Source organism: Xanthobacteraceae bacterium (genome assembly GCA_019454205.1).
Lineage (GTDB): Bacteria > Pseudomonadota > Alphaproteobacteria > Rhizobiales > Xanthobacteraceae.
Genome location: CP075369.1, coordinates 1979197 through 2036525, shown reverse-complemented (window position 1 = coordinate 2036525; position 57329 = coordinate 1979197). Strand labels below are relative to the sequence as shown.

Below are 57329 nucleotides of genomic sequence, written 5' to 3'. Positions count from 1 at the left end.
CAGCTCCGGTTTGATCTTCTCCACCTGCCGGTTCGCATTCTCGATGGCCAGTTCGCGCGATACGCCGCCCGGCTGTTGTGCCGCGGCCTGAAACGGCGTCTTGACGCGGAAAATGCGTGCTTCGTTCTTCGCTTCGTCGCTCATTGCGCAAGCCCTACGCGCGCGGCGTTGAAAAGATTGTCGATGTCGTCCTGTTCGAGCGCTGGTCCGGTTTCCTGCGCGACCTCGATAGGCTTGTCGCCCCTGCGGCGGCCGACGCCGCCGGGATAGCCTTCGATCTTGTAACGGCGGTCGGGACCGAAATAGTTGTCGCAATCGACGAACGGGCGGCTGTTGAGCGCAACCCACGCAAGACGATCATAGAGCGCGCGAGGGGATAGCGGTTTTGCGATCACCATGTTCGCGCCACTGTCGCGCGCCTGGCGGATCGAGGTCTCGCGCGTGTCACTGGTCATGATGAGAATTGGAATGGTCCGGTACGGGCTGACGGGATCGCGGCGGATCGTGACGGTCGCCGCAAAACCATCCTGATCGGGCAGGCGGGAGTCGCAGAGCAGGACGTCGATGCGCTGGCCGTTCATCGCGCGCATAAGGCCCGCAGCGCTATCCACTTCGAGTAGCGATTTGGTGCCGAAGCCGCGCAGGATCGAAACCACGATCTTGCGCAGATACGCGCTCGGATCGGCGACGAGAATCACGGTTTCATGAAGATTGATCGCGGAATGGCGCATGAAATCCACGGCGGCAGGAATGGCCGTGAAGATCATGCGCGGGAAAGCCTAAGGATAGTTGCCGCGCATTATGTGCTGCGGAGAAAATTACGATCAACTGGACGATTGATCTGGAAATATAATCTGCGCCAAGTTTTTGAATGCTTTTTTCTTTTCGCGCATAAAGCATCGCGCGCTTTTTTGATGGCATTCCACGAAAACAATTCAACACGCATGCATAAAACTTCGCGCCGGTGCGTGTTCACTCAAAGCAAGTAGCGTCGTCACAGAAAATTCTGCGCGAACAAAAACTTTCTTAGCGCGAAAACGAATCGCGCAACCTGTCGTTACAACCTGTAATTAGCAAAACGATTCATCTACATCAATACATTGCTTGCGTGACTTTCACTAAGATTCTTTCGGGAAATGATTCGGAGGGCGCAATGCTGAAAGCGAACGAACATCCGCTGCATGAGATCAAGGCGAACGATGTTCTGGCGATGAATGCGCGGACGAATATCGTCCCCGCGTTGCCTGAAGCTACGGAAAGCCAGACGGCCGAAGGCCGTTTCCTGCCGACATGCAAGGGTTGTTTCGTCCGGCAGATCAATGCGTGTCCGGGTTTCGGAATCAAAGGCGATCCCGAAAACAATCGCCGTGCCGGTACGCTCCCGGTCGCATCGGTGGTGCAGGTCGTGCCGGCGCGCCGTCCGATTCTGCACCAGCGCGAAATTTCCGAAACCGTGCCGGTGATCTGTTCGGGATGGGCCGCGGTTTCGGTGAGCGTGCCGAGCGGACGGCGGCAGATCGTTTCGTTTCTGCTCGCGGGCGACCCTGCTTCGGTGAACTACCTTTTCGAGCCTTGTTCGGGCCGGGCGATCGATGCGGTTTCCCAGGTTTCTTGTCGCAAGTTAAAACGCGCCGACTTGCTGGAAGCGATTGCAAAAAATCCGGCGTGGGTCGGCTCGCTCGGAAAATCGCTTGGCGAGGAGCGCGAGCGCAACGACCAGCTCAGCCTCGATCTCAGCCGCCGCTCGGCGGAGGCGCGGATTGCGCGGGTGCTTTGTTCGCTGTTCGACCGCATGGAAAGGCGCGGACAGGCCAGGGATAACACCATCGAGTTTCCGGTGCGCCAGCAGCAAATCGCCGATGCGACAGGCCTGACCGCTGTTCACGTCTGCAAGGTGCTCGGCAGGTTCAAGGCCGCGAAGCTCATCCATCTCGACGGGCGCAAGCTCGGCATCCTCAACCGCAAGGGGCTGCAAGACCTGATCGAATGGGATTGAGAGTGCGTCAGCGCAGGCTCTGCATAAAGCGCACGACTTCCGCGTCGAAGTGCGCGGGGTCCTGAAGCAGCGCGAAGTGACCGACACCGGGAAGCGAAACGAATTTCGCATTTGGAATCGCCGCCGCCATTTCCTTCGCATGCGGATGCGCGATCAGTTCTTCGCGCTCGGCTTGCACTACCCAGACCGGAACGGTGATCTTTTTCAGTTCCGCGCGCGCAAGCTGCGGCTGTGCCCGCCACATTGCGGAGAGTGCTGCACGAAATGCCGCGTAGGCTTTCGGCGCGGGCGATAGCTCCAGATATTCTTTCTGCACGCGCGCGAAATATGTGCTCGCAGCAGCGCTGCCGCCGGACTTCTGCATTCCATTGATGTGATAGTTGCCGGCGAACAGGAACAGGCCCGTGATGCGCGGCCCGTATTTCAGCCCCAGATAAATGCCGGTATTGGCACCATCGCTCCAGCCCACGGCGGCGCTCCGCTCGATCTTGAGCGCATCGAGCACCACGATCATGTCGTCCGCCATCTGTTCGTAGGAGATGGGCTTGCCATCATAGGGGCTGCGGCCATGCCCGCGGCTGTCCATCACGACCACGTGGTAATCCGGCGAAAGCGTGCGAACCAGATGACCCCAGTAATTCGAATTGCCGACGCCACCATGCAGCAGCGTGATGGCGGGGCCTTTGATGTTGCCGAAGGTCGCGTACCAAATGCGCGCGCCCTTCACTTCGACGAATCCGGTCCCGGTCGGAGAGGGAAGCGACGGGGTCGGGGGCAGGGTTTGCCAGCGCTGCTGGGCATCCGTAGGCAAAATACACGCACCTAATAAAAGTAAGCCCAGAAGGATAAGGCGCGGCATTCGTATCATGGCCCCGGCTCGGTTCGCAGCCGCACTATAGCTTGCCTGCCGAATTTGTGTTGAGAAGAAACACTTTCGCAGCGCCGGAAACCGAAAATGTCCGCACCGAAACCGCCCGCCTTCGAAACCCTGAGCCTGCATGCAGGCCAGCATCCCGATCCCGCGACCGGCGCGCGCGCGGTGCCGATCTACCAGACTACTTCCTATGTGTTTCAGGACACCGATCATGCCGCTGCGCTCTTTAATCTGGAGCGCGCGGGAAACATCTATACGCGCATTTCCAATCCGACGACGTCGGTGCTGGAGGAGCGACTGGCCGCACTGGAAGGCGGCGTCGGCGCGGTCTGCACGGCGAGCGGCATGGCGGCGATTCATCTTGCCATCGTCACCATCCTGAATGCAGGCGACCACATCGTCGCTTCCGCGTCGCTCTACGGTGGCACCATCAATCTGCTGGCGCATACGCTGCCGCGCTTCGGAATCACCACGACCTTCGTGAAGCCGCGCGACTTCGCGGGCATGCGCGCGGCGATCAAGCCGAACACACGGCTCATGATCGGGGAAACCATCGGCAATCCCGGCCTTGAAGTGCTGGATATCCCGAAAGTCTCGGCGATCGCGCATGAAGCGGGGATTCCGCTCCTGATCGACAATACGTTCGCGACGCCGTTCCTGAGCCAACCGATTGCGCTCGGCGCCGATCTCGTCATGCACTCCACGACGAAGTGGATTGGCGGACACGGCATCGCCATCGGCGGCGTGATCGTCGATGGCGGCAGGTTCGACTGGGACAAGTCGGGCAAGTTTCCGCAGCTGACCGAACCCTATGCCGGGTATCACGGCATCGTTTTCACCGAGCAGTTCGGCCCTTCCGCCTTCATCATGCGCGCGCGTACCGAAGGATTGCGCGATTTCGGCGCGTGCATTTCACCGACCAATGCGTTCCAGTTATTGCAAGGCGTGGAGACGCTCGGCGTTCGCGTCGAGCGACATGTGGCGAACACCGCGGCGGTGCTGGATTTCCTGAAAAAGAATCCGGCGGTGGAATGGGTGCTGCACCCGACGCTGCCGGATCATCCCGATCATGCGCTCGCGAAAGAATTGCTGCCCCGTGGGTCCGGCTCCATCGTCTCGTTCGGCATCAAGGGCGGGCGCGCGGCAGGCAGGAAATTCATCGAGGCACTGCGGCTGGTGAGCCATCTTGCCAACGTGGGCGACGCGAAATCGCTGGTCATTCATCCGGCCAGCACCACGCACCAGCAGATGGATGCCGCGCAACTCAAGGCCGCCGGAATCGGCGAGGAACTGATCCGGCTCTCGGTCGGCATCGAGGCAGCGGCCGACATCATCGACGATCTCGCGCAGGCGCTGCGCTTCTCGCAGAAGGGTTGAGCCATGCGCGTCACCGTGAACGGGATCGACACCTTCATCGCGAATGGCGGCAGGCCGTTCGATGCTTCGCTGCCTGCGGTCGTGCTGCTGCACGGCGCGGGGTTCGATCATTCGACATGGGCGCTGCATAGCCGTTGGTTCGCGCATCACGGCTACGCGGTGCTGGCCCCCGATCTGCCGGGGCACGGAAAGTCCGGCGGCGTTCCGCTCGGCGATATTCCGGCGATGGCGGATTTCGTCGCCGCGCTGCTGGACGCCGTGAAAGCGAAGCCCGCGAAGATCGTGGGACATTCGATGGGTTCGCTGATCGCGATTGAAACCGCGGCGCGCCATCCGGACAAGGTATCGAGCATCGCGCTGATCGGCTCCGGCACCGCAATGCCGGTGGGCGAGGGATTGCTCACTGCAGCGAAATCGAACGACCACGCCGCAATCGACATGGTTTCATTATGGGGACTCGGCGGACGCGCGAAACTCGGCGGCAGCCTCGCTTCCGGACTGTGGATGCTTGGCGGCTCGCAGCGCGTGCTGGAGAGCATGAAGCCGGGCGTACTCCATTCCGATCTGGCTGCATGCAACGCCTACAAGGATACGCTTACGCAAGCGGCGAAAGTGAAGGTGCCGGTGACGATCATCCTCGGCGAGCGCGACCAGATGATCCCGGCGAAAAGCGGCCGCGCGCTGGCGCAGTCATTCGCGAATGCGCGCGTGGTCGTGATTCCGGATACCGGCCATTCACCGCTGTCCGAGCGGCCCGACGAAACGCTGCTCGCGCTTCAGACGCCGTAGCGCTCGGTGCGGATCGCACCGGCTTCCGTGCCGGCTGCGATCAGCGCGTCGCTTGCCACAGATACGAAGGCGTTCGAGCCGCAGATGTAGCTGCGCTTCAGCGGTTGCGGCAGGCGTTGCAGCACTTCTGCGAACATCGGCGCGTCGATGCGGCGGCCATAGTCTCCGGCGCGCTGCGGCGTTTCGCGCGTGAGCGTCAGCGCGAGTTGAAAGCCGTCTTTCCGGTCGTGCAACGCGAGCAGTTCGTCGCGGAAGATGACGTCTTCCCATGTGCGCGCGGAAAGCACGAGCAGCATCGGCGTGTTCGCGCCGGAAGCCGCGCGATGACGGATCATCGACATCAGCGGCGCAACGCCGGAGCCTGCACCCACCAGTAAAATTGGTCCGCCATCTTCCTTGCCCCAGACGAAATGCCCGCCGATGGGGCCGCGCAATTCGATGTCGTCGCCTACCTGCGCGACTTCATGGAAGAACGGCGAGACTTCGCCGCGGTCCAGTTTTTCGATGGCGAGTTCGAGCGCGGCGGTTTCTTCTGGTCCCGACGCGATCGAATAGCTGCGTTGCGCGCTGTAACCATCCGGCGCGGTGAGGCGCACGTCCACATGCTGCCCCGCGCGGAAGGCGAGCGGTGTTGCAAGCGTGAAGAAAAAAGAAGTGACGCGCGGGGTGCGGCGTTCGATCTTCGCGATCTTCGCCTCTTGCCAGCGCGAACCCGGAGCGGCCGGGTTCCTTGCTTCAGTCACCGGAATAACGTTGCTCGCGCCAGGGGTCGCCGTACATATGGTAGCCGTTGCTTTCCCAGAAGCCCGGCTCGTCGCGTTCGGTGAATTGCAGCGCCTTGATCCACTTCGCCGATTTCCAGAAATAAAGATGCGGCACCAGCAGGCGCGCAGGACCGCCGTGATCGGCCGTGATCGGCTTGCCGTCGTAGCGGATTGCGACCATCGCCCGGCCGCCGGTCAGGTCGGCGAACGGCACGTTGGTCGAATAGTTGTCGTAGGAGTGCGCGAGCGTGAAGCCGGTCGGCGCTTCGAGCTTCGCAGCGGCGAGGAGGTCGTCCACCATCACGCCTTCCCAGTCGGTATCGAACTTCGACCAGGTGGTGACGCAGTGGATGTCGCGCTTGAGTTTCGTCTGCGGCAACGCGTTGAATTCCTGCCACGTCCAGCGGCCGACGACCTTCGGGCCGAACTTGAGAATGAACGACCAGCTATCGAGCGACACCTTCGGCGTCGGTCCGACCGACAGCACCGGGAAATCGTCGGTGAGCGACTGGCCGGCGGGGAGGCGCTTCTCGATGTCGGCGGGCTGCTGACGGCCCAGAAATCCGCGCGTAACCATTGGGGTTGAACTCCGATCTGCGACAAGAATACCCGAACCTTACGGGGGCAAACAATCGGGGCCGGTGCATGTTAGAATGGCATTGAACGCGGCGATGCAGCGTTTTCGGGCGGTTCACGGAGGTTTGTTTGGTTCGCAAGGATGAAATTCGCACTGGCGAGGTCGCCGTGCCCGTGCCGGTACCGGACGATGCGGGGCTGACCTTCATCGGCAAAATCCACACGCCTTGGACAGACCGCATGGAATGTCCGCGGCAGGGCCGCAAGGATGGCCCGGTCTGCCGCATCGAGATTTTCGAGCCTTGGGTCGCGGGCCTGAAAGGCATCGAGCAATATGAAACGCTCGAAGTGCTTTACTGGCTCGACAAGTCGCGGCGCGATCTTGTCCTGCAAAGCCCGAAAAGTGACGGCGAGGCGCGCGGTACATTCTCGCTGCGCTCGCCGGTACGGCCGAACCCCATCGGCACCTCGCTGGTGAAGTTCGTGAAGCTGGAAGGCAATACAGTGTTCGTGCAGGGGCTGGATTGCCTCGACGGCACGCCGCTGATCGACCTCAAGCCCGACCGCTGCAATTTCACGCCGCTCGCACCACCGCAGAAGGGCGACTTCGAGACGGCGTAGTTACTTCGCCATCTTGTAGAGGCCGACGTCGATGGCCTTGGCGCGGAAGCCGCCATCGCAATAGGCGAGATAGTATTCCCATGTGCGCTTGAAGCGGCGGCTATAGCCCATCGCCTCGATCTGCGGCCACGCGCGCTGGAAACGCCGGTTCCATTCGCAGAGCGTGCGCGCATAACTGTCGCCGAAATTTTGAAGCGACACAAAGCGCATTGCCGCCTGCTTGATCTGGTCCAGCATGACGCCGTGCGACGGCAGCATGCCGCCGGGGAAGATGTAGCGCTGGATGAAATCCGCATTGCGGCGATAGAAATCGAAGCGTTCTTCCGCGATCGTGATGACCTGCAACACGGCGCTGCCACCCGGCTTCAGCGCTTCCGAAATCTTTCCGAAATAGGCCGGCCAGTATTTCTCGCCGACCGCCTCGATCATCTCGATGGACACGACGCGGTCGAATTTCTCGGTTACGTCCCGATAATCCTGCAATCGGATTTCAGTGCGCTCCGCCACGCCGGCTTGTTGCAGGCGCTGTTTCGCAATTGCAAGTTGCGAGGGTGAAAGTGTCAGGCCGGTGACGTGGCAGTTTTTTTCAACCGCGATGCGCTCCGCGAGTTGTCCCCAGCCGCAGCCGATTTCGAGCACGCGCTCGCCGCCCTTGAGATCGAGCAGTTCGATGATCCGCGAAATCTTGTTTTCCTGCGCTTCTTCGAGCGGCTGCGAAGGCGAGGCGTAGAGCGCGGACGAGTATGTCATCCCGCTGTCGAGCCAGAGCTTGTAGAACTCGTTGCCGAGGTCGTAATGCGCCACGATGTTGCGGCGGCTGCCGCGCCGTGTGTTCATGCGCAGCAAATGCCTGACCCGGTGCAGGAAGCGCGAAAGCGGGCGGCCGGCGGTCACTTCGCTCAGCGTTTTCTCGTTCAGCGCCGCCAGTTCGATCAGCGAGGCGAGGTCGGGCGTGGACCAGTCTTCGTCGATATAGGCTTCCGCAAATCCGACGTCGCCGCCGAACATGAGACGGCGCATGGTGCGCCAGCGATGAAGAATAAGAGTAGCGCGCGGCCCGTCGGTATCGCCGCGTCCCTCGACCCGGATTCCGGATGGGGTCACGATGGTGAGATGGCCGATCTTCAGCGAGCGCAGGACATGGGCGATCCAGCGCTCTGCAAAACGGGCGTGATTCAATACTTCCGAGAGGTTCGCGGCTCCCTCGTGACGTTCGCCAGCTTGCGGCAACTGCGAGAAAGGCATGATTGAAAGCCCCGATATTCCGTAGCTTCGGGTTCGGCCGAAGCCATCCCAAACCTGCGCTGCCAATTTTGAGGGCAACGAAAGTATAATAAGCGTCTTTTATGGCGGCGGGTTCGTCAACGGGGTTTTTACGGAGCTGTCATGTGCTCCGGATTTGCTGCAGTACACACAGGATCGCAGCCATGTCCGTGACGAGATGCACTGGCGGGGATTTGCGTTTATGTAATTCGCAGGATTTTCAAAAAGATGCGGCCGGTAAGCCGCACAGTAAGGGAGGCGACCATGGCGCTTGAGATGACCGGAGAATACGAACTGCCGCAGGACCGCGCGACGGTCTGGCGGGCGTTGAACGATCCGGAGATGCTGAAGAAGTGTATTCCCGGTTGTGAAACGTTGGAGAAAATCTCCGATTCCGAATTCCAGGCGACCGTGAAGCTCTCCATCGGTCCGGTGAGCGCACGCTTCAAGGGCAAGGTGAAGCTTGAGGATATGGACCCGCCGAACGGCTACAAGATCGTCGGCGAAGGTGAGGGCGGTGTTGCCGGTTTTGCGAAGGGCGAAGCCCATGTCGCGCTGGCCGATGCCGGGCAGGGCACGATGCTCACTTATAAAGCGGAAGCCGCTACCGGCGGAAAACTCGCGCAACTCGGCCAGCGCCTGATCGCGGGTTCGGCCAAGAAAACCGCCGACAAGTTCTTCACGAACTTCGTCGAGGCGTTGCAGGAATATAAATAACTGTCCGCATTCCTGTAATGCCAGCAAGCGCTTGACCGCAAGTCTGGAACCGGACCAAACTGTAACCACTATAAAAAGTGAGAAGAGACGCGGCTCACTTGCCAAACCAGCAAGTCATGCCGGCAAAGGCTGAGGAGCCTCAGTTTCTTCCAGTTTGGGAGGTGCCCCGATGTCGACCGTGAACATCACGGTCAACGGAAAATCGCATTCCGTTGACGTTTCCCCCGAAACCCTGCTCGTAGAACTGCTCCGCGAAAAGCTGCGGCTGACCGGTACGCATATCGGATGCGATACCTCGCAGTGCGGCGCGTGCGTCGTGCATGTCGACGGCGTTGCGGTGAAGTCCTGCACCATGCTGGCCTTGACGGCCGATGGCGCGAAGGTGACGACCATCGAAGGTCTCGCCAATGGCACCGCCCTGCATCCGATGCAGGAAGCATTCCGCGAACATCACGGCCTGCAATGCGGCTTCTGCACGCCGGGCATGATCATGTCGGCAGTCGATATCGTGAACCGCAAGGGCAGCGAACTCGACGAGCACACCATTCGCGAAGAGCTGGAAGGCAACATCTGCCGCTGCACCGGCTACCACAACATCGTGAAAGCGGTGGCCGCAGGCGCGAAGGCGATGAAGGGCGGTAACAAGCCCGCCCGCGCTGCCGAATAAACAAAATTTCAGGGAAACCCGGAGGACGTCATGAGCGCGACAGGAATTGGCGCCGCAGTACGCCGCAAGGAAGACCTTCGTTTCATCACCGGCAAGGGTAATTACACTTCCGACATCTCGCGGGCCGGTGAAGTGCGCGCCTATTTTCTGCGCTCGCCGCACGCGCACGCGACGATCAAGAAGGTGAATATCTCGGCCGCCGAGAAAATGCCCGGCGTGGTCGCGGTGCTGACCGGCGCCGACCTCGCGAACGACAAGATCGGCGGCCTGATCTGCGGCTGGGCGATTTCGTCGAAGGACGGTTCGCCGATGAAGGCCGGCCCGCATCCGGCGATTGCCGCCGACAAGGTGCGCTGCGTCGGCGATGCGGTCGCGCTCGTGCTCGCGGAAACGCTCAGGCAGGCGCGCGACGCCGCCGAGAAGATCGAGGTCGATTACGGTGTGCTCCCCGCGGTCACCGATCCGGCGAAGGCGCAGGCGAAAGGCGCGCCGCAGGTGCATGACGTCGCGCCGAACAACACGATCTACGAATGGCATCTCGGCGATCAGGCGGCGACCGAAGCTGCGTTCAAGGCCGCCAAGCATGTCACGAAGCTCGACATCATCAACAACCGGTTGGTTCCGAACGCGATGGAGCCGCGTGCGGCCATCGCCGAATACGACGCCGGCAACGAAAGCCTGACGCTCTGGAACACGAGCCAAAACCCGCATGTCGCGCGGCTCGTCATTTCCGCTTTCGTCGGCATGGCGCCGGAACACAAGCTGCGCGTGATCGCGCCGGATGTCGGCGGCGGTTTCGGCTCCAAGATCTTCATCTATCCGGAAGAAGTGGCGGCGCTGTGGGCCGCGCGCCGCGTTGGCCGCCCGGTGAAATGGGTTTCCGACCGCTCGGAAGCCTTCCTCACCGACGCACACGGACGCGACCATGTTACCCGCGCCGAACTGGCGTTCGACGCCAACCACAAGATGACCGGCCTGCGCGTGCATACGATCGCGAACCTCGGCGCCTACATGTCGACGTTCTCGTCGTCGGTGCCGACCTATCTCTATGCGACGCTGCTCTCCGGCCAGTACGCGATCCCGGCGATCTATGCCGAGGTCGATGCGGTCTATACCAACACCGCGCCGGTCGATGCCTATCGCGGCGCTGGCCGTCCGGAAGCGACCTTCGTGGTCGAGCGCCTCGTCGAAGTCGCGGCGCGCGAACTCGGCGTCGACCCGGCGGAGCTGCGCCGCAAGAACTTCGTCAGATCGTTCCCGCACGCCACGCCGGTCATCATGACCTATGACGCCGGCGACTACGACGCATCGCTGACCAAGGCGATGGAGATAGTGGACTACAAGAATTTCGGCAAGCGCAAGGCCGAGTCCGAGAAGAAGGGCAAGCTGCGCGGCATCGGGTTCTCCACCTACATCGAAGCGTGCGGCATCGCGCCGTCGCAAGCGGTGGGTTCGCTCGGTGCGGGCGTCGGCTTGTGGGAGTCTGCGGAAGTCCGCGTGAACCCGACCGGCTCCATCGAGGTCCTCACCGGCTCGCACAGCCACGGGCAGGGACATGAGACGACATTCGCGCAACTCGTCTCGGACCGCCTAAGCGTACCGATTGAGACGGTGAGCATCGTGCACGGCGACACGGACAAGGTGCAGTTCGGCATGGGCACCTACGGCTCGCGTTCCGGCGCGGTCGGCATGTCCGCAATCTCGAAGGCACTCGACAAGATCGAAGCGAAGGCGAAGAAGGTCGCGGGCTATATGATGGAAGCCTCCGCCGACGACATCGAGTTCAAGGACGGCAAGTTCACCGTCAAGGGCACCGATAAATCGGTGGGATGGGGCGACGTCACGCTCAATGCCTACATCGCGCACAAGTTCACCGGCGGCGAACTGGAGCCGGGCCTGAAGGAAGGCGCGTTCTACGATCCGACCAACTTCACGTTCCCGGCCGGTTGCCACATCTGCGAAGTCGAGATCGACCCGGAAACGGGCAAGACCGAAATCGCGAACTGGGTCGCGGTGGATGACTTCGGCGTCATCATCAATCCGATGATCGTCGAAGGGCAGGTGCATGGCGGCATCGCGCAGGGTGTCGGCCAGGCGCTGCTGGAAGGCGCGTCCTATAATTCGGACGGCCAGCTCATCACCGGCTCGTTCATGGACTACGCCATGCCGCGCGCGGACGACCTGCCTTCGTTCAAGGTCGATACGACGGTGACGAAGTGCCCGTCCAATCCGCTGGGCATCAAGGGTTGCGGCGAAGCCGGCGCGATTGCGTCGCCCGCCGCGCTGATCAACGCCATCACCAACGCGGTCGGCCACGAAAACGTGCCGATGCCGGCGACGCCGAGCGTGGTCTGGAAAGCCGCGCAGGGCGGCATGAAGAAAGCTGCGGAGTAAGCGCCATGTACACTTTCAAATACGAAAAGCCGTCGAGCGTTGCCGACGCGGTCGCGCTGCTGAAGAAATCCGACGACGCCAAGCTGCTCGCAGGCGGGCAGACGTTGCTCCCCGCGATGAAGCTGCGGCTCGCCAGTCCCGCCACCATTGTCGATCTTTCGAAGGTGTCCGGGCTTTCGGGCGTAAAGAAAGAAGGCAACGACATCGTCATCGGTGCGCTGACGAAGCATGTCGACGTGATGAACTCCCCGGAAGTGCAGAAGGCCATTCCGGCGCTCGCCGAACTCGCTTCGGTGATCGGCGATCCGGCGGTGCGCAACCGCGGCACCATCGGCGGTTCGCTCGCGAACAATGATCCTTCCGCGGATTATCCGTCGGCGGTGCTCGGCCTCGGCGCGACGGTGCATACCAACAAACGCAAGATCGCGGCCGACGACTTCTTCAAGGGCCTGTTCGAGACTGCGCTCGAAAGCGACGAGATCATCGAGAAGGTCAGCTTCCCGGTGCCTGCGAGCGCGGGCTACGTGAAATTCCGTAACCCGGCTTCGCGTTTTGCGCTGGTCGGCGTGTTTGTCGCGAAAACCGCGGGCGGCGCGCGCGTTGCCGTCACCGGCGCGGGGGAGAGCGGCGTGTTCCGCGCGAAAGATCTCGAAGCCGCGCTTGGCAAAGGCTGGTCGGCGAAATCGCTCGAAGGCGTTTCCGTCGCGCCGAAGGGCATGATCTCGGACATCCACGGTTCCGGGGAATATCGCGCGCACCTGATCGGCGTGCTCGCGCGCCGGGCGGTGGCAGCTGCTGGCGGCTAGGCCGGCAGCAATGTGCTAGGCTTTCCGGCGCGGGAAATCCCCGCGCCGGTTTGCGTTAAAGGGTATGGTATTGAGCAAACTTCCCGCATCCATCGACGAAACCACAGCGCTGCTCTCGCAGGGCACCTACGTCGCGGATCGCGCGCTGGCGACGGTGGTGTTCCTCGCGCTGAAGATGGGCCGCCCGCTGTTCCTCGAAGGCGAGGCAGGCGTCGGCAAGACCGAGATCGCCAAGGTGCTTTCCTCCGCGCTGGGCCGCAAACTGGTGCGGTTGCAATGCTACGAAGGGCTGGATGCTTCTTCCGCACTCTATGAGTGGAATCACGCGGCGCAGATGATCGCCATTCGCGTGGCCGAAGCGGAGGGCAGCGCCGACCGCGAGCGGCTGACCGAAGACGTGTTCTCGGATCGCTTTCTCATTCGCCGTCCGCTGCTGGAAGCGCTGACCCCTGATCCGGCCGGTGCGCCGGTTCTCCTGATCGACGAACTCGATCGCGCGGACGAAGCGTTCGAGGCGTTCCTGCTCGAAGTGCTCGCGGATTTCCAGGTGACGATTCCCGAACTCGGCACGATCAAGGCGGAATCGCCGCCCATCGTGATCGTGACCTCGAACCGCACGCGCGAAATCCACGATGCGCTCAAGCGCCGCTGTCTTTATCACTGGATCGACTATCCCGATCTCGCGCGCGAACTCGCCATCGTGCGCGCGAAGGTGCCGGGCGCGCAGGAAACGCTTTCGCGCGAAGTCGTCGCGTTCGTGCAGGCGCTTCGCAAGGAAGACCTGTTCAAGTCACCGGGTACGGCGGAGACGCTGGACTGGGCTTCCGCGCTGGTCGAACTCGACGCGAAGGCGCTCGATCCGAACCTGATCGGCGACACGCTCGGCGTGGTGCTGAAGTATCAGGATGATCTCGCGCGCTTCAATCCGAAGAAGATCGACAGCGTGCTTGCGGCTTCGCGCGAGGCGCTGAAAGCGGCGGGATGAGCGCCCCCGCTGAAGGGCAACTGTTCGAACGGCTGATCGGCTTCGCGCGGCTGCTGCGCCGCGCGGGCATTTCCATCGGCCCGGGTTCCGTCATCGATGCGCTGCATGCGGTGATGATCGGCGGCATCGGCACAAGGGCCGATTTCTACTGGACGCTGCACGCCACGCTGATCTCGCGTCACGAACACCATGCGGTGTTCAACGAGGCGTTTCACCGCTTCTGGCAACGCGATCAGGTGGACCGCGTGCTGCGCGAAATGCTTCCCGTGACGCGCACCGAAGGCGTGAAATCCCGTGCCGCGCAGCGCCGCGTCGAGGAAGCGCTCGGTTTGCAAAAGCGGATGCCGAAACCGCCCAAGCAGCAAGAAAAAATATTCGACATGCGCGGCACGGTTTCGGACGCCGAATTGCTGCGGCGCAAGGATTTCGCACAGATGTCGGCCGCGGAACTGGACGAGGCGAGGCGCGCTATCGCCGCGTTGCGCCTTCCCGACGACGAAAGCGAGACGCGGCGTTTCGCGCCGTCGCCGCGCGGGCGGATCGACCTTGCCCGTACGTTACGCGCAAGCGTGCGTGCGGGCGGTGGTTTGATCGAACTGCGTTTCCGCGCGCCGCGCACCAAGCGCCCGCCGCTGGTCGCGTTGGTCGATATTTCCGGCTCGATGAGCGATTACTCGCGGCCGCTCCTACATTTCTTCCATGCGCTCACCATGAAGCGGCGTAACGTATCCACGTTCCTGTTCGGCACGCGGCTGACGAACATCACGCGCGCACTGAAAACCCGCGACCCGGACGAGGCGCTCGCGCTTGCCTCGCAAAGTGCGGCGGACTGGGCCGGAGGCACGCGCATCGCGCCTGCGCTGGAAGAGTTCAACAAGCGATGGTCGCGCCGCGTGCTGGGACAGGGCGCGGTGGTACTGCTCGTCACCGATGGTCTGGAACGCGAAGGCGGAGGCGAACTAAGACGCGAGATCGACCGGCTGCATCGTTCTTGCCGCCGCCTGGTCTGGCTCAATCCGCTGCTGCGCTTCGACGGCTTCGAGGCGAAAGCGGAAGGTATTCGCACCATGCTGCCGCATGTGGACGAACTGCGTCCGGTCCACAATCTCGCCAGCCTGAAATCGCTCTGCGATGCCCTTACGGAAACGCGGACTTCCAGCATTCATGATCCGAGGCGTTGGCTCGGCGTGGCGTAATCGTGCATCATCGGGTTCGGGAGTGAACGCCGATGCACAAGCCAGCCTACATGACCGAAGACCTGGAAATTTTCCGCGACAGCGCGCGGCGTTTCTTCGAGCGTGAATGCGCGCCGCATGTAGAACGCTGGGAGCGCGACGGCATCGTCGACCGCGACATCTGGAACAAGGCGGGCGAGGCGGGGCTGCTCTGCGCGGCGATCCCGGAAGAATATGGCGGCGCAGGCGGCAGCTTCGCGCACGAGAAAGTTCTGATCGAGGAACAGATCCGCGCGGGCGTCAGCGGTTGGGGCAACTCGGTGCATAGCGGCATCGTCGCGCCGTACCTGCTGCACTACGGTTCGGAAGAACAGAAAAAGAAATGGCTACCCAAGCTGGCTTCCGGCGAACTGGTCTCCGCAATCGCGATGACCGAGCCGGGCACCGGCTCCGACCTGCAAAGCGTGCGGGCGACGGCGAAGCTAGACGGCAACCAGTACGTCATCAACGGGCAAAAGACCTTCATCACCAATGGCCAGCATGCTGGCATCGTCTGCGTGGTCGCGAAGACGGACCCGAAGGAAGGCGCGAAAGGCGTTTCGCTGATCGTGGTCGAGGTGGATGAGGTGGAAGGCTTCCGCCGCGGGCGCAATCTCGAAAAGGTCGGCCTGCACTCGCAGGACACGTCCGAGCTTTTCTTCGACGATGTGCGGGTGCCGACCGCTAATTTGCTTGGCGAGCGTGAGGGCCTCGGCTTCATCCAGTTGATGCAGCAGTTGCCCCGCGAACGGCTCATCATTGCGGTGCAGGCTGTGGCGGCGATGGAACGCGCGGTGGAAATCACGACCGCCTACACGAAGGACCGCAAGGCATTCGGCAAGCGGCTGCTCGATTTCCAGAACACGCGATTCAAGCTGGCGGAATGCAAGACGGAGGCGGCGGTAGCGCGCAGCTTCGTCGAGCATTGCACCACGCTTCTGCTCGATGAAAAGCTCGACGTACAGACCGCGGCAATGGCGAAATGGTGGACCACGCAGAAGCAGTGCGACATTGCGGACGAGTGCCTGCAACTGTTCGGCGGCTATGGCTATATGAAGGAATATCCGATTTCGCGCATCTGGACCGATTCAAGGGTGCAGAAAATTTACGGCGGCACCAATGAGATTATGAAGGAATTGATCGGCCGCGCGCTTTAGGGCAAATCATCCGCCCATGAACGAAGCAGCCTCGAATACCACCCGCTGGTGGTGGGTCCGTCACGCGCCGGTTCCCGACACCGTCAACATCTATGGCCAGAACGACGTCGATAGCGACACCAGCGAGACGCATGTTTACACCGCGCTCGCCCACGAACTGCCGCGCGACGCTGTCTGGCTCACCAGCAACCTGAAACGCACGCATCAGACCGCGGCGGCGATCTTCAGCGCGATGACGATGGAAGATCGTCTCATGGGCGAGCCGCAACAGGTCGCGGAATTCGCCGAACAGCATCTCGGCGCGTGGCAAGGCATGAACCGCGCCGAGTTCTTCGCCGCGCGGGCACATCTCAACCATCCATTCTGGTTCGGCCCGGCAGCGGAACGCGCGCCGGGCGGCGAGAGCTTCAACGATCTGGTGGTGCGGGCGACCGGTGCCATCGAGCGCCTGAGCGAAATCTATGCGGGGCGCGACATCGTCGCCGTTGCTCACGGTGGTACCATCAAGGCCGCCATCGCCCATGCACTCAATCTCTCCGCCGATGCCGGGCTGGCCTTCGCCTGCGACAACTGCTCGGTGACGCGGCTGGAGCGGCTTTCAGTGACGCCGCAGCCGTTGTGGCGCGTGATTGCGACCAATCACCGGCCCTGGGTCGGCATGAGCGCGCGGCAAGCGGCGAGCATCCTCGCATAGCGTTTTCGCCCGCGGCGTATGCGCATTTGCCGTGTGGCCGCGATAACAGCCGCCGTATGATGCTCCCTAGGACCGGCACAAGCCGGCGTTTTCGGGAGAACGCTTATGCCTGAGCTTGCCAGGGGGCGGCCGCCTTTTCGCGCCGATCATGTAGGCAGCCTGTTGCGGCCATCCGGGCTGATGCAGGCGTTCAAGCAGCACCAGAACGGACACCTGACCGATGAAGCGTTCCGGAAAATTCAGGACGAGGCTATTCTCGGCGCCATCCGTTTACAGGAAGAAGCCGGGATGGAAGTCGTAACCGACGGCGAATTCCGCCGGAGCGGTTACTGGCGCCGTTTCGTGGAGCGCATGCAAGGCTTCGAAATCCGCAACGCGCTGTTCAAGATCGCCGACGAGACCGGCAATGAATACGAATTCGTCGTCGCACATGCGGCCACGAAGCTGAAGCGCGTGCAGCCGATCGCGATCGACGAGTTCGACTTTCTCAAGGACAACGCGAGCGCGATGCCAAAGATCACGCTCCCGTCGCCGTCCACGATGCATTTCTACCGCTGCGCAGACTTTGCCGATCCGGGCGTTTACGACAGTGCGGAAGAATTCTTCGCCGATCTGGCGAAAGTGTATCGCGAGGAAATCGCGGCGCTGGCGCAGGCGGGCTGCCGCTATGTGCAGCTCGACGAGGTGCCGATTGCGCTGCTGTGCGACCCCACGATGCGCGACAAGGTGAAATCGGTAGGGCAGGACCCCGACCGGCTCGCGGATCTCTACATCGGCGCGATCAATGCAGTGGTGAAAGGTGCGCCGGCATCGGTGCGAATCGGAATGCACATGTGCCGTGGTAACCTGAAGGGACATTACCTCGCATCGGGAAGCTATGAACGTATCGCCGGAAAACTTTTCAGCGAAGCGAAGATCAATCACTTCCTGCTGGAGTTCGATACGGCGCGAGCAGGCGACTTCAGCCCGCTTCGTTTCGTGCGGAAGGATATCGGCGTCGTGCTCGGTCTGGTCACCAGCAAGTCGCCGGAACTTGAAAACCCGGACGATCTGAAGCGCCGCGTGGACGAGGCGGCGCGCTATATCGACCTTGATCGCCTTGCCATCAGCCCGCAATGCGGCTTCGCATCCACATTGGCAGGTAATCCCGTTACCGAGACCGACGAGAAGGCGAAATTGCAGCTTTGCGTCGAAACGGCGCGGGCGATCTGGAAGTAGCTTCTTTGCCGCAGCGCACGGCACCAAATTCGGGTTTAGACGTTATGAGAGCGATCGTTCTCTCAGGACACTCCCATGGACATTCTGGTTATCTGCGGCAGCCTGCGTAAAGGCTCTTTCAACAAGGCTGTCGCGAAGGCGCTGCCTTCGCTCGCGCCTGCCTCGATGAAATTCACGGATGCGCCTTCGTTCGCTTCGTTCCCGATCTACAACGCCGACGATCAGGAAGCGTCGGGCATCCCCGCCGCGGTGACTGCGTTCAGCGACGCGATACGCAAGGCCGACGGCGTGATCGTCGTCACGCCGGAATATAACTTTTCCGTGCCGGGCGGTTTGAAGAACGCGCTCGACTGGGTTTCCCGCATCAAGGAGCAGCCGTTCGCGGAGAAACCGGTCGGCATCATGTCGGCATCGGGCGGGCCGGTGGGCGGCGCGCGGATGCAGTATCATCTGCGGCAGGTGATGGTGTTTCTCGATGCGCGGGTGATGAACAAGCCGGAGATTTTTGTCGGCACCGCGCAGAACAAGATCGACGAGAGCGGCAAGCTGACCGATCAGACGACCCGCGATTTCATTGGAAAGTATCTGGCCGCGTTCGAGAAGTTCGCCGAACGGACGAAGAAGTAGCTTCTATCGTTTCGCGGCGACCGAGAGATCGGCAAACCGCTTTGCGCCTTCCTGCTTCGAGGATGCCTCGAACAACAGGTCCATCGCGTTTGCGACCTCGCCGGTGCTTCCCGTGAGATCGCGGGAGCAGGTCAGCACCGATGCGGCTGCGGCCTTGGTCTGCTCGATAGTGTGCTCGACCGTCTTCATGGCGTTAGCCACCGTGCCGGCATTGTTCGCGGCGCTGATCGCGCTTTCCGCAATGTTGCCGGTCGCGGAGGCCTGCTGATTGAGTGCGGCCGCGATCATTTCCGCCGTGCGTGCGATGTCGGAGATGGTCTCTCCGGTTTCCGCGATTTCACCCACCGAGCGCCGCGTGGCTTCCTCGATCATCGTGATCTGCTGGCCGATTTCAGTAGTGGCCTTCGAAGTTTGCGTTGCAAGCGACTTTACTTCGGATGCGACGACTGCGAAACCGCGCCCGGCTTCACCTGCGCGCGCCGCCTCGATGGTGGCGTTCAACGCGAGCAGATTGGTCTGGCTCGCGATTTCCGAAATCAGCCCGGCAACCGATCCGATCTTGTCCACGGCCTCGGAGAGCGAGCGGATGGTTACGTTCGTGCGTTCGGCGTGAGACACGGCCTGGCGCGCAAGATGCGCGCTGTTCGACGCCTGATCGTGAATCGAGGCGATGGATGCGTTCAGTTCTTCCGTCGCGGCAGCGATGGTGCCGACGTTCGCCGCAGTGCTGTCCGCCGCTGTGGCCGCGGTCACGGCCTGCTCCGATGCGGACTGGGAAAGGCGGGTGAGTTCGTTGGATGTCTGGCCCAGAAGATCGACCGCGTTGCTCACCGAGCGGCGGACAGTCTGAATCGTTGAACCGAAGTGCGTCACGGCTTCGCCGATGCGATCGCCGTCGGCCCTGCTGCTGCGGACCTGAAAGTGGAAATGCAGCGAGATCGCGGTTGCAACGTCGAGATTGAACATGCGCGTGCAGACGTCGATCAGCTCGCAGGCTTTCGTACGCGACATCATGCGTTGCTTGCTGACGAGACGAATGAACGAGCGTTGCAGGAAAGAGGAGATGCCGGGGCGGCTGCGCGCGTCGTGGCCCAGCTCAACCTCGAGCTTCGCACGCTCTTGTGCGTCTGCGACCCAGTTCTCGCCCAGCGGATCGCAGAACAGGCGCTCGGTATATTTGACGATCAGCGCCTTGTAGGCAGCGCCGCGCTGCTGAATCATCTCGATGTAGAACGGCGTGTGTTCGGCGAGTTCTTTGTAATGGTCGTCGATAAGGCCGTCGATTTCCGGCCCGAGAATCATCCAGACCTGATGCCGCGCGTTCAGCGTAGCTTCGTCGATGCGGAAAAGGCCAAGACCGACCTGATAGGCGGCGGGAATCGTCATGGAAGCGCTCGAAGGCAGACCGGCGCGAACGCTAGATAAGTATCGTTAACCATCGCTTAACGGTTGCACTGCGGCATGCCGCAACCGGAAAACCACGGCGCGGTTCAGTCTTTCTCGCCGCGCTTGTAGTCGTCTTCGATGCGGATGATGTCGTCTTCGCCGAAGTAGGTGCCGGTCTGCACCTCGATCAGTTCGAGTGGGATGGTGCCGGGATTTTCCAGCCGGTGCACCGCGCCGAGCGGCACGTATACCGACTCGTTCTCCTGCAAGTCTTTCACCATGTCGCCCACGGTGACGCGCGCAGTGCCGCGCACGATCACCCAGTGTTCGGCGCGCTTTTTATGTTTTTGCAGCGAGAGGCGGCCGCCGGGATTCACGACGATGCGCTTCACCTGATAGCGCTCGCCCATGTCGAGCGACTGGTAGTTGCCCCATGGGCGATGCGCGCGGGCGTGCTGGTTTGCTTCCGCGTGTCCGGCTTCGCGAAGCTTCTCGACCAGCTTTTTCAGGTCTTCGGCGCGGGCGCGATCCGCGACCAGCACCGCGTCATCGGTCACGACCACGACTAGATTTTCCGCGCCGACCAATGTGGTGAGCTTGCCGGAAGACGTGACGTAATTGTTCTTCGCATCCAGCGTGACGACCGGACCGCGCGCGGCATTGCCTTCGGCATCGCGTGGTGAGAGTGACCATGCCGCGCTCCAGCCGCCGAAGTCGGACCAGCCGTAATCGGCGGGGATGACGGCGGCGCGGGAGGTTTTTTCCATCACCGCATAGTCGACGGATTTCTGCGTCGCCTTCGCGAAAGCGGTTTCGTCGAGCACGACGAAGCCGAGATCGGTCTGCGAGTGCGCAATCGCGTCTTTTGCGGCTGTTGCGGTGGCGGCATCGAAGCGCGCATATTCGTTCAGAAAATCTCCGGCACGGAACATGAAGTTCCCGGAATTCCAGAGATAGCCGTCGCGAAGATATTGCCCGGCGACTTCCGCTTTCGGTTTCTCGACGAAAGCCTCGACCTTGCGCGCGGGTTTGCCGTCGCCGAGTTCGTTTCCGGCGCGGATGTAGCCGTATCCTGTCGCAGGATGATCCGGCCTGATGCCGAAGGTGACGATGTAGCCGGCTTTCGCCGCAGCGCGCGCATCGCTGCACACGGCGACAAAGGCGTCCGGTTTCGTGACCACATGATCGGCCGCGAGGATCAGGACGAGTGCGTTTGCATTTTCCTTCGCAATCCATTCCGCGGCTGCGGCGATCGCGGGGCCGGAGTCGCGGCGCATCGGCTCCAGCAGGATGTCGGCGTCCACGCCGATTTCCTGCAACTGTTCGCGTACCAGAAAACGATAATCGCGGTTCGCGACGATCACGGGCTTGCCGAACAGCGATTTGTCGGAGACCCGCAGCAGCGTTTCTTGCAAGGTCGAGCGCGGGCCGAGCAGTTTCAGAAACTGTTTCGGCAGGCTGTCGCGCGACGCGGGCCACAGGCGCGTGCCCGCACCGCCGCTCAGGATCACTGGCCGGATGAGATCACTCATCGCGTCACGACTTCGCGGTGATGCGCGCGATTTCGCCACGCAACGCGGGCGCGATGTCTCCGCGCGCAAGGCCGAAGGCAAGGTTGGCGGCGATGAAGCCGAGCTTCGAGCCGCAGTCGTACGTCCTTCCGTCGAAATTGTAGCCGTAGAATTTCTGCGACTTCGCGAGCGTAATCATCGCGTCGGTCAACTGGATTTCGCCGCCTGCGCCGCGCTCGCCCTTTTCCAGCACGCCGAAGATTTCCGGCTGGAGAATATAGCGGCCCGTGACGATGTTGTTCGACGGCGCAGTGCCCTTCGCGGGCTTCTCGACCATCTGCGTAATCTCGAACGCGCGGCCTTTCTTCGCGCCCATGCCGACCACGCCGTATTGATGCGTCTGGTCGGCGGGAATTTCCTCGACCGCGATCAGGTTGGATTTATCGCCAAGCTCGGCCTGCACTTCGAGCATCTGCGCGAGGCAGCCTCTTTGTTTCGCGAGCACCAGCACGTCCGGCAGCAGCACGGCGAACGGCTCGTTGCCGATAATGTCGCGTGCGCACCATACCGCATGGCCGAGGCCGAGCGGCGATTGCTGGCGCGTGAAGCTGGCTTCGCCCGCATGCAGCATCGCGGCTTCGAGGATTTCCAGCTCGGCCTTCTTGCCGCGCGCTTTCAGCGTGTCTTCGAGTTCGGTCTGGCGGTCGAAGTGATCCTCGATCGCGCCCTTGTTGCGGCCGGTGACGAATACGAAATGCTCGATGCCCGCCGCGCGCGCCTCGTCCACGACATGCTGGATGACCGGACGATCCACCACGGTCAGCATTTCCTTCGGCATCGCCTTGGTGGCGGGCAGAAAGCGGGTGCCGAGACCGGCGACGGGAAACACGGCCTTGCGGATGCGGGGCATGGAAATCCGTTTCACTGGCAGGAACGGGCGGACTTTTGCCGTGTCCGCCGGGGATTGGCAAATCTAGAAGCGGACTTTGGCTAACGTGCGTCAGCCCAGCGGGCGGCCTATGGAAACGTAGCGGAAGCCTTTTTCCAGCATTTCGGCGGGGCGGTAGATGTTGCGCATATCCACCACCACGGGGTCGGCCAGCAGGGATTTGATGCGGTCGAGGTCGAGCGCGCGGTAAGCATCCCACTCGGTGATGATCACCAGCGCATGGGCGCCATTTGCCGCCTCATAGGGACCTTCCGCGAAGGCGACATCCTTCAGCATGGCAGATGCCTGCTTCATGCTTTCGGGATCGTGGGCGCGGACTTTCGCACCGGCTTCCTGCAAGGCGGGGATGATCGCGAGGCTCGGCGCGTCGCGCATGTCGTCGGTGTTCGGCTTGAAGGCGAGGCCGAGCACGGCGACGGTCTTGCCCTTCACGTTGCCGCCGCAGGCGGCGATCACGCGCTCGGCCATCGCTTTCTTGCGCGCGTCGTTCACGGCGACCACGCTCTCGACGATCTGGCTTGGCGCGCCCGCCTCGCGCGCGGTGCGGATCAGCGCGAGCGTGTCTTTCGGAAAGCACGAACCGCCATAGCCGGGACCGGCATGGAGAAACTTTCCGCCGATGCGGTTGTCGAGGCCGATACCGCGCGCGACTTCCTGCACGTTGGCGCCGACCTTCTCGGCAAGGTCCGCCATCTCGTTGATGAAGGTGATCTTGGTCGCAAGGAATGCGTTGGCCGCATACTTGATGAGTTCGGCGGTGCGCCGCGCGGTGAACAGGATCGGCACCTGATTCAGATTGAGTGGACGATAGACCGCCGCCATGACTTCGCGCGCTTCGTCGTCGTTGGTGCCGATCACGATGCGGTCGGGGCGCTTGAAATCCTCGATGGCCGCACCCTCGCGCAGGAATTCAGGGTTCGACGCGACGGAGAGTTTAGCCTTCGGCTTCTCGGCGGCGATTACCTTTTCAATTTCGTCGCCGGTGCCGACCGGCACAGTCGATTTCGTGACGACGACCAGCGGGCCCGTGGCATTGCGGGCAATGTCGCGCGCGGCTTCCAGCACATAGGAAATGTCCGCATGGCCGTCGCCGCGCCGCGACGGCGTGCCGACCGCGATGAACACCACTTCCGCGTTCTTCAGCGCGTCCTCGATGCTGCCGGTGAAATGCAGGCGGCCTTCGCGCACGTTGCGTGCAACCAGATCTTCGAGGCCCGGCTCGAAGATCGGAATCCTGCCGTTCTTCAGGGCGTCGATCTTGGCGGCGTCGGTATCGACGCATGTCACCGTATGTCCGAAATCGGCAAAGCAGGTGCCGGAAACCAGCCCCACATATCCCGCGCCGATCATGACGATATGCATTTACTCTACCCCGCGAACGCGGAGAGGCTTGTGCCACGGCGGGCCGAGGCGCGGCAAGGCGGCTGAAAGTAAGGGTTAAGCGGCCGCCGACTTTGCGGGGATTTTCGCTTCCCACGCGAGCGCATGGCGGACGATGGTCTGCAAATCGTCCAGCTTCGGCTGCCAGCCAAGCACGGCGCGGATTTTATCGGCGCGCGCCACGATGGCTGCCGGATCGCCCGCACGGGCGGGGCCGAGCGTGACCGGAAAATCCTTGCCGGAGACGTGCTTCACGGCGTCCAGTACTTCCAGCACCGAATAGCCGGTGCCGTAACCGCAATTCATCACTTCGCTGTCACCGCCTGCGCGCAGATAACGAAGCGCATCCATGTGCGCGCTCACCAGATCGCTGACATGGATATAGTCGCGGATGCAGGTGCCGTCGCGGGTCGGATAATCGGTGCCGTAGACCGACATGCCGTTACGCTTGCTGGTCGCGGTTTCGCAGGCGACCTTGATGAGATGCGTTGCGTTCGGCGTGGACTGGCCGGAGCGGCCCTTCGGGTCGGCACCCGCGACATTGAAATAGCGGAGCGCAACATACTTCAGGCCGTAGGCGGCGGCGCTGTCGCGCAGCATCCATTCGGACATGAGCTTCGACGCACCATAGGGCGAGACCGGCGCGGGAGCGATGGTTTCGCTCACCGGCTCCTGCGAGACGTTGCCGTACACGGCGGCGGTGGACGAGAACACGAAGTGCGGCACACGCGCGCCCGTGACGGCGGCAAGCAGCGCGCGGGTCTTCACGGTGTTCGCGAGATAATAATCTAGCGGGTCGGCGACCGAATCCGGCACCACGATCTTGGCCGCGAAATGCACGACCGCGCGGATGCCGTGTTCGGCGATCAGGCGCAGGACGAGGGCCTGATCGGAGACATCGCCGAGAACAAGGCGCGCACGGGGATCGACATTGGCGCGGACGCCGGTCGAGAGGTCGTCGAGCACGACGACTTCCTCGCCTGCGTCGCAAAGCGCGAGGGTCATGTGGCTGCCGATGTAACCGGCGCCGCCCGTGACGAGTACGGCCATCCCGAAATCCCGTTGTTCCGGGTGCCGGGATAACAGCCGTTTATTAAAGTCCGTTGAAACGGTGACCCTGTTTTTGCGGTATTGTCGTATTTACCGATTGCTCACCATGACACTTGCGCGACAGCCACGCTTTTTCCAAACAGGGCCATGAAGAAAACCGAGGGCGACCGCAGCCCGATCCTGATCGTGCCGCTGATGTGGATTGGCGATTTCGTCCGCATCCAGCCGCTTGCCGCCGTGCTTGCGGAGCGCTTTCCGGGGCGGCAGGTCGATGTGCTGGCAACGAAGCTGACAGCGCCGCTGACGAAGTTCATGCCGGGCGTGCGCAAGGCGGTGCTCTCCGACATCCCGCGCAAGAAGGTTGCCTGGGGCAAGAACCGGGAGCTTGCGAACCTGCTGCGCGCGGAAGGCTACGGCACCGCGCTGATCGTGCCGCGTAAATGGAAGGCGGCGCTTGCGCCGTATCTCGCGGGTATTCCGGAGCGCGTCGGCGTGTGGGGCGAGTGGCGCTGGCCGCTCGTCAACAGCCTGCGAAAAGAATTGCCGGAGGATGCCTCCTTCATCGCGCAAGCCTGTTCGCTGGCGTTCGCGAACGGAGAAGCGTTGCCGGAATTTCCGCAGCCGAAGTTTGCCGTACCCGCTGAGCTGCGCGACGAGTGGCGCGCCCGCATGAACATCGTGGATGGCAACCGCGCGGTGGTGTTTGCGCCGGGTTCGGCGGGAGAGTCGAAGCGCTGGCCGCCATCCTATTTCGCGGAAGCGGCGAAGCGGCTTACCGCGCAGGGCGTCGAGGTCTGGGTGGTCGGCGGGCCGGAAGAAAAACCCTTCGGCAAGGAAATCGCGGAAGGGAATACGGGCGTGTGCGATTTCACCGGCGCTGCGCTGGCGGACGGCGTGATCGCGGTGAACGAAGCGGAAGCGACGCTCGCGAACGACTCCGGCCTGCTGCACATCGCGGTCGCGCTTGGAAAGAAGGCGCTCGGTATCTTCGGCCCGACCGATCCCGATGCCGCGCTAGCGCTCGCCAATCCCGCGCCGGAGATCATTCTTCGCGAGCCGCTGCTCGATTGCCAGTATTGCTGGGAGTATGTCTGCCCGCTGCAACATCATAAGTGCATGCGCGACATCGCGCCGGAGCGCGTTGCGGATGCGTTGATGAAGGAAGTGCGCGTTTAACGCGGCAGGCTTTCGATCGCATCGAGCACGGCTGCCGTTTCCGGCACTTCGCCGCTGGTGCCGAGAACCTTCAGCGGCCCACGTCCGACCGGGCCGGAAAGACCGGGTTTGGTCGCGACGAAGATCGCGACCAATGGTACTTCCAGCGCGGCGGCGAGATGCAGCAATCCGGTATCGACACCGGCGACCAGCGTCGCGCCTGCAATCAGTCCCGCGACTTCGCCGAGCGGCGCCTTATCCGGCACGCGCGCATTCTTCAGTGCAGCCTTTATGCGTTCGCTGCGCGCCTTCTCGCGGTCATTGCCCCACGGCAGCACCGGCGTGATGCCGCGTGCTTCCAGCATCTTGCCGACCTCGATCCAGCGGTCTTCCGGCCACTCTTTTCTTTCCTGCGCGGTGGCATGAAAGAGCAGCGCGTATGGCGCATCCGAAACCGGAGCGATGCGCTTGCGGTCGATGCCGTAATCGGGGCCTCCTTCCACTTTATATCCGAGCGCGGCTGCAGTGAGCGCGCGGTTGCGATCCACCGCGTGCAGTTCGCGGCTGACCGCGTGCTTCACATGATAGAAGCGCGACGCGAGCGGCTCGCGGATGGAATCCTTGTCGTAGCCGTGACGTTCGCCGCGCGCCCATTTCGAGAGCAGCACGGTTTTCAGCAGACCCTGCGTGTCGATGATCTTGTCGAAGCGGCGCAGCTTCAGCTTCGCGCGGAGGCGGCTGACTTCGCCCCATGTCTTCGAGAAGGTCGCGGGTTTCAATATCGCCTTGCGCCAGCGGCGTACCGCGACCGGAATCACGTCATTGACGCCGGGATGCAGTTTCGCGAGCGGAACGTAGGCTTCTTCCACCATCCACGCGATCTTCGCGTTCGGGAAATGCTTCCGCGCATCGGTGACGGCGGGCATGTGATGAATCACGTCGCCCAGCGAAGACGTCTTGATGAAAAGGATTTCGGGCATCAGGCCATCTTCTTCGTTTTCCAGACGCGCTCATATACCCGGAAAATGCCTTCGGCTTCACGCTCGATGGCGAAGCGCTCCACCACGCGCTGCCGGCCCGCTCTGCCAAACGCGACGGCCTTTACCGGATCGGCCATGAGATCGCCGATGCGGGCGGTGAGGGCATCCACGTCCTCGATCTCGACCAGATGCCCGGTGACGTTTTCCTCGATCAGGTGGCGTGCAGCGCCGGCCTTGGTGGCAACGACGGCAAGTTCGCTCGCCATCGCTTCCAATGTGGTGAGGCCGAAGCCTTCGTTGCGTTGCGGGCCGACGAATACGGTGAGTTTGCGGAACCAGCCCGGCACATCGTTCTCCGGCAATTCGCCGAGAAACACGACGCGGTTCTTCAGGCCTGCTGCTTCCACCTTTTGCTTGAGTTCGTTTTCGTAGGCTTTCTCCTGCGGCGTCGCGAGGCCGATCACGACGGCGGTGAAATCCGGATAGCGCGGCAGCAGGCGACACATCGCTTCGATGAAAAGGTCGGTGCCCTTTTGCTTGCGGATGCGGCCGAAGACGCCGATGCCGTATTTGCCGGGGAGGCCGGTCGCCGCCCATTCGGCGTCGCGGTCCTTCGCGGGACGATAGCGTTCGGCATCCACGCCGTGGAAAACAATCTCGGCCGGGAAGTCGAGAAAGGAAGCGGCGTCGGGCGAAGGGCAGATGATTGCGTCCATCTTGCTCATCAGCCAGCGCGATAATTTCTTGTGGCGGCGCTGCGCAGCGGACGTGAATACCATTCCGAACTTGAGGCCGAAGATAGCGCGCAGCATCAGGCCGGTAATCATCTCGTTGTTGCGGCGCGCGTGCCAGATGCGGAAGGGGCGCGTCGGCGGAATGCTTTTCCCCAGCTTCGAGACATCGCGCACGGAGATGTTTGGAACGCCCGGCGCGGTCCAGCGGCCGACGAGGGCGGTCTTTGCCAGTTTCGCCATCTGTGGCGCGACGGCCAGAATTGTCGTGGTCACGCCCGAATAGCGTTTGTGCAGGTTCGGGTGCAGGACCTCGAGGGCGTGCAGATCGTCGTTGGAAAGCATGGTCCGGGCGGGTAAATAGACGGGCGAGGCGGCCCGAATAGCCTTATCGGGCGCCGCTGCGCAAGGAAGTTCGCCCCGCTACCCCAAGGAACCGGCCCGGAGGCCGCTCAGGAAACCCGCCGAGGATTCAATATGTCCCGTTCGCTCGCTTCGCTCAAAATCAAGCTGTTCACCGACGGCGCTGACAAGGCGCAGATCGTCGAGATGGCGAAGCAGAAGCATATCGCCGGGTTCACCACGAATCCGTCGCTGCTGAAGAAGGCCGGCGTCACCGATTACGAAGCCTATGCGCGCGAACTGGTGGCCGCCGTGCCCGACCGGCACATTTCGTTCGAGGTGATTTCCGACGACATCCCCGCGATGATCGCGGAAGCGCGTCTCATCACCACCTGGGGCAAGAATGTCTACGTGAAGCTGCCCGTCATCAACACGAAGGGCGAGACGCTCTATGACGCGATCCGCACGCTCTCGCAGGACGGCGTGAAGATCAATGTCACGGTGCTGTTCACCGAGGAGCAGGTGGAGAAGGCGACCGCAGCGCTCGCGGGCGGCGCGCCGGGTTGCACGTCCGTGTTCGCGGGCCGTCTCGCGGATTTCGGCCTCGACTATCAACCCGCGGTGAAGCTCGCGGTGAAGCTCGCCAACGAAGCGAAGAACGTGGAAGTGATTTGGGCCTCGACCCGCGAAGTGTGGAACGTGATCGAGGCCGACGAGATGGGCGCGCACATCATCACCGCCCCCGCCGATATTCTGAAAAAGCTCTCCGCACTCGGCACCCGCAGCCCGGCGGAACTGGCGCTCGACGGCGTGAAGGCGTTCCGGAACGATACGCTGGCTGCAGGCCTCGACCTGCCTTCCGCGAAGGCGCGGCACACCGCCGCGGAGTAAAGCCGCTCCCTGTAACCCTAGGACACGATTTGTGAGGCTTCAGGCCTCCCGCCGGGTCCGCGAGAGGGGTAAGCAGCCATACCGGTCAGGGGACCGGGTGGGGGCAGTCACCGTGGCAAAAGAAAAAAGCGGACAATCCGAGCGGGTGTTGCGGGTCGGCGTCGTGGGCGCCGGCGTCATGGGGCGCAATCACGCGCGCGTTCTTGCCGAGCTGCCGAATGTCGAACTGGCCGGCGTTGCCGATCCGGATGCTGGCCGCGCCGCGCAGGCGGCGGGTCAGGTGGAGGGAGCGGAAGCGCTCGCCAGCCACCGCGACCTGATCGACCGCAAGGTGGAAGCCGTCATCGTCGCCGCGCCTACGCATCTTCATCATCAGGTCGCGCTCGACCTGATCGAAGCGGGTGTCCACATCCTCGTCGAGAAGCCAATCGCGACCACGGTCGAGCAGGGACGCGAGATGGTCGCGGCCGCGGCGCGCAACGGCGTGACGCTGATGGTCGGCCATGTCGAGCGCTTCAACCCGGCGGTGCAGGCGATCAAGCAGGCGCTCGCGGGCGAGGAAATTCTCTCCATCGGCATCACTCGCGTCGGCCCGTTCCCGCCGCGTATGTCGGATGTCGGCGTGGTGATCGACCTCGCGGTGCATGACATCGACCTGATCCGCTGGTTCACCGAATCCGAAATCGCGGAAGTGCAGCCGCAGATTTCTTCCGTGATCGCCGAGCGCGAAGACATCGCGCTCCTGCAATTCCGCACCGCCAACGGCGTGCTTGCGCACATCAACACGAACTGGCTGACGCCGTTCAAGGCGCGCACCGTGCAGGTCGCGACCCGCGACAAATACATCATGGGCGACCTGCTGACGCGCACGGTCACCGAATGTTTCGGCTTCCAGAAGGATGGCAGCTACGGCATGCGCCATCTTTCGGTCGGCCACACCGAACCGCTGCGCGCCGAACTCACCGCGTTCTGCGATGCCGTGCGTTCCGCGAAGACGCCCGCCGTCACCGGCGAAGAGGGTGTCGCCAGCCTTGAGATCGCAACGCGCTGTCTCGCCGGTCCGCATCCGGCGTTTCGCCGCGGCGGCCCGCGCAAGGTCGCCGGTTAAGAAGAAAAAGAGTTTCTCCCGTGAATCAGCCGATGCGTCCCGACGCGACTCCCATTCCGTTCATCGACATCGGCGCGCAGCGCCGCCGTCTCGGCACGGCGATCGACGATGCAGTCGCGAAGGTGCTGACCCATTGTCAGTTCGTGATGGGTCCGGAAGTGCGCGAGCTGGAAGCGGAGCTTTCGAAGTTCTGCGGCGCGAAGCACACGATCTCCTGCGCGAGCGGCACCGATGCGCTGGTCATGGTGCTGATGGCGAAGGGTGTCGGTCCGGGTGACGCGGTGTTCTGTCCGTCGTTCACGTTCTGCGCGACGGCGGAGTCGGTCGTGATCGTCGGCGCGACGCCGGTTTTCGTCGACGTGGACGAAAAGACCTTCAACATCGACCTCGCCAGCCTTGAACAGGCGATCAAGGAAACGAAGCGCGGCAAGCTGAACGCGAAAGCGATCATTCCGGTCGATCTGTTCGGCCAGCCGGCCGATCTCGACGCGGTGGCGGCGATTGCGAAGCGCGAAGGGCTGTTCGTGATCTCGGACGCCGCGCAGTCGTTCGGCGCGACCTACAAGGGCAAGCGCGTCGGCACGCAGGCGCTCGCGACCACCACCAGCTTCTTCCCGGCCAAGCCGCTCGGCTGCTACGGCGATGGCGGCGCGATCTTCACCGACGACGACCAGCTTGCGGATGTGCTGCGTTCGGTGCGCGTACACGGGCAGGGCACCGACAAATACGACAACATCCGCATCGGCATCACCGGTCGCCTCGACACCATCCAGGCCGCAGTGCTGCTGGAAAAGCTCAGGATTTTCCCCGACGAAATCGAGGCCCGCAACCGCGTCGCCGCGCGTTATGCGGCCGGCCTGAAGGACGTAGCTATCGTTCCGGAAGTGCCGGCAGGCTATGGTTCGGTATGGGCGCAGTACACGATCCGAGTCGCGAACCGCGATGCGCTGGGACCCGCGTTGCAGAAACGCGGCGTGCCGACCGCGATCTACTATCCGAAGCCGGTACACCGGCAGACCGCGTACCGGGATTTCCCGGCTGCCGGGAACGGCTTGCCCGTGACCGACAGGATTTCCGCGGACGTGATCGCGCTGCCGATGCATCCGTATCTGGACGAGGCGACGCAGGATCGCGTGATCGCCGCGGTGCGCGAGTCGCTTTCCTGAACAGCCCGAGGCGCGCGGCATGATCCGGCGCTTCTTCACGGTCGGCGGTTTCACGCTGCTTTCGCGCGTCACCGGCTTCGTGCGCGACATCTTCATGGCCGCGATCCTCGGTGCGGGGCCGATTGCCGACGCCTTCTTCGTCGCTTTCCGCCTGCCGAACCATTTTCGCGCGATCTTCGCGGAAGGCGCGTTCGCGGCGGCCTTCGTGCCGCGTTATGCGCAGACGCTCGAGAAGGAAGGCAAGGACGCCGCGCGCAGCTTCGCCGATCGTCTCGCGAGCGCGATGTTTCTCTTGCAGGTCGTGTTGCTGGCGATTGCGCTGTTCTACACGCCGCAGGTCGTGAAGCTGCTTGCGCCGGGCCTTGCGAACGATCCGTCGCGTTTCGATCTCGCGGTTGCGCTGACGCGGATCACGTTTCCCTATCTCGCGCTGATTTCGCTGGAGAGCCTGATCGCGGGCACGCTGAACGCGAACAACCGTTTTGCGTCCGCTGCCGCCGCGCCAATTCTGCTCAACGTCGCAATGGTGCAGATGTTGCTGCTCGTCGCGCTGTTTCCGACCGCAGGCCACGCCGCGGCATGGGGCGTACTGATCGCGGGCGTGTTGCAGGTATTGCTGGTCGCGGGCGACGCCGAGCGCAACGGGTTCGGACTTCGCTTTAAGCGGCCGAGGCTCGACGAGAACACGAAGAAGTTTCTGAAAGCGCTCGGCCCCGCGATCATCGGTGCTGGCGGCGTGCAACTGGCATTGTTCGCCGACACCATCATCGCGACTTTTCTCCCGACCGGCGCGCTTTCCGCGCTCTATTACGCGGACCGGATTCACCAGCTTCCCATCGGTGTAGTCGGGATCGCTGTCGGCACGGTGCTGTTGCCGGAAATGGCGCGGCGTCTTGCGGCGGGCGACGAGCAGGGCGCTGCCGCTTCGCAAGGCAAGGCCATCGAGTTCGCGCTGCTGCTCGCGGTGCCGTGCGCCGTAGCTTCGCTGATTATCCCCGAACTCATCATGCGTGCGTTGTTCGCGCGTGGCGCCTTCACGGCATCGGATGCGGCTGCGGCGGGACAAACGCTTGCGGCTTATGCAACCGGACTCGTTCCGTTCGTATTGATGCGCAGTTTCGTCGCACCGTTCCATGCGCGGGGCGATACCGCGACGCCGGTGAAGATCGCGCTGCTGGCGGTCGCACTCAACATCGCGCTGAAAGTCATGCTGATGGGTCCGCTGGCGCAGGTCGGTCTTGCGTTCGCAACCGCAGCGGGTGCGTGGCTGAACCTTCTGCTCCTCATTTGGGCCGCGCGGCGTCACGGCTTTGCGAAGCCGGGAGATGACATTCTGAAGAATGCCGCGCTCCTGACAGTTGCGGGAATCGTGCTTGGGGCAGTGCTTTATTTCTCACACCGCTGGCTCGTACAGTACTTTCACGCAGGTACGACGCTGCGCGACGAGAAACTCTTGCTAATTCTGATTGGTATCGGCGGGATCGCCTATCTGGCGCTGATTTTCGCGCTGCTCGGCCGGAAATGGCTGCGCAGCCTCCTGCGCGGCGCTGGGGATAGCGCTGGTCACTGACTTTGCCATGCACCCGGCGCATGTGACTAACCGGTCCCGGGGGTGTATGTACGGCCCCGATCCACATTGCCCGAGTTAATCCATGATCCGTCCCCGCGCGGCCCTCGGTGCCGCATTTTCTTTTTCTTTGGCGTCTCTCGCCCTTCTGCTCTCCGGTTGCGGCTCCAGCCAGCCGCCCGCGCCGCCGCCGCCGGCGGTTACGGTCGCAAATCCTGTGAAACAGGAGGTGATTGACCGTGACGAGTATGTCGGGCGCTTCGTCGCCATCGAGTCGGTGGAAATCCGCGCGCGGGTTTCCGGCTATCTCGACAAGATTCATTTCACCGACGGCCAGATCGTAAAGGCCGGAGATCTCCTGTTCACCATCGACCCGCGTCCGTTCCAGGCGGCGCTGGCGCAAGCGCGCGCCGATTTCGCCCGTGCCAAGTCGCAGTCGGATCTCGCGAATGCCGATCTTGCGCGTGCCGAGACGCTGATCCAGCAGAAGACCATTGCCGAGGCGCTCTACGATCAGCGGCTCTCCGCCAAGCGCGCAGCCGATGCCGCGTTGCAGGCGGCCGAAGCGGCTGTGAAGACCGCCGAGCTTAATCTCGAGTTCACCGAACTGCGCTCGCCGGTATCGGGCCGCATCGGTGATCGCCGCGTTTCGCCGGGCAACCTGGTCAGTGGGGGCACGACCGGCGGCACCACGCTACTCGCGACCATCGTTTCCATCGACCCGATCCGTTTCGAATTCACGTTCGATGAAGCGTCGTACCTGCGCTACCAGCGCATTGCTGCTGCCGCAGGCACCAGCGCGTACAACAACAAGATCGCGGTGGAGCTGCGCCTGCTCGACGAAAAGGAATTCAAGCATCAGGGCCAGGTGGACTTTCTCGACAACGCCATCGACAGCACGTCGGGCACGATCCGCGGCCGTGCGCAGTTCGCGAATACGAACAGTCTGTTCACGCCGGGTATGTTTGCGCGTATCCGCGTCCCCGGTTCGCCGAAATATGAAACGCTGCTGGTGCCCGACAGTGCAATCGGCACGGAGCAGGTTCGCAAGTTCGTTTTCACCGTTGATCCTGACGGGACGGTCAAGCAGAAGTACGTCGAGATCGGCGTATTGCATGGACCACTGCGCGTCATCCGCTCCGGCCTGGAACAAAGCGATCTGGTTATCGTGAACGGGCTGATGCGCGCGCGTGCGGGTACGAAGGTCACGCCGCAGAAGGAAGGCGAGCAACCTGCGCTTCCCGCCGGCGAGAAGAAGTAAGCGAGGCGTTCGCCGTGAACATTCCGCATTTCTTCATCAACCGGCCGATCTTCGCGTCGGTCGTTTCGATCATCATCGTGATCCTCGGCGCGGTGGCGTTCACGCGTCTTCCGGTCGCGCAGTATCCTGAGATCGCGCCGCCGGTCATCAACGTGTCCGGCCAGTATCCGGGCGCAAATGCCGAGGTGGTGGCGCAGACTGTCGTTGCGCCCATCGAGGAGCAGATCAACGGCGTCGAGGGCATGCTCTACATGTCGTCGAATGCGACCGCAGACGGCCGTTTCACCATCTCCGTAACCTTCGACATCGGCGTCAATCTCGATCAGGCGCAGGTACAGGTGCAGAACCGCGTGGCGATCGCCAGTCCGCGCCTACCGGGCGACGTGCGCAACATCGGTGTCACGGTGACGAAGTCGTCGCCCGACCTGATGCTTATCGTGCATCTCTATTCGCCCGACCGCTCGCGCGACTCGCTGTTCATCTCCAACTACGCCAACCTTGAGATCAAGGACGTGCTGACGCGCGTCGATGGCGTCGGTTCGATCACGATCTTCGGTCAGCGTGATTATTCGATGCGGGTATGGCTCGATCCGGGCCGTCTGCAAACGCTCGGCCTGACCGCCAACGACGTCGTGGCCGCGCTACAGCGCCAGAACGTGCAAGTGGCTTCCGGCGTGCTGAACCAGCCGCCGGTGCAATCCAATCGTGCGTTCCAGATTGCGGTGACGACTCAGGGGCGTCTCGCGAACCCGGACGAGTTCGCCAATATCGTGGTGAAAACCACCACGAACGCGAACGTGCTCTTGAAGGATGTCGCGCGCATCGAGCTTGCCGCACAGGATTACGGTTCGAACTCGTATCTGAACGAATACGAAGCGGTGGCGCTCGCGATTTTCCAGCGGCCCGGTTCGAACGCGCTGCAAACCGCCAACGCCATCCGCAAGACGATGCAGGAGCTTGGCCAGCGCCTTCCGGCAGGCGTGACCTACGACATCATTTACGACCCGACACAGTTCATCTCGGAGTCGGTCAGCGCGGTGGTGCAGACCATCATCGAAGCCGTCGTGCTGGTCGTGCTGGTCGTGATTCTGTTCCTGCAGACATGGCGCGCGGCGGTCATCCCGATTCTGGCGATTCCGATTTCGCTGATTGGCACGTTCTTCCTGATGACGATGTTCGGGTTCACCATCAACAATCTGACGCTGTTCGGGCTGGTGCTGGCGATCGGCATTGTCGTGGACGACGCCATCGTCGTTGTCGAGAATGTCGAGCGAAATATCGAAGCGGGGATGCCGCCGAAGGAAGCGGCATTCAAGTCGATGGACGAAGTCGGCGCGGCGCTGGTGGCGATCGCGCTGGTGTTGACGGCAGTGTTCGTGCCGGCAGCGTTCATTACCGGCATTTCCGGTCAGTTCTACCGCCAGTTCGCGCTGACCATCATCAGTGCGACGTTCATTTCGCTGCTTGTCTCGTTGACGCTCTCACCCGCGATGTGCGCGCTGCTGTTGAAGCCGCACAGCAAGGAGGAGCCGAAAGGACTGGCAATTCCGATCCGGAAATTCTTCGGCGGCTTCAATCGTGCCTTCGACTGGTTTGCGTCGCGCTACAACGCTTTCGTGTCGCGTTCGTTGCGTATGATCGCCGTCATGCTCATCGTCTATGTGGGCGTGATCGTGTTCGGCATGTTCCAGTTCATCCGCACGCCACAGGGATTCATTCCGCAGCAGGATCGTGGCTATCTGATCGTCGCGGTTCAGCTTCCGGCAGGCGCGGCATTGTCGCGTACCGACGAAGTCATGAAACGCGTGACGGCGATTGCCCGCAGTATTCCAGGTATCAACGCCGTCAACATCGTCGGTTTCTCCGGCGCGACCTTCACGGTGGCGCCGAACGCTGGCGCGGTGTTCGTGGTGTTGGAGCCATTCGCGAAACGCGGCGGCGACCCCAACAAATCCGCGGCTTCGATTCAGGCGCAGTTGTTCCAGAAGCTCTCTAGCATCCAGGAAGGTCTCGTGCTCGTCATTCAGCCGCCGCCGGTGCAGGGCATCGGCAATGCGGGCGGCTTCCGCATGATGATTCAGGATCGCACGGGACAGGGGCCTGCTGCGTTGCAGGGCGTCGTCTATGCGATGATGGGCCGTGCGGCGCAGACGGCAGGTGTGTCGCAGGTGTTCTCGCTGTTCGAGAACCAGACGCCGCAGCTCTATCTCGATATCGACCGGCAGAAGGCGCAGTTGCTCGGCATCAATATCACCGACGTCTTCTCCGCGTTGCAGATCTATATCGGCTCGGCCTACGTCAACGACTTCAACCTGTTCGGGCGCACGTTCCGCGTGATGGCGCAGGCGGAAGCGCAGGATCGTCTCGACCCGGATGACGTTTTGAAAATTCGCGTGCGTAACGCGCAGGGGCAAACCGTGCCGCTCGGCTCGTTCACGACGGTGACCAACAAATCCGGCCCGTATCGCATCCCGCGCTACAATCTCTATCCGGCGGCCGAACTGGATGGTGCCGCCGCGCCGGGCTACAGCCAGGGACAGGCGATCGAGATCATGCAGAAGCTGGCGGCGGAAACCTTGCCGCCGGGCTATTCGTATGAATGGACCACGCTTGCGTTCCAGCAGTTGCGGGCGGGGAATACAGCGATCTTCGCATTCCTGCTGGCGGTCGTGTTCGTGTTCCTCGTGCTGGCCGCGCAATTCGAAAGCCTGCGGTTGCCGCTCGCGGTCATCCTGATCGTGCCGATGTGCGTGATCGCGGCCATCGTCGGCGTGGTGTTGCGAGGGCAGGATAACAACATCCTGACGCAGGTCGGGTTCATCGTGCTGATCGCACTCGCTTCCAAGAACGCGATCCTCATCGTCGAGTTCGCGAAGCAGATCGAGGACGAGGGCAAGGATGTGTGGCACGCGGCAGTCGAAGCCGCGCGGCTACGGCTGCGGCCTATCGTGATGACTTCGCTCGCCTTCATTCTCGGCGTGTTGCCGCTCGTCACCGCGAGCGGCGCCGGCGCGGAATTGCGGCAGGCGCTCGGTACGGCAGTGTTCTTCGGCATGATCGGCGTCACCATCTTCGGCCTGATCTTCACGCCGATCTTCTATGTGGTCGCGCGCCGCATCGGTGCGCGCAAGGCCGAGCCGCCGGCTAAGACCGCGCCGGCGAAGCGTTAAGCTCCGGAGTTCTCATGCGTCCGCTGCAATTCGGTTCAGGCCAGCCGCATCCCCGTCTCGAAGACCCGGTGTTGATCACGGGGCAGGGCCGCTTCGTGGCGGACTGTATTCCGGAGGGAGCGTTCCGAGCGGTGGTGCTGCGCTCGCCGCACGCACATGCGAAATTTCGCATTGCCGATCTTTCCGCCGCACGCGCTGCTCCCGGCGTGAAACTGATATTGACCGCGGAAGACGTGCAGCACTTCGCGCATCTGCAATGCCGCGCCGCTGCGTTTCTCCAGCCTATCGGCGAGAAGTCGGCTTACGTGCCGCCTTACGAAGTGTTGTGCAGCGATACGGTGCGTCATGTCGGCGACGCCATCGCTTTCGTGGTGGCCGACACCGTGCTGCATGCGCGCAATGCACTCGACCTGATCGATGTGGAATACGACCCGCTTCCGGCGGCGGTCGGTACCCGCGCCGCCACCGAAGACGGCGCGCCGCTGGTCTGGCCGGACCGCGCGCGCAACAACGCCTACACCGCGAAGGTGGGCGACAAGGAAGCGGCGGACGCCGCTTTTGCCAAGGCCGCGCATGTCGTGAAAATCGAGATCGTCAACCAGCGCCTGGTGACGAACTTCATGGAGACGCGCGGCGTCGTCGTCTCCTATGGCGACGATGGCCGCTACACGATGACGGTATCGAGCCAGGGCGCGAACATGATCCACAACAGCGTGTGCGGGATCATGAAGATCGAACCGAAGAGGCTGCGCGTGCTGACCCACGATGTCGGCGGCGGCTTCGGCACGAAAGCGCCGGCGTACCGCGAGTATGTGCTGAGCGCGCTTGCGGCCGAGAAGCTGAATGCGCCGGTCGCGTGGATCGCTGACCGCAGCGAGCATTTCATCGGCGACAATCAGGGCCGGGACCATGTTTCGGTCGCGGAAATGGCGACCGACGAGCGCGGCAGGTTCCTCGCCATGCGGGTCGAAACCATCGCCAACATGGGCGCTTATTATTCCGAAGTCGCGCCCTACATTCCCTATCTCGGCGCGACAATGTCGCCGGGCGTCTACGACATTCCGGTCGTGTACGCGCTGGTGCGCGCGGTGTGGACGCATACCGTGCCGGTGGACGCCTATCGCGGCGCTGGCCGCCCGGAAGCGGCCTATCTCATCGAACGTCTGGCGGATGCGGTTGCGCTCGCGCTGAAGAAAGACCCGGCCGAAATCCGCAAGCTCAATTTCGTCGCAAAAGAAAACATGCCCTACAAGACCGCGACGGGCCGCACCTACGATAGCGGCGATTTCAGTGCGCATCTGGAGCGTGCCTTGCAGGCGGCAGGTATCGGTTCGTTCGAGGCGCGGCTCGCGAAATCCAGAGCGGAAGGCAAGCTGCGCGGTTATGGCATGGCTTCCTACATCGAAGCCTGCGGACAGACCGCGCCGGAGAACTCGACGGTGCGCCTCGAAACCGATGGCAGCGTCACCGTTTTCATCGGAACCCAATCGAACGGGCAGGGGCACGCGACCACCTTCGCGCAGCTCGTTCACGACCAGACCGGGTTGCCGCTGGAGAAGGTCACCGTGATCACCGGCGACAGCGATCAGGTGCGCGGCGGCGGTACGGTCGGCTCGCGTTCGATGCCGACCGGCGGCAACGCCGTGTCGCGCGCGACCGCGAAGCTCGTCACCTCGCTGAAGGCGCTGGCGGCGCAGCATCTCGAAGCGAAGGAAGAGGAAATCGAAGTGGCGGACGGCCTCGTTCGCGTGAAGGGGACGAACCGTGCGCTTTCCTTCGCCGAGCTGGCGTCGAAGCCGGGCGTTTCCACCGAGCAGCTTTCGGGTATGGAAAAGAATTTCATGCCGCCTGCGCCGACCTATCCGAACGGCACGCACGTCTGCGAAGTCGAGATCGATCCCGAAACCGGCGCGCTCGAATTCCAGAACTATGTCGTGGTGGATGATTTCGGCGTGTCGCTGAATCCGCTGCTGCTCGAAGGACAGGTGCACGGCGGCATCGGTCAGGGCATCGGTCAGGCGGTGATGGAAGACACAGTCTATGACGAAAGCGGCCAGCTCGTCTCCGCGTCGCTGATGGATTATGCGCTGCCGCGCGCGAGCGACGTGCCGTTCTATTCGTTCGAGACGAAGAACGTGCCGTGCACGACCAATCCGCTCGGTGTGAAGGGTGCGGGCGAGGCGGGCGCGATCGGCTCCTGTGGCGCGGTTATGAATGCAATCGTTGATGCGCTGCATCGCGGCTACGGCATTACGCATATCGACATGCCGGCGACGCCGCAGAAGATCTGGCGCACCATCCAGAACGCGAACCGCGGCTGAGACTGCGCGATGAACGTATTTCTCGGTATCGCGCTGCAAACGGGCGCGACTTTTCTTTTTACGCTGATGGGCGCGCTGATCCGCTACGTCGATGTGCGCGTGCCGACCGGCGAGGTCGTGTTCGCGCGTTCGTTCCTCGCGCTGCTGCCCCTGTTCGCCGTGCTGGCATGGCGGCGGGAAATATCGTCGGCGGTGAAGTTCAAATACCCGCGCAAGCATGTTCTGCGCGCGCTGACCGGCATCACCGCGATGGTGTTCCTGTTTCTCGGCCTGACCCGGCTGCCGCTCGCGGATGCCACCGCCATCGGCTTCGCGACGCCGTTGATCAATGTCGCGTTGGCGGCGATTTTCCTCGGCGAAGCGGTGCGCATGTGGCGCTGGGGCGCGGTCATCGTCGGGTTCATCGGCGTGATGGTGATGCTGGCGCCGCATCTCAGTCTGACCGATTTCACCAGCCGTGCAGCGGAAGGCGCGATCCTGACGCTGCTCGGCGCGTTCTTCACCGCGGCGGCGATGACGCAAGTGCGCGCCATGTCGAAGGTCGAGACCACCGCGTCGCTGGTGTTCTCGTTTCAGGCGGTGGCGAGCGTGGCAGGGCTGCTCTCGTTGCCGTGGGGCTGGGTTTTGCCGTCCGGCGGCGACGCGCTCGCGCTGCTCGGCATCGGCGTGTTCGGTGGCTTTGCGCAAATCCTGCTGACGGAATCCTATCGCCACGCGCCTGCGTCGGTGGTCGCGCCGTTTTCCTACACTGCGATGATCTGGTCGGTGGTGCTCGGCTATTTCATGTTCGCCGAATTGCCCGACCGCTTCATCTGGATCGGCGCGTGCATCGTGATCGCGGCGGGGCTGTTCGTGATCTACCGCGAACGCCAGCTTGGCATCGACCGCAGCCGCGCCAAGGAAGCGCAGGTGCCGCCCGCGGGACCGCCGGTCGAATAACTCAGGTGTGTTCGAGCGCAGCCGCCGGGCTTTGCCGGGTCGCGACCCATGCCGGATAGATCGACCCCAGGATTCCGAGCAGGATCGCGGCGAATACTGTCATCGCCACGAGGCCGAAGGTCAGATCGACCGAAATGAAATTGCCGATGGCGGGAATGGCGTTCAGCAATTTCGCACCGCCGATGCCGAGCACCACGCCTACCGCACTGCCGAGAATGGAGAGGATCAATCCCTCGATCATCAGCGCCATCATAATGCGCTGCTGCGACCAGCCGATCGACGACATGATGCCGATTTCGCGCGTGCGCTCCAGCACCGCCATCAGCAATGTATTCAGCACCATCAGCACGCCCATCAGCAGCGACACCCACGCCATCGTGGCCGAGACGGCGCGTAGCAGGCCGACGAAACGATCATTCCTGAGCGCGTTCTCGGTAGTGGATACGCTGACGTTGCCGGCTTTCTGGATTTCCTGCCGTGCGCGCTCGATGGCGGCGGGATCGCTCTGTTTCAGGCGGACGTGGAACAGGGTCACGATACCGTCCTTGAAGGTCAGTTCCTGCAAGTCGGCAAGTGGCACGACCACGCCGTTACGGTTGATGACCGAGGCATAGCGCGAGATGCCGACGATAGTGAATTGCGACTCCAGCATCTCGATCTTGTCGCCGACCTTCTTGTTCAGCACGGCGGCGACGGCGTCGCCAAGCACCGCGACCTTGCGCTCGCCCTTGTTCGGGATGCGGCCGCTCTGGAGCGGCATGTTCTTCCAGAAGAAGCTGTCGTCCGGCCAGCCGATGACAAGGGCGTGGTTGTTGCGCTCGACCGGCGCGAGCGAAACGAGTTCGCCGGTCACGGCTTCGACGCCCTGAATGACCGCGAATTTCGGTCCGAGATTTTCCGGGATGGTGCCGCCGAACAATTCGCCGGAGCCGCGCCGCGCGATGGTGAGATGCGCGCCGCGCTCGTCGAGGCTGGCCTGCGCGTTCTCATGCACGCTGCGCGATAGCCCGTAGAGCGTGATGAAGCTGCCGACGGCGAAGCCGACGCCGAGCAGCGTCAGGATCGAGCGCACGCGGCGGCGCGCAAGGTTGCGGGCGGCGAGCTGAACGTGGTTCATTTCTTGCGCGCCTTCTTTGCCGCTGATCTTGCCGCGGGTTTTTTCGCCGCTGCTTTCGCAACTGGTGCGCCCGCGCCGGTTTCGCTTGCGAGCCGCCCGTCGCGGATTTCGATGATCCGCGCGCATTGCGCGGCGAGAGAGCGGTCATGCGTCACCATGACGAGCGTGACGCCGCGCCGTTCGTGCAGGTCGAACAGCAGCTTCATGATCGAGGCCGAATTGGCGCTGTCGAGATTGCCGGTAGGTTCGTCGGCGAGCAGCATCGCGGGCGCATTCACGATGCTGCGCGCGATTGCGACGCGCTGACGCTCGCCGCCGGAGAGTTCGTGGGGCAGGTGGGTTTCGCGGTGCGCGAGGCCGACATCCGCGAGCGCGGTCTTCACGCGCGCGGCACGTTCGGCACTTGAGAGACCGCTGCCGAACAGCGACATCTCAACATTCTCGGCAGCCGTCAGTGTCGGAAACAGGTTGAACTCCTGAAACACGATGCCGACATCGCGGCGGCGCAGGTCGCTCCACTCCTTTGGCGTCGCGACTGGGCGGCCCTGCCAGCGAATGACGCCTTGCGAAGGCGTACGGATGCCGCACATCAGATGAATGAGCGTGGACTTGCCGCTTCCGCTCGGCCCGATGATCGCGACCGACTGTCCCGGTGCGAATGCGATGTTCACGTTGCGCAGCGCCACGATACGGCCGTCGTCGAACTGGTGGCCGACATCCTCGAAGGTCATCAGCGGCGCAGCGGTCGTCATTCGCTATCGTACCCGCTGCTGGAGATAGCTGGTCGCGGCGGAGAGTTCGCCGCCTGCCTGCTCGATCACGCGCGCGACGTCGGCGCGTTCGCCCGCGACGAGGCTGCGCCCGTCCACCACTACGTCCACGACGTGGAATTTTCCATCCGCGCCGCGCACGCGCCAGATCCAGGTGCGCTCGCCTTTCTCCGGCGAGATCACGCGGATGCCGACCAGCTTGTCGCCGCCCTGCGCATCGCGGTTGCCGATATGCGCGAGCGCAACACCTTGTTCGATGCCAAGCAGGCGCGAGCAGCCGGTAATCGTCGACTTCTCGAAAGCGGCGCGGAAAGCATTGCGCTCGGCGGGCGAAGCCTTGTTCCACGCATCGCCGGCGATGCTGCGTGCCATGCCGGTAATGTCATAAGACGAAGCAAGAATTTTCTGGCAGTGCTGCGCATGGTTCGCGCCGGGCGCGACTGCGTCCTGCGATGCTTCGAGCAGGCGATCGACGAAATCCTGCAACTCTTCCGTTTTCGCAGGCTGCACGAACAGCGCGAGCAGTGCGGCGGCGAGGAGTATGCGTAGCCGCATCAGCCGAAGGCTTTGAACGTGATGATGGTGCGGGTGTCCTGAATTCCGGGAACCACCTGCACTTTCTCGTTCACGAAGTGGCCGATATCGGTGCCTTCGTCCACGTAGAATTTTGCGAGCAGATCGAATTCGCCGGCGGTGGAGTAAATCTCGGAGGCGATCTCGGAGTCCGCGAGTGCGTTCGCGACCTCGTAGGATTTGCCGAGCTTACATTTGATCTGCACGAAGAACGGAATCATCCGGGCTGCTCCGGCTGCTGCACTGGTTTCGCTGTTTCTGGCACGTTTGCAGCGTCCCCCGCAACAATGCGCCGCGTCACGCCGGGTCTTGAAGCGTTTGGCCGCCTCCCATAGTTTCGCTGGCGTAAACGGGAGCGGTGCGTTCATGATTCCCATCGCGGTCACGATTGCCGGTTCTGATTCCGGCGGCGGCGCCGGTATTCAGGCCGACCTCAAAACCTTCTCGGCGCTCGGCGTCTATGGTGCGACCGTGATCGCGGCGCTTACCGCGCAGAACACGAAGGGCGTGACCGGCATCCATGATGTCCCGCCGGAATTCGTCACCGCGCAATTCGACGCGGTCTATTCCGATCTGAAAGTTTCCGCGACCAAGATCGGCATGTTGTCGCGTCCTGCGACCATCGAAGCGGTTGCCGCGGGTCTGCTGCGCCATAAGGCGCGCAATGTCGTGCTCGACCCGGTAATGGTCGCGGCTTCGGGCGACCGGCTGCTGGTGCCGGAAGCAATCGCGACGATCAAGAAGTCGCTGTTTCCGCTCGCAATGCTGATCACGCCGAACCTTGCCGAGGCAGCAGCGCTGCTCGACCGGCCGCTTGCGACGAACGAGAGCGAAATGGCGGGACAGGGCGAGGCGCTGCTTGCGCTGGGCGCAAAAGCAGTGCTGGTGAAAGGTGGTCATGCCGAAACAAAGCACGCGGTCGATGTGCTGATCGAACCTTCCGGCGTGCGGCGTTTCACGGCGGAGCGGATTGTTACTCCGCATAACCACGGCACCGGGTGTACGCTTTCATCGGCGATTGCCGCCGGTCTTGCGAAAGGGCTGGTGCTGCACGACGCCATCGCGGCAGCGAAAAACTACATTACCGGCGCGTTACAGGCGGGCATCAATCTGGGCATTGGTCACGGGCGCGGGCCGGTGCATCACTTCCACCAGCTATGGCGAAAGCTCGGCAATAGCTGAGCGCGCGATAAGCCGCGTCAGAAGTTTACCGTACTGCGTGCGCCGAATATCGCGCCGTTCCTGATCGGCTGACCAGGTACGGCCGGGTTCGGAATATTTCCGCCGGAGTGAATGAGATATTGCGCGAACGGCTGAAGCGCCCATCCGGAGCGCACGAGATACGTATAGTTCGCTTCCATTATCATTTCGTAATCGTGCACGGGACGGGGGATGCCCGTGAACAGGATTGTGTCGAGATCGAATCCTTTCACCGGCTCCGAAAACTTTGCATAGATAAAGCCCGTGCTGATCTTGTCGTCAGGGCGGGCGCTGTTGAAGCCGGAGAAGATCAACCCGCCATCGAGATAGAAGTCGACGACGCTACGATTCGAAGGGCTGACCGAAATGCGGCTGAACAATCCAATCCCGCTATCGGTGCCGCCACCTTTCGGCCGGTATATCTGTTGGTCGATGATGCCATAGAGGCCGCTGGTGCCGCGTAGCTGTCGCGGTACGCCGGAGCCGAGCGGATTGGCGAGCGGCAAGCCGAGCGTATCGAAACGCGCGTCGTTGATCTTGCCGAAATAATGCCAGCCGCCGATGCGCACGATGCCTGCGAGCACGCGCGAGTCTTTCTCTTGATTGTAGCGGTACTGCACTTCTCCCATGACAAGGGGAGGGTCTTTCAACGGGAAGTTCGTGCCGGTGCGATTGACGGTGCCCTGTTGTCCAGGGTCGCCGTTGAACACGGCAAACAGCGCGGTCCAGTTTGGGTTTGGATCGAACCTGAAGCGGATACCCGGCGCAGCAAGCGGATATGCCGGGCCGCCGGAGGGAAGGTTGGCGGTGGTAATCGCCGGCCAGTCGCTTGTGACCAGCGGAAGGCTGTAACTGCTGATGAAGAATTCAGAGTCTGCTGCTAGCTGGCCGAAGCGGATGCTGAAACGATCCTCGAAGAGTTTCTTCTCCAGCCAGTATTCCTGCAAGCGCGTCGCCGGGATCGCTTCGATGTTGCTGATCGTCACCAGCCCGTTGAAATTCTCGTCGCGCATGCCGCGCGTGTGATGGAGCTGGAAGACGTTGACGTAAAAGCTCAGGCCGCTCCAGCCCGCGAGCTTTTCCAGATCGGCCGTTACCGAGGCTTCGAGCTTGCCTTCGTAAAGCGCGGTGCGGCGAAGGCCGCCCGTGACGTTGCCCATCACGGCATTGGTGTAGATCAGCGCATAGGCGAGGCCTCGTGCCTGCAGCGACTTTCGCTGCGCTTCGAGTGAAGTCCCGTCGGTAAGAGCGCCGATCGTGTCGAAGAAGTTTGTCTGCGCCTGCGCGCCGCACGGGGCGGCAAGGAGCGCGAAAACCAGCCCTGCTGCAATTCTGGTTCGGAACATTCGGTGCAGCTTTTCTGGCGGGCCTGTTGTGTCCGCAAGGGCGGCAATGGAGGGATTTAGAAGCGGCAAACCCTAATTGCCCTCTGTAACAAGGCAATTTCACGCACTCTGCAAATGCGAATTACTTGCAAATAGCGCCGGAATGGGGCATGTAGTTGCAAGTAATTCGCAAAAGCAAGAAAGGCGTGACGAAATGGGGAGCGGAGGTTGGATACGGGGAGGATTTCTGGCGGTCGTTGCAGCAGCAGGCGTGGACGCCGCCTATGCGCAGGAGAAGAGCCGGTACTGGCTGTTTAACCCCACACCGGTCGCGCAACTTCGCGAGATGACGACCGACCGTCCGGATACGACGGAAGTGCCGTTCACGATCGATGCCGGGCACGTTCAGGTCGAGTCGAGTGTATTTGCCTATACGCGCTCGTTTCGCGATCCGGCCGGTGAAATCACGCACGGGCGTGAGCTGGCATACGCAAATTTTCGCGTCGGCCTAACCAACGATCTGGAGCTATCGGTTGTTATACGGCCTTACGGGATGCTTCGCACGCGCGCGGCAGACGGCTCGCTGACGTCGCGCTCATCCGGGGCGGGCGGCACCGACATCCGGTTCAAATACAATATCTGGGGCAACGACACCTATAACGGCGTCGGCTCGACCGCGTTCGCGCTTTTGCCTTACATCACGGTTCCTTCCGACCGCAGTAATGGAATCAGCTCCGACAAGCTCGAAGGCGGACTGAATGCTTTCTACTCGATCAAGCTGAGCGAAAAATTCAATCTCGGCATCAATACCGGCATCGGCGCGATTCGGAATGCGGACGCAACCGGCTACACGACGGAATGGTTGTTCACCGCTTCGCTCGGTCAGGAGATCACCGAGAAGTTCGGTATCTACTACGAGTTCATCAGCCGCGTCGGGTTCAACGACCATCTGGGTGAAGCGCTGCTGGCCGGAAGCGGCATTACCTACAGGTTCAACAAGAACCTCCAACTCGATGCCGGAATCAATTTCGGCCTCACACATACCGCAGATCGCTTCAATCCGTGGGTAGGATTTTCCGCACGCTACTGACGAGGCAATAGCGTGCGGCGGAAGCGAGCGAGTCTTTAGCCTTTGAAAGGCACGACCTTTTGCTTCTGCTCGCCAAGGCCCTCGATACCGAGCGTCATCACGTCTCCGGCTTTCAGGAAGACCTGCGGTTTCATGCCCATGCCGACGCCCGGCGGGGTGCCTGTGGTGATGACGTCGCCCGGATCGAGCACCATGAATTTCGAAACGTAGGCGACGATAAAAGCGCAGGAGAAGATCATCGTCTTCGTGTTACCGGCCTGCATGCGCTTGCCGTTGACGTCGAGATACATGGCGAGCTTTTGCGGGTCCTTGATCTCGTCGGTGGTTACCAGCCATGGACCGAGCGGGCCGAAAGTTTCCGCGCATTTGCCTTTCAGCCACTGACCGGTGCCTTCAAGCTGGAAGGCGCGTTCGGAGACGTCATTACACACGCAATAACCCGCGATGTGTTTCACCGCGTCTTTCTCTTCGATGTTCTTCGCGCGCTTGCCTATGACGATGGCGATTTCGACTTCCCAGTCGAGCTTGGTGGAGCCTTTCGGAACCATCACGTTGTCGTTGGGGCCGCAAATCGAATTCGGCGTCTTGGAAAAGAGGATCGGTTCTTTCGGGATCGGCATGCCGGCTTCTGCCGCGTGGTCGGCGTAATTCAGGCCGACCGCGGGGAAGTTGCGCACGTTGCCGACCGGCGGGCCGAGCCGCGGCTTGCCGGGCACGACTTTCAGTTTCTCGATTTTCGCTTTCTTGATCTTGGCGATTGCGCCGGCGGCCAGTGTTTGCGGAGTGATATCGGGAACGATTTTCGAGAGGTCTCGCAGCTTGCCGTTCTTGTCGATCAGCCCCGGCTTCTCCTGCCCGGCCTTGCCGTAGCGGACGAGTTTCATGGTTCGCTCCCCTTAGTCTTTATGTTTGTTTGCTATCAGTCGCCCGCGGGCGAAATACGGAATTCGAGCACGTCTTTCTTCTCGCGAAGCGTGACGGCGAGGCGCTCCAGCGCGTTCTTTTCAATGGTCTGGATGGTCATGCGGTATTCGAAGGCCTTGCCGCCATCTTCCATCCGGTAATTTATGTTGGCAACCGAGAAGCCGTGCTCGTGCATCATCGCCCGCACCTTGTCCTCGGACATGACGCGCGCGCGGGGAAAGCGCAGGATGAAATGGGCATAGGCCTGCGTGGGCATCCAGCTTTCGATCCAGCGGAACACCTGCAATGTGCCGAGCACTGCGACTGTGCCGAGGATGGCCGGGAAGAAATAGCCGACGCCGTACAGGATGCCGAGCGCAGCGGTGATCCAGATCGAGGCCGCGGTGGTCAGGCCGCGCACCGTCAGCCCTTCCTTGAAAATCACGCCAGCGCCGAGAAAGCCGATGCCGGTCATGATGCCCTGCGCCATGCGCTGCGGATCGAGGATGGTATTGACGCCTGCGCCGCGCACCTCCGCGGGTAGCCAGTCCTGTGGATAGGCGGTGATCAGCATGAGCAGCGCGGATGCGAGCGAAACCAGCGCATGGGTGCGAAAACCGGCCGGGCGGCCCCGGAAGCTACGCTCCAGTCCGATCAGGCTGCCTGCGATCCATGCTGCGCCGAGGTAGCCAAGGATTTCGAGATAATGCGCGTTCGCGAGCAATGCTGCCTCGTATTTCTGAGGCAGTAGATAAAAGCAATTTCCGGTGGCCTGCAATGCGCGCTGCCGCATGAAACCGGGCGGCTACAGGTAGCCCATGCATGGCGCGAGCGCGTAGGCTTGGGACCGGCAGGGGATTTAGGCGAGGAGCGAACGCATGGATCTATCTCTCATTCCCGCGGGACGAAATCCGCCGAAGGACCTGCATGCGGTGATCGAGATTCCGCTTGGCGGGATTCCGGTCAAGTACGAAATCGACAAGAGTTCGGGCGCCTTGTTCGTCGACCGCTTCCTGCACACGGCGATGTTCTATCCCGGCAATTACGGCTTCATTCCGCAAACGTTGTCGATGGATGGCGATCCTTGCGACGTGCTCGTGGTCAGTCAGGTGCCGGTTGTCCCGACCTCGGTTATCCGGTGCCGTCCCGTGGGCGCGCTGATCATGGAAGACGAGGCGGGCGGTGACGAAAAGATTCTGGCCGTGCCGGTCGATGCGCTGCATCCGTTCTATCGCGACGTCCATAACTACAGCGACCTGCCGCCGATCATGTGCGAGCAGATTTCGCACTTTTTCCAGCACTACAAGGATCTCGAAAAGGGCAAGTGGGTGACGGTCGTGCGGTGGCTCGACGCAACGGGTGCGGAGGCGCTCATCACCGAAGCCATCGAGCGCGCCATGAAAAAATAGCACAGACCGGTCCCATAAAGCGGTATGGCGCCGGTCCCGGCGCTATGGCAGTTTCCCGCCGCCTTGCCCGAAAAACTCCTCGCCTTCACTTTGTTTTCGCTCGCTGGCGCGATCACGCCGGGACCGAACAACACCATCTCCACGCTCTCCGGGGCGACGTTCGGATTTCGCAGAACGTTGCCGCAGATGCTCGGCGTCAGCGTGGGCTACCCGTTGATGTTCGCGGCGCTCGGGCTTGGGTTCGGGCAGGTATTCGTGCTGGTGCCGTGGCTGCACGGCGCGATGCGTTATGCCGGAGCGGCATTCCTGTTCTATCTCGCATGGAAGCTGATCCGCGCGAACGCGCCGGAAGCGGCCGGCACGGCGCGTCCGGTCGGCTTCGTAGAGGCATTCTTCTTCCAGTGGCTGAACCCGAAGGCGTGGTCGATCGCGCTGGGTGCGCTGGCGGCGTTCACGTCGCCGGGTCTGGAAACGGGGGCGTTCCTGCGCGAGGTCGCGGTTTACACGGCAGTTTCAGTGCTGATCACGTTTCCGTCGCTTGTGCTGTGGTGCCTGTTCGGGGTCGCGATTGCGAGGCTGCTGAAAGACGAACGTAAGCGGCGCATCTTCAACTATTCGCTCGCCGCGGTGCTGGTGCTGTCGGTTGCTTTCCTCTTCGTCTGACCGAGGCCAGTTGCACGCTACGTCATTGAAACGTTACAGGAATCTCCTATTGCGGCGGCATGTTGCACATGCCCAATCCGATCCCGGTACGTCCCGTTACCGAGCCGGAAGATCCTCCGGCAAGCCGCAAATACCGCACGCTGTTCATCTCGGACGTGCATCTCGGCACGCGGGGCTGTCAGGCGCCGCTGTTTCTCGACTTCCTGCGCGACCACGACGCGGAGACGATCTATCTGGTCGGCGACATCGTAGACGGCTGGCGGATGCGCTCCTCGTGGTATTGGCCGCAGGCGCATAACGACGTGGTGCAGAAGCTGCTGCGCAAGGGCCGCAAGGGTACGCGCATCATCTATATCCCCGGCAATCACGACGAGTTCCTGCGCGAATATTACGGCACGCATTTCGGAGGCATCGAGGTGGTGGAAACCGCGGTGCACGAAAGCGCCAGCGGCAAGAAATACTTCGTGCTGCACGGCGATGTGTTCGACCTCGTCGTGCGCAATGCGCGCTGGCTCGCCTACTTCGGCGACTGGGCTTACGACTTCGCGATTTTCGCCAACCGCTATTTCAACTTCGTCCGCCGCAAGCTCGGCTTCCCGTACTGGTCGATTTCCAAATGGGCGAAGCAGAAGGTGAAGAACGCAGTCAACTTCATCGGTGAGTTCGAGCAGGCGGTCGCGATGGAAGCACGCAAGCAGAACGTCGATGGCGTGATCTGCGGCCATATCCACCACGCCGTGATCCGCGAGATGTACGGCCTGACCTACATGAATTGCGGCGACTGGGTGGAAAGCTGCACGGCGCTGGCCGAACATCACGACGGCACCTTCGAGCTGCTGCATGGCGCGCCGATGGCCGTCAAAGCCGTCCCGGTTCCCGTGCGCGTTCCGGCCGCGGCATAGATGAAAATCCTGATCGTCACCGACGCCTGGCACCCGCAGGTGAACGGCGTGGTGCGGTCGTTGACGGAAGTCGCGGGACAGCTCGGCGCGTTCGGCGCGCAAGCGGTGTTCCTGACACCGTCCGGTTTTGCGACGGTCGGAATGCCGACCTATCCCGACATCCGCCTCGCGTTGCCCGCGCCGTGGCAGGTTGCGCAGCGTATCGAGGCGGAGCGTCCCGACTTCATCCATATCGCGACCGAGGGGCCGCTCGGCATCCTCGCGCGGCGCTTTTGCATGAAACGCAGGCGGGCTTTCACGACCAGCTACCACACGCGATTTCCCGATTACGTCGCCGCGCGCCTGAAGTTCGGGAAGGGATGGATGGAACGGCTGATGCACCGCTTTCATGCGCCCGCGCGGGCGACGATGGTCTCTACGCCGACGCTGGAGAGAGAACTACGTGCGCTCGGCTACGAAAACCTCGCGCGCTGGCCGCGCGGCGTCGATACCGTGCTGTTCAATCCGCGGAAAGCGCGCAGGCTCGATTTGCCACGGCCGATCTTTCTCTACGCGGGCCGGATTGCAGTCGAAAAGAACCTCGAAGCATTTCTCTCACTCGACTTGCCCGGAACGAAAATGATTACGGGCGACGGCCCGGCGCGTGCGGAACTGGAAGCGAAATATCCGGACGCTCAATTCTACGGAACGCTCAAGGGCGAGCAACTGGCGGAGACTTATGCTTCCGCCGATGCTTTCGTGTTTCCGAGCCGCACCGATACGTTCGGCAACGTGATGCTGGAAGCGTTAGCCAGCGGCGTGCCGGTCGCGGCATTTCCGGTGCCGGGACCGCTCGATGTTATCGGCCGCGCGCCGGTCGGCGTGCTGGACCACGACCTGCGCAAAGCCGCGCTGAAGGCGCTCAATATTCCGCGCGCGGCCTGCCGGAACTTCGCGTTGCAGTTTTCATGGGCTGCGAGCGCGCGGATGTTCCTCTCCAACATTCTTGCTGCGAACGGCAGGTCTCCCTTGCCGGAAACGATGACCGCCGCGGCGTGACAACGCCTGCGCGCGGGCCTAGGTTCGCGCGCCATGAACGCTCCCGAACCCGCCATCGTTTTACCGACCGCCGCCGATGTCGAGGACGCCGCGGTGATGCTGGACGGCGTGGCGGTGCGCACGCCACTGCTGCGCTCCGATGCGCTCGATGCGGCGACCGGTGCGCGCGTATTCCTGAAGCCGGAAGTCCTGCAGCGCACCGGCTCGTTCAAGTTTCGCGGAGCGTATAACCGCATTGCGCGCCTGACCGCGGAAGAAAAGAAAGGCGGCGTGGTCGCGTTCTCGTCCGGCAATCATGCGCAGGGCGTGGCGCTGGCCGCGAAGCTCGCGGGCGTGCCCGCCGTGATCGTGATGCCTTCCGACGCGCCGAAGCTGAAACAGGAGCGCACAAAATCGCATGGGGCGCAGGTTGTCCTCTATGACCGGGCGACCGAGGACCGCGATGCGATTGCGCGCAAGCTGGCTGCCGAACGCGGTGCGGTCGTGGTGCCGCCGTTCGACGACCGCTTCGTGATCGCGGGGCAGGGCACCATCGGGTTCGAGATCGCGGAAGACCTCGCGAACCTTTCGCTGGAGCCGGAGATCGTAACCATGCCTGCGTCGGGTGGCGGGCTGGCGGCGGGGATTTCGCTCAGCATCAAGGCGCTGTACCGGCAAGCGCGGGTTATCACCGCCGAGCCGGAACTGTTCGACGATCATGCGCGCTCGTTCCGCTCCGGAAAACGCGAACGCAACGACCGGCTCACCGGCTCGATCTGCGACGCGCTCTTGATGGCCGATCCGGGCAGGGTGACATTTCCAATCACCAGCAAGCTCTGCGGCGAAGGCGTCGCGGCCAGCGACGACGAAGTGCTGGATGCGATGGCCTTCGCATTCCGGGAACTAAAGCTCGTGGTCGAGCCGGGCGGTGCGGTCGCGCTCGCCGCCGTGCTGAACGGAAAGATCGACGTGAAAGGCAAGGTCGTCGCGGTGGTGTTGTCCGGAGGCAACGTCGATCCGGCGATCTTCGCCCGCGCACTGGAACGTGCCTAGGCAATATTGCCCGGCGGCTTCGTTTTATGGTTGCATTGCATCCGTGACTGACGAGCGGAGCGCGCGATGCACCTGTCTTTCCGGAAACTACTTCTCACCCTGCTTTCGGTTTTTTTGTTCAGCGCCGTTTCGACGGCCGCGAATGCGCAGTTCGGCGCTTTCGCGGCGGCACAGGATGGCTCCTATGGCTGGTCGTCGAATTACAACAACGTCGACGATGCGCAGGACCGCGCCTTGAGCGAGTGCCGCAAGCACGCGCAGAATTGCCAGATCTTCCGCGTGTTCCAGAATGTCTGCGTGACACTGGCGCGAAACGAGCGGCAGGACCGCCCCTTCATCACCTGGGTTTCGGGCTATACGCGCGCCGAGCGCGAGCGGCGCGCCGTTGATGATTGCCGTAATCTCGGTGGAAGTGACTGCCGCGTGTTGCAGGATTTCTGCGTCGGCAACGCGAGCAACTAGACAGACATCAGGAGAACAGCGCGAGCCGTTCTTCCGTGCTGAGCTTTTCAATATCGCTGCCACTCGCGGCCGAGGACTTTGGTGCGGCGGGTGCTTCCGGTACGGATGAAGGCGCGTTTTCCTCGGTCCAGAACACGTCGTGGTTCTTGTCGATGGCGAGCAGTTCATCGACCTGATCCTGCATCAGGCCTTCGCCTTCGCGTGCGGGGCCATTCAGCAGCGCGTCCTTCGACGGCGATGTGGCGGTTTCGTTTTCGCTATCCGCCTGCCAGACCTTGACCAGCGAAACGATGCGCTCCTCCAGCAATTTCAGCGCGGTGCCGACTTTGCCGATGCGCTGGCCGGTGAGATCCTGAAACGCGCAGGCGGTGTAGATGTGCGTCGCCAGCCCGTCGAGCTGGTCGCAGATGTTGGCGTCGAAGTTCTGGAATCGCATCGTCTGCGAAATTTCGTTGATGCGCTCGCTGTCGGCCAGCACTTCGGCGATTGCCTGTCCGGTCGCCTCGATGATGTGTTGTAATTCCGCGCCGAGATCGCCGTCGCGCTGGCGGGCGGCATGAATCCCGGCAAGCTCCAGCTTCGTGCGCTCGATCACTTTCTGCATCTCGCCGAAGTCGGCGCGAAGGTCTGGTTTTTCCGGCGCGGCAACGGCAGGCGCAGTTTCCGCGCCGAGCACCGAGCGCTGCAATTTCTGGATCGCTTCGAGCACGAGCTTGGTGTCGGCGTTGCGGTTACGTTGCGCGTATTCCGCAAGGAACCAGCGGCCCCGCGCGGTCTCCATGACCGCGGCCTCGATGGTCTCGTAATCGGACTCGGTCAGGCTGACTGAGGTGGGCGGCAGAGGCATTTCGGTTCCGGATCGGCTAGAAGCGCGTCGCGCGCGGGAGCATGAACCGCGAATCTTTTACGAAAGGTGACTTTTGCCCGATTCCCACGGTTCTGCCACGTCTTCGGGCAAGGGCCGCGCGGCCGTCTCGCTGGCGCTGGCCTATGGCGCGCTGTTCACCGGACCCGGCTTCTATCTGCCGTTCTTCCCCGTGTTTCTGGCAAGCGCGGGCCTGTCTGCCGAGGTGATCAGTCTCATCATCGGTATCCCGATGGGGGTTCGGCTCGCAGCCAACCCGGTCGCCGGCATCCTGTCCGACCGGATCGGGCGGCCCCGGCGGTTCCTGATGATGCTCGGCACTTGCGCCGCCATCACCTTCATGGCGATGGCGCTGTTTCCCGGTCAGACCGCATTGATTGCGCTGGTCGCGCTCTCGACCGTGTTCTGGGGACCGATGTTTCCGCTGACCGATGCTTTCGCGGTGCGGCTCGCCCGCGAGCGCGGCATTGATTACGGGCGCGCGCGGCTCTGGGGTTCGATTGCCTTCATCGTTGCGAACCTCTCGCTCGGTGCGGCGCTGGAAGTGCTCGCGGTACAGTCGGTGGTCTGGTTCATCGCAGCGTCGCTCGCCGGCTACGCCATCGCGGTGATTTCGATGCCGCATCTCGAACAGCCGAGCCTCGCGGACCGCGCATCGGCTCCAAAGCTGCACCCCCGCGTGGTGACCGGGGTGATCGCCTGCGCCTTCGTGCAGTCGAGTCATGCGCTGCTCTACACCTTCGCTTCCGTGCACTGGGGCGCGCAGGGCATTTCCTCCACGATGATCGGGTTCCTGTGGGGCGTCGGCGTCGCAGCGGAAGTCGCGGTTTTCTATTTCGGCACGGCGGCGCTGAAGCGCTTTTCCGCCATCGGCCTCATCCTGATCGGCGGCGTCAGTTCGGTGATCCGCTTCGGGCTGACTGCGCTCGATCCGCCGCAGGCTTTGCTCATTCCGCTGATGATGCTGCACGCCTTCACGTTTGCCGCGACCTATCTCGGCATGGTGGCGATTGCGGGAACGAGTGCTGGCGCGGGCGCGCAGGGGCGCGCGCAGACATTCACTTCGACGGCGATCAGCATTGCTATGTTGCTGGCGACGCTGGCGGCGGGACCGATGTATGCGCGCTTCGGCGCCTATGCTTATTTCGGATCGGCGGTGCTGGCCCTGATCGGTTGCTTCGTTGCGCTGGCAGCGCTGCGTCAGCCCCAGACTTCCGGTGACGGCGGATAGACCAGCGAGCCTTCGTAGCGCAGCGATGGCGTGCGGTCGCGCTCCAGCAGTAACGGCCCATCGAGATCGACGAACTTCGCGCGCGCGGCGAGCAGCATCGCGGGCGCCATCGCAAGCGAAGTGGAAACCATGCAACCGAGCATCAGTGCGAAGCCGCGCTTCTCTGCTTCGTTCGCGACATATAGCGCTTCGGTGAAGCCGCCGGTCTTGTCGAGCTTGATGTTCAGCGCGTCGTATTTTCCGGTAACCGCATCGAAGCTGGTGCGGTCGTGGAAACTTTCATCCGCGCATACGGGAACGAGGCGCGGGATGGTGCGCAGGATTTCATCCTTGTCCGCGGGCAGGGGCTGTTCCACCAGCGCGACGTTTACTTCGGCGCATGCGCGCAAATTCGCTTCGATGTTCTGTTCGTTCCAGCCTTCGTTGGCGTCGGCAATCAGCACGGCATCGGGTACGGCGGCACGGATCGCTCGCAGCCGTTCGATGTCGCCTCCCGCACCGAGTTTCAGCTTCAGCACAGGGCGCTTCGCGCTATGCGCCGCAACCGCCATCGCTTCCGGCGTATCGAGGCTGAGCGTGAAGGCGGTGGTGACGGGCTTCGGTTCGGGCAAGCCCGCGAGAACATGGACCGGCTTCCCGGCCAGCTTCGCTTCCAGATCCCAGAGCGCGCAATCGAGCGCGTTCCGTGCTGCGCCCGGAGAAAGCGCTTCGGCCAGTTCCGCGCGGGTCAGGCCATCCTCGATGCCCATGCGGATGCCCATCAGGCTGCCGATGACGCGGGGAAGCGATTCGCCATAGCGGGCATAGGGCACGCATTCGCCCCGGCCGACGGCGGTTCCATCGTGGATTTCGGCCACCAGTAGGGCCGCCTCGGTCTTGGCCCCGCGGCTGATGGCAAAACGGCCCGCAATGGGCCAGTTTTCGGCGCGGATCTCGAGGCGGCGCGGCATAAATGTCACTTTCCGGGTGGATTTACCGGGGCCGGAAACGCCAGCCCTTTCCATGTGTTACCTTGTAAGCCTCCACTTCGGCCCCCGAAAGCGGGCGGCATTGCGCATGGAGTAACGATTGTCGGCGCAAGCGGTATCGCTCGATCGCATTGAAGAATCCGGCCGGCTCGTCTTCGCGGCAGCCGGACGCTGGACTTCCACGCGCGCGGCGGAAGCCGAAAGCCTCGTCGAGAAGGCGCTGCCGGGTGCGGCGCGTGCGCAGAACGTCGCGATCGACGCGAGCCGGATCGAGCAACTCGACACTTCGGGCGCGTGGCTGATGGAGCGGATGCGCCGCGACATCGAGCAACAAGGTGGCCGGGCGGAAATCGTCGGACTGGACCCGCGTTACAAAATCCTGCTCGACGAAGTGCAGCAGACCAACCGGAAGAAGGATGGCCACGAAGACGAGCACGACGCGGTGACCGATACGCTCGGCTTCGTTGGCGAGGCGACCGTTTCCACTATCCGCGACACCAAGGAATTCATCCGCTTCCTCGGCGTGGTCGTGGTTTCTTTCCTGCGGGTTGCGGCGAGGCCGTGGACATTCCGCTTCACGTCGGTCGTGCACCAGATCGACCGCGTGGGATTGCGCGCAATTCCCATCGTCGTGCTGATCCAGTTCCTGATCGGATGCATTCTCGCGCAGCAGGGCATTTTCCATTTCCGCAAGTTCGGTGCGGAAACCTTCGTGGTCGACATGGTCGGCATATTGGTCTTGCGCGAAGTCGGCGTGCTGATCACCTCGATCATGCTCGCGGGCCGTTCGGGAAGCGCCTATACCGCCGAACTCGGCTCGATGAAGATGCGCGAGGAAATCGACGCGCTGCGCGTGATGGGCCGCGATCCGGTCGAGGTGCTGATCCTGCCGCGCATGGTCGCGCTGATCGTCGCGCTGCCGCTGCTTACCTTCATCGGCAGCATGGCGGCGCTGTTCGGTGGCGGACTGGTGACTGCACTCTACGGCGGGTTCAGCCCGGAAATCTTCCTCGAACGCCTGCGCGACGCAATTTCGTGGCAGACGTTCTGGGTCGGCATGATCAAGGCGCCGTTCATGGCAGCCGTCATCGGCCTGATCGCCTGCGTGGAGGGCTTGCGCGTCAGCGGCAGCGCG

General features: G+C 62.6%; 54 protein-coding genes and 1 pseudogene (2 of these 55 only partly in view). 33 read left to right on the top strand and 22 right to left on the bottom strand.

Going from position 1 to position 57329, the window contains the following annotated elements:
- A protein-coding gene (locus KF794_10235; GenBank protein QYK44169.1) for a hypothetical protein crosses the window boundary here: on the bottom strand, positions 1–144 show its 5' end (the start). 363 nt of this gene lie to the left of the window's left edge; 144 of the gene's 507 nt are visible here — the first part of the coding sequence; the start codon lies at positions 142–144; the stop codon falls past the left edge of the window.
- Positions 141–767, bottom strand: coding sequence for a response regulator (locus tag KF794_10230; GenBank protein ID QYK44168.1), 627 nt, complete (start codon positions 765–767; stop codon positions 141–143). The genes KF794_10235 and KF794_10230 overlap by 4 nt, the downstream gene beginning before the upstream one ends.
- 386 nt (positions 768–1153) lie before the next feature.
- On the opposite strand from KF794_10230, the gene KF794_10225 reads away from it, so the two are divergent.
- The gene (locus KF794_10225; protein ID QYK44167.1) at positions 1154–1996 is read left to right on the top strand and encodes a Crp/Fnr family transcriptional regulator; all 843 of its coding nucleotides are present in this window, start codon (positions 1154–1156) and stop codon (positions 1994–1996) included.
- A 7-nt stretch (positions 1997–2003) separates the two neighbouring features.
- On the opposite strand, the gene KF794_10220 is transcribed toward KF794_10225, so the two are convergent.
- Positions 2004–2807: an alpha/beta hydrolase gene (locus KF794_10220; protein QYK44166.1), complete on the bottom strand. Its 804-nt coding sequence runs from the start codon at positions 2805–2807 to the stop codon at positions 2004–2006.
- Positions 2808–2951: 144 nt separating this feature from the next.
- Between KF794_10220 and KF794_10215 the strand changes: the two genes are divergently transcribed.
- Positions 2952–4247, top strand: a complete 1296-nt coding sequence (locus KF794_10215; protein QYK44165.1) for an O-acetylhomoserine aminocarboxypropyltransferase — start codon at positions 2952–2954, stop codon at positions 4245–4247.
- Between the two features lie 3 nt (positions 4248–4250).
- Positions 4251–5036 carry an alpha/beta fold hydrolase gene (locus KF794_10210; protein ID QYK44164.1) on the top strand — a complete coding sequence of 262 codons (786 nt, stop codon included), beginning with the start codon at positions 4251–4253 and terminating at the stop codon, positions 5034–5036.
- On the opposite strand, the gene KF794_10205 is transcribed toward KF794_10210, so the two are convergent.
- Together KF794_10205 and KF794_10200 are read right to left on the bottom strand one after the other, a co-directional pair.
- Positions 5024–5779: a ferredoxin reductase gene (locus KF794_10205; GenBank protein ID QYK44163.1), complete on the bottom strand. Its 756-nt coding sequence runs from the start codon at positions 5777–5779 to the stop codon at positions 5024–5026. The genes KF794_10210 and KF794_10205 overlap by 13 nt on opposite strands.
- Positions 5772–6377: a sulfite oxidase-like oxidoreductase gene (locus KF794_10200; GenBank protein ID QYK44162.1), complete on the bottom strand. Its 606-nt coding sequence runs from the start codon at positions 6375–6377 to the stop codon at positions 5772–5774. The genes KF794_10205 and KF794_10200 overlap by 8 nt, the downstream gene beginning before the upstream one ends.
- A gap of 128 nt (positions 6378–6505) precedes the next feature.
- Between KF794_10200 and tsaA the strand changes: the two genes are divergently transcribed.
- On the top strand, positions 6506–6997 hold the full coding sequence (gene tsaA / locus KF794_10195) for a tRNA (N6-threonylcarbamoyladenosine(37)-N6)-methyltransferase TrmO (GenBank protein ID QYK44161.1): 492 nt from the start codon (positions 6506–6508) through the stop codon (positions 6995–6997).
- On the opposite strand, the gene KF794_10190 is transcribed toward tsaA, so the two are convergent.
- Positions 6998–8242, bottom strand: a complete 1245-nt coding sequence (locus tag KF794_10190) for a class I SAM-dependent methyltransferase (GenBank protein QYK44160.1) — start codon at positions 8240–8242, stop codon at positions 6998–7000. It lies immediately after the preceding gene.
- 282 nt (positions 8243–8524) lie between these two features.
- Here KF794_10190 and KF794_10185 point away from each other — a divergent pair, with 282 nt between their 5' ends.
- The 10 genes from KF794_10185 (at position 8525) to KF794_10140 (ending at position 18739) form a co-directional block, all read left to right on the top strand.
- On the top strand, positions 8525–8977 hold the full coding sequence (locus KF794_10185; protein ID QYK44159.1) for a carbon monoxide dehydrogenase subunit G: 453 nt from the start codon (positions 8525–8527) through the stop codon (positions 8975–8977).
- Positions 8978–9146: 169 nt separating this feature from the next.
- On the top strand, positions 9147–9644 hold the full coding sequence (locus tag KF794_10180; protein QYK44158.1) for a (2Fe-2S)-binding protein: 498 nt from the start codon (positions 9147–9149) through the stop codon (positions 9642–9644).
- A 30-nt stretch (positions 9645–9674) separates the two neighbouring features.
- On the top strand, positions 9675–12038 hold the full coding sequence (locus KF794_10175) for a xanthine dehydrogenase family protein molybdopterin-binding subunit (protein QYK44157.1): 2364 nt from the start codon (positions 9675–9677) through the stop codon (positions 12036–12038).
- Between the two features lie 5 nt (positions 12039–12043).
- A complete protein-coding gene (locus tag KF794_10170; GenBank protein QYK44156.1) occupies positions 12044–12844 on the top strand; it encodes a xanthine dehydrogenase family protein subunit M in 801 nt (266 codons plus the stop codon).
- A gap of 64 nt (positions 12845–12908) precedes the next feature.
- On the top strand, positions 12909–13829 hold the full coding sequence (locus KF794_10165) for a MoxR family ATPase (GenBank protein QYK44155.1): 921 nt from the start codon (positions 12909–12911) through the stop codon (positions 13827–13829).
- The gene (locus KF794_10160) at positions 13826–15025 is read left to right on the top strand and encodes a VWA domain-containing protein (protein QYK44154.1); all 1200 of its coding nucleotides are present in this window, start codon (positions 13826–13828) and stop codon (positions 15023–15025) included. The genes KF794_10165 and KF794_10160 overlap by 4 nt, the downstream gene beginning before the upstream one ends.
- Before the next feature lie 32 nt (positions 15026–15057).
- Positions 15058–16200 carry an acyl-CoA dehydrogenase family protein gene (locus KF794_10155; GenBank protein QYK44153.1) on the top strand — a complete coding sequence of 381 codons (1143 nt, stop codon included), beginning with the start codon at positions 15058–15060 and terminating at the stop codon, positions 16198–16200.
- A gap of 16 nt (positions 16201–16216) precedes the next feature.
- Positions 16217–16894 (top strand): histidine phosphatase family protein, encoded by a 678-nt coding sequence (locus KF794_10150; GenBank protein ID QYK44152.1) that lies wholly within the window; start codon positions 16217–16219, stop codon positions 16892–16894.
- 105 nt (positions 16895–16999) lie between these two features.
- Positions 17000–18112, top strand: coding sequence for a 5-methyltetrahydropteroyltriglutamate--homocysteine S-methyltransferase (locus KF794_10145; protein QYK44151.1), 1113 nt, complete (start codon positions 17000–17002; stop codon positions 18110–18112).
- 75 nt (positions 18113–18187) lie between these two features.
- Positions 18188–18739 carry an NAD(P)H-dependent oxidoreductase gene (locus KF794_10140; protein ID QYK44150.1) on the top strand — a complete coding sequence of 184 codons (552 nt, stop codon included), beginning with the start codon at positions 18188–18190 and terminating at the stop codon, positions 18737–18739.
- Between the two features lie 3 nt (positions 18740–18742).
- On the opposite strand, the gene KF794_10135 is transcribed toward KF794_10140, so the two are convergent.
- The 5 genes from KF794_10135 to galE all read right to left on the bottom strand — a co-directional run bounded on the left by KF794_10135 (position 18743) and on the right by galE (position 25015).
- Positions 18743–20125 (bottom strand): hypothetical protein, encoded by a 1383-nt coding sequence (locus tag KF794_10135; protein QYK44149.1) that lies wholly within the window; start codon positions 20123–20125, stop codon positions 18743–18745.
- 104 nt (positions 20126–20229) lie between these two features.
- The gene (locus KF794_10130) at positions 20230–21657 is read right to left on the bottom strand and encodes a mannose-1-phosphate guanylyltransferase/mannose-6-phosphate isomerase (GenBank protein QYK44148.1); all 1428 of its coding nucleotides are present in this window, start codon (positions 21655–21657) and stop codon (positions 20230–20232) included.
- A gap of 4 nt (positions 21658–21661) precedes the next feature.
- Positions 21662–22546, bottom strand: coding sequence for a UTP--glucose-1-phosphate uridylyltransferase GalU (galU, locus tag KF794_10125; GenBank protein QYK44147.1), 885 nt, complete (start codon positions 22544–22546; stop codon positions 21662–21664).
- Between the two features lie 90 nt (positions 22547–22636).
- The gene (locus KF794_10120; GenBank protein ID QYK44146.1) at positions 22637–23947 is read right to left on the bottom strand and encodes a UDP-glucose/GDP-mannose dehydrogenase family protein; all 1311 of its coding nucleotides are present in this window, start codon (positions 23945–23947) and stop codon (positions 22637–22639) included.
- Positions 23948–24022: 75 nt separating this feature from the next.
- Positions 24023–25015 carry a UDP-glucose 4-epimerase GalE gene (gene galE, locus KF794_10115; GenBank protein QYK44145.1) on the bottom strand — a complete coding sequence of 331 codons (993 nt, stop codon included), beginning with the start codon at positions 25013–25015 and terminating at the stop codon, positions 24023–24025.
- 147 nt (positions 25016–25162) lie between these two features.
- On the opposite strand from galE, the gene waaF reads away from it, so the two are divergent.
- Positions 25163–26191, top strand: coding sequence for a lipopolysaccharide heptosyltransferase II (gene waaF, locus KF794_10110; protein QYK44144.1), 1029 nt, complete (start codon positions 25163–25165; stop codon positions 26189–26191).
- Here waaF and waaC read toward each other — a convergent pair.
- Together waaC and KF794_10100 are read right to left on the bottom strand one after the other, a co-directional pair.
- Positions 26188–27150, bottom strand: coding sequence for a lipopolysaccharide heptosyltransferase I (waaC, locus tag KF794_10105; GenBank protein ID QYK44143.1), 963 nt, complete (start codon positions 27148–27150; stop codon positions 26188–26190). The genes waaF and waaC overlap by 4 nt on opposite strands.
- Positions 27150–28226: a glycosyltransferase family 4 protein gene (locus KF794_10100; GenBank protein QYK44142.1), complete on the bottom strand. Its 1077-nt coding sequence runs from the start codon at positions 28224–28226 to the stop codon at positions 27150–27152. The genes waaC and KF794_10100 overlap by 1 nt, the downstream gene beginning before the upstream one ends.
- Before the next feature lie 132 nt (positions 28227–28358).
- On the opposite strand from KF794_10100, the gene KF794_10095 reads away from it, so the two are divergent.
- The 8 genes from KF794_10095 (at position 28359) to KF794_10060 (ending at position 40646) form a co-directional block, all read left to right on the top strand.
- A complete protein-coding gene (locus KF794_10095) occupies positions 28359–29114 on the top strand; it encodes a transaldolase (GenBank protein ID QYK44141.1) in 756 nt (251 codons plus the stop codon).
- A 112-nt stretch (positions 29115–29226) separates the two neighbouring features.
- Complete coding sequence (locus KF794_10090) at positions 29227–30222, top strand: Gfo/Idh/MocA family oxidoreductase (protein QYK44140.1); 996 nt, start codon at positions 29227–29229, stop codon at positions 30220–30222.
- 32 nt (positions 30223–30254) lie between these two features.
- Entirely contained in the window at positions 30255–31388 is a 1134-nt protein-coding gene (locus KF794_10085; GenBank protein QYK46664.1) for a DegT/DnrJ/EryC1/StrS aminotransferase family protein, read from the top strand.
- 19 nt (positions 31389–31407) lie between these two features.
- Positions 31408–32958 (top strand): murein biosynthesis integral membrane protein MurJ, encoded by a 1551-nt coding sequence (gene murJ / locus KF794_10080; protein QYK44139.1) that lies wholly within the window; start codon positions 31408–31410, stop codon positions 32956–32958.
- 82 nt (positions 32959–33040) lie between these two features.
- A complete protein-coding gene (locus KF794_10075) occupies positions 33041–34216 on the top strand; it encodes an efflux RND transporter periplasmic adaptor subunit (GenBank protein ID QYK44138.1) in 1176 nt (391 codons plus the stop codon).
- A 14-nt stretch (positions 34217–34230) separates the two neighbouring features.
- Positions 34231–37386, top strand: coding sequence for a multidrug efflux RND transporter permease subunit (locus KF794_10070; GenBank protein ID QYK44137.1), 3156 nt, complete (start codon positions 34231–34233; stop codon positions 37384–37386).
- Between the two features lie 14 nt (positions 37387–37400).
- Positions 37401–39707, top strand: a complete 2307-nt coding sequence (locus KF794_10065; protein ID QYK44136.1) for a xanthine dehydrogenase family protein molybdopterin-binding subunit — start codon at positions 37401–37403, stop codon at positions 39705–39707.
- A gap of 9 nt (positions 39708–39716) precedes the next feature.
- Complete coding sequence (locus tag KF794_10060) at positions 39717–40646, top strand: DMT family transporter (GenBank protein ID QYK44135.1); 930 nt, start codon at positions 39717–39719, stop codon at positions 40644–40646.
- Between the two features lies 1 nt (position 40647).
- Here KF794_10060 and KF794_10055 read toward each other — a convergent pair whose 3' ends face one another.
- The 4 genes from KF794_10055 to KF794_10040 are packed head-to-tail and all read right to left on the bottom strand — an operon-like array spanning position 40648 to position 43327.
- Positions 40648–41763, bottom strand: coding sequence for an ABC transporter permease (locus KF794_10055; protein QYK44134.1), 1116 nt, complete (start codon positions 41761–41763; stop codon positions 40648–40650).
- On the bottom strand, positions 41760–42515 hold the full coding sequence (locus KF794_10050) for an ABC transporter ATP-binding protein (protein QYK44133.1): 756 nt from the start codon (positions 42513–42515) through the stop codon (positions 41760–41762). The genes KF794_10055 and KF794_10050 overlap by 4 nt, the downstream gene beginning before the upstream one ends.
- Before the next feature lie 3 nt (positions 42516–42518).
- Entirely contained in the window at positions 42519–43088 is a 570-nt protein-coding gene (locus KF794_10045) for an ABC transporter substrate-binding protein (protein QYK44132.1), read from the bottom strand.
- Entirely contained in the window at positions 43088–43327 is a 240-nt protein-coding gene (locus KF794_10040) for an Lrp/AsnC ligand binding domain-containing protein (GenBank protein QYK44131.1), read from the bottom strand. The genes KF794_10045 and KF794_10040 overlap by 1 nt, the downstream gene beginning before the upstream one ends.
- A gap of 145 nt (positions 43328–43472) precedes the next feature.
- On the opposite strand from KF794_10040, the gene thiD reads away from it, so the two are divergent.
- Entirely contained in the window at positions 43473–44288 is an 816-nt protein-coding gene (gene thiD / locus KF794_10035; GenBank protein ID QYK44130.1) for a bifunctional hydroxymethylpyrimidine kinase/phosphomethylpyrimidine kinase, read from the top strand.
- Positions 44289–44305: 17 nt separating this feature from the next.
- Here the strand turns inward: thiD and KF794_10030 are convergent, their stop codons facing one another.
- Complete coding sequence (locus KF794_10030) at positions 44306–45652, bottom strand: carbohydrate porin (GenBank protein QYK44129.1); 1347 nt, start codon at positions 45650–45652, stop codon at positions 44306–44308.
- A gap of 193 nt (positions 45653–45845) precedes the next feature.
- On the opposite strand from KF794_10030, the gene KF794_10025 reads away from it, so the two are divergent.
- Positions 45846–46721 (top strand): transporter, encoded by an 876-nt coding sequence (locus KF794_10025; GenBank protein ID QYK44128.1) that lies wholly within the window; start codon positions 45846–45848, stop codon positions 46719–46721.
- Positions 46722–46756: 35 nt separating this feature from the next.
- On the opposite strand, the gene KF794_10020 is transcribed toward KF794_10025, so the two are convergent.
- Positions 46757–47605 (bottom strand): fumarylacetoacetate hydrolase family protein, encoded by an 849-nt coding sequence (locus tag KF794_10020; protein ID QYK44127.1) that lies wholly within the window; start codon positions 47603–47605, stop codon positions 46757–46759.
- Between the two features lie 35 nt (positions 47606–47640).
- A complete protein-coding gene (locus KF794_10015) occupies positions 47641–48417 on the bottom strand; it encodes an MgtC/SapB family protein (protein QYK44126.1) in 777 nt (258 codons plus the stop codon).
- A gap of 85 nt (positions 48418–48502) precedes the next feature.
- On the opposite strand from KF794_10015, the gene ppa reads away from it, so the two are divergent.
- From ppa to KF794_09985, 6 genes are all read left to right on the top strand, one after another.
- On the top strand, positions 48503–49033 hold the full coding sequence (ppa, locus tag KF794_10010; protein ID QYK44125.1) for an inorganic diphosphatase: 531 nt from the start codon (positions 48503–48505) through the stop codon (positions 49031–49033).
- A gap of 24 nt (positions 49034–49057) precedes the next feature.
- On the top strand, positions 49058–49696 hold the full coding sequence (locus tag KF794_10005; GenBank protein ID QYK44124.1) for a LysE family translocator: 639 nt from the start codon (positions 49058–49060) through the stop codon (positions 49694–49696).
- Positions 49697–49764: 68 nt separating this feature from the next.
- The gene (locus KF794_10000) at positions 49765–50598 is read left to right on the top strand and encodes a UDP-2,3-diacylglucosamine diphosphatase (protein QYK44123.1); all 834 of its coding nucleotides are present in this window, start codon (positions 49765–49767) and stop codon (positions 50596–50598) included.
- Entirely contained in the window at positions 50599–51636 is a 1038-nt protein-coding gene (locus KF794_09995; protein ID QYK44122.1) for a glycosyltransferase family 1 protein, read from the top strand.
- Between the two features lie 33 nt (positions 51637–51669).
- A complete protein-coding gene (locus KF794_09990; GenBank protein QYK44121.1) occupies positions 51670–52668 on the top strand; it encodes a threonine/serine dehydratase in 999 nt (332 codons plus the stop codon).
- Positions 52669–52734: 66 nt separating this feature from the next.
- The gene (locus KF794_09985; protein ID QYK44120.1) at positions 52735–53130 is read left to right on the top strand and encodes a DUF4189 domain-containing protein; all 396 of its coding nucleotides are present in this window, start codon (positions 52735–52737) and stop codon (positions 53128–53130) included.
- Between the two features lie 7 nt (positions 53131–53137).
- On the opposite strand, the gene KF794_09980 is transcribed toward KF794_09985, so the two are convergent.
- On the bottom strand, positions 53138–53977 hold the full coding sequence (locus KF794_09980) for a protein phosphatase CheZ (protein ID QYK44119.1): 840 nt from the start codon (positions 53975–53977) through the stop codon (positions 53138–53140).
- A gap of 73 nt (positions 53978–54050) precedes the next feature.
- Between KF794_09980 and KF794_09975 the strand changes: the two genes are divergently transcribed.
- Complete coding sequence (locus tag KF794_09975) at positions 54051–55226, top strand: MFS transporter (GenBank protein QYK44118.1); 1176 nt, start codon at positions 54051–54053, stop codon at positions 55224–55226.
- Here the strand turns inward: KF794_09975 and KF794_09970 are convergent.
- Positions 55196–56176 carry a dipeptide epimerase gene (locus KF794_09970; protein ID QYK44117.1) on the bottom strand — a complete coding sequence of 327 codons (981 nt, stop codon included), beginning with the start codon at positions 56174–56176 and terminating at the stop codon, positions 55196–55198. The genes KF794_09975 and KF794_09970 overlap by 31 nt on opposite strands.
- A 106-nt stretch (positions 56177–56282) precedes the next feature.
- Between KF794_09970 and KF794_09965 the strand changes: the two are divergent.
- Positions 56283–57329: pseudogene (locus KF794_09965) on the top strand (MlaE family lipid ABC transporter permease subunit) (it continues 105 nt past the right edge of the window).

Coding starts and splice junctions, on each gene's coding strand:
- KF794_10190 (QYK44160.1), bottom strand. CDS start 8,242: ATGCCTTTCTCGCAGTTGCCGCAAGCTGGCGAACGTCACGAGGGAGCC.
- KF794_10095 (QYK44141.1), top strand. CDS start 28,359: ATGTCCCGTTCGCTCGCTTCGCTCAAAATCAAGCTGTTCACCGACGGC.
- KF794_10225 (QYK44167.1), top strand. CDS start 1,154: ATGCTGAAAGCGAACGAACATCCGCTGCATGAGATCAAGGCGAACGAT.
- KF794_10025 (QYK44128.1), top strand. CDS start 45,846: ATGGGGAGCGGAGGTTGGATACGGGGAGGATTTCTGGCGGTCGTTGCA.
- KF794_10005 (QYK44124.1), top strand. CDS start 49,058: ATGGCGCCGGTCCCGGCGCTATGGCAGTTTCCCGCCGCCTTGCCCGAA.
- KF794_10015 (QYK44126.1), bottom strand. CDS start 48,417: ATGCGGCAGCGCGCATTGCAGGCCACCGGAAATTGCTTTTATCTACTG.
- KF794_10020 (QYK44127.1), bottom strand. CDS start 47,605: ATGAAACTCGTCCGCTACGGCAAGGCCGGGCAGGAGAAGCCGGGGCTG.
- KF794_10180 (QYK44158.1), top strand. CDS start 9,147: ATGTCGACCGTGAACATCACGGTCAACGGAAAATCGCATTCCGTTGAC.
- KF794_10210 (QYK44164.1), top strand. CDS start 4,251: ATGCGCGTCACCGTGAACGGGATCGACACCTTCATCGCGAATGGCGGC.
- KF794_10230 (QYK44168.1), bottom strand. CDS start 767: ATGATCTTCACGGCCATTCCTGCCGCCGTGGATTTCATGCGCCATTCC.
- ppa (QYK44125.1), top strand. CDS start 48,503: ATGGATCTATCTCTCATTCCCGCGGGACGAAATCCGCCGAAGGACCTG.
- KF794_10160 (QYK44154.1), top strand. CDS start 13,826: ATGAGCGCCCCCGCTGAAGGGCAACTGTTCGAACGGCTGATCGGCTTC.
- KF794_10145 (QYK44151.1), top strand. CDS start 17,000: ATGCCTGAGCTTGCCAGGGGGCGGCCGCCTTTTCGCGCCGATCATGTA.
- thiD (QYK44130.1), top strand. CDS start 43,473: ATGATTCCCATCGCGGTCACGATTGCCGGTTCTGATTCCGGCGGCGGC.
- KF794_10065 (QYK44136.1), top strand. CDS start 37,401: ATGCGTCCGCTGCAATTCGGTTCAGGCCAGCCGCATCCCCGTCTCGAA.
- KF794_09985 (QYK44120.1), top strand. CDS start 52,735: ATGCACCTGTCTTTCCGGAAACTACTTCTCACCCTGCTTTCGGTTTTT.
- murJ (QYK44139.1), top strand. CDS start 31,408: ATGATCCGGCGCTTCTTCACGGTCGGCGGTTTCACGCTGCTTTCGCGC.
- waaC (QYK44143.1), bottom strand. CDS start 27,150: ATGCCCGAAATCCTTTTCATCAAGACGTCTTCGCTGGGCGACGTGATT.
- KF794_10215 (QYK44165.1), top strand. CDS start 2,952: ATGTCCGCACCGAAACCGCCCGCCTTCGAAACCCTGAGCCTGCATGCA.
- KF794_09980 (QYK44119.1), bottom strand. CDS start 53,977: ATGCCTCTGCCGCCCACCTCAGTCAGCCTGACCGAGTCCGATTACGAG.
- KF794_09990 (QYK44121.1), top strand. CDS start 51,670: ATGAACGCTCCCGAACCCGCCATCGTTTTACCGACCGCCGCCGATGTC.
- KF794_10100 (QYK44142.1), bottom strand. CDS start 28,226: ATGCTTTCCAACGACGATCTGCACGCCCTCGAGGTCCTGCACCCGAAC.
- KF794_10140 (QYK44150.1), top strand. CDS start 18,188: ATGGACATTCTGGTTATCTGCGGCAGCCTGCGTAAAGGCTCTTTCAAC.
- KF794_10165 (QYK44155.1), top strand. CDS start 12,909: ATGGTATTGAGCAAACTTCCCGCATCCATCGACGAAACCACAGCGCTG.
- KF794_10150 (QYK44152.1), top strand. CDS start 16,217: ATGAACGAAGCAGCCTCGAATACCACCCGCTGGTGGTGGGTCCGTCAC.
- KF794_10050 (QYK44133.1), bottom strand. CDS start 42,515: ATGACGACCGCTGCGCCGCTGATGACCTTCGAGGATGTCGGCCACCAG.
- KF794_10000 (QYK44123.1), top strand. CDS start 49,765: ATGCCCAATCCGATCCCGGTACGTCCCGTTACCGAGCCGGAAGATCCT.
- KF794_09995 (QYK44122.1), top strand. CDS start 50,599: ATGAAAATCCTGATCGTCACCGACGCCTGGCACCCGCAGGTGAACGGC.
- galU (QYK44147.1), bottom strand. CDS start 22,546: ATGCCCCGCATCCGCAAGGCCGTGTTTCCCGTCGCCGGTCTCGGCACC.
- galE (QYK44145.1), bottom strand. CDS start 25,015: ATGGCCGTACTCGTCACGGGCGGCGCCGGTTACATCGGCAGCCACATG.
- KF794_10030 (QYK44129.1), bottom strand. CDS start 45,652: ATGTTCCGAACCAGAATTGCAGCAGGGCTGGTTTTCGCGCTCCTTGCC.
- KF794_10155 (QYK44153.1), top strand. CDS start 15,058: ATGCACAAGCCAGCCTACATGACCGAAGACCTGGAAATTTTCCGCGAC.
- KF794_10055 (QYK44134.1), bottom strand. CDS start 41,763: ATGAACCACGTTCAGCTCGCCGCCCGCAACCTTGCGCGCCGCCGCGTG.
- KF794_09970 (QYK44117.1), bottom strand. CDS start 56,176: ATGCCGCGCCGCCTCGAGATCCGCGCCGAAAACTGGCCCATTGCGGGC.
- KF794_10185 (QYK44159.1), top strand. CDS start 8,525: ATGGCGCTTGAGATGACCGGAGAATACGAACTGCCGCAGGACCGCGCG.
- KF794_10175 (QYK44157.1), top strand. CDS start 9,675: ATGAGCGCGACAGGAATTGGCGCCGCAGTACGCCGCAAGGAAGACCTT.
- waaF (QYK44144.1), top strand. CDS start 25,163: ATGAAGAAAACCGAGGGCGACCGCAGCCCGATCCTGATCGTGCCGCTG.
- KF794_10130 (QYK44148.1), bottom strand. CDS start 21,657: ATGAGTGATCTCATCCGGCCAGTGATCCTGAGCGGCGGTGCGGGCACG.
- KF794_10200 (QYK44162.1), bottom strand. CDS start 6,377: ATGGTTACGCGCGGATTTCTGGGCCGTCAGCAGCCCGCCGACATCGAG.
- KF794_10075 (QYK44138.1), top strand. CDS start 33,041: ATGATCCGTCCCCGCGCGGCCCTCGGTGCCGCATTTTCTTTTTCTTTG.
- KF794_10045 (QYK44132.1), bottom strand. CDS start 43,088: ATGCGGCTACGCATACTCCTCGCCGCCGCACTGCTCGCGCTGTTCGTG.
- KF794_10040 (QYK44131.1), bottom strand. CDS start 43,327: ATGATTCCGTTCTTCGTGCAGATCAAATGTAAGCTCGGCAAATCCTAC.
- KF794_10085 (QYK46664.1), top strand. CDS start 30,255: ATGCGTCCCGACGCGACTCCCATTCCGTTCATCGACATCGGCGCGCAG.
- KF794_10120 (QYK44146.1), bottom strand. CDS start 23,947: ATGCATATCGTCATGATCGGCGCGGGATATGTGGGGCTGGTTTCCGGC.
- KF794_10135 (QYK44149.1), bottom strand. CDS start 20,125: ATGACGATTCCCGCCGCCTATCAGGTCGGTCTTGGCCTTTTCCGCATC.
- KF794_10170 (QYK44156.1), top strand. CDS start 12,044: ATGTACACTTTCAAATACGAAAAGCCGTCGAGCGTTGCCGACGCGGTC.
- KF794_10060 (QYK44135.1), top strand. CDS start 39,717: ATGAACGTATTTCTCGGTATCGCGCTGCAAACGGGCGCGACTTTTCTT.